Source organism: Rhizobium sp. SJZ105 (assembly GCF_007828365.1).
Taxonomy (GTDB): domain Bacteria; phylum Pseudomonadota; class Alphaproteobacteria; order Rhizobiales; family Rhizobiaceae; genus Agrobacterium; species Agrobacterium tumefaciens.
Map to the genome: position 1 here is coordinate 287,683 of NZ_VIUP01000002.1, position 57,268 is coordinate 344,950.

Annotated in this window: 54 protein-coding genes (2 of these 54 running past the window's edge); 21 read left to right on the forward strand and 33 right to left on the reverse strand. The window is 59.8% G+C overall.

Features of this window, described 5'->3' with window-relative positions; translation table 11 throughout:
- The 5 genes from FB593_RS10470 to FB593_RS10490 form a co-directional block, all read right to left on the reverse strand.
- Positions 1-1,663 carry the 5' portion of an amino acid ABC transporter permease/ATP-binding protein gene (locus FB593_RS10470; protein WP_080670484.1) on the reverse strand. The gene continues 143 nt to the left of window position 1, outside the view, so 1,663 of the gene's 1,806 nt are visible here — the first part of the coding sequence; the start codon lies at positions 1,661-1,663; its stop codon lies beyond the left edge, outside the window.
- Between the two features lie 13 nt (positions 1,664-1,676).
- On the reverse strand, positions 1,677-2,234 hold the full coding sequence (locus tag FB593_RS10475) for a GNAT family N-acetyltransferase (RefSeq protein WP_003511088.1): 558 nt from the start codon (positions 2,232-2,234) through the stop codon (positions 1,677-1,679).
- Between the two features lie 23 nt (positions 2,235-2,257).
- On the reverse strand, positions 2,258-3,445 hold the full coding sequence (locus tag FB593_RS10480) for a M20 aminoacylase family protein (protein ID WP_025595534.1): 1,188 nt from the start codon (positions 3,443-3,445) through the stop codon (positions 2,258-2,260).
- A gap of 85 nt (positions 3,446-3,530) precedes the next feature.
- Positions 3,531-4,871, reverse strand: a complete 1,341-nt coding sequence (locus FB593_RS10485) for an LLM class flavin-dependent oxidoreductase (RefSeq protein WP_025595532.1) — start codon at positions 4,869-4,871, stop codon at positions 3,531-3,533.
- Between the two features lie 23 nt (positions 4,872-4,894).
- The gene (locus tag FB593_RS10490; RefSeq protein ID WP_025595531.1) at positions 4,895-5,899 is read right to left on the reverse strand and encodes an LLM class flavin-dependent oxidoreductase; all 1,005 of its coding nucleotides are present in this window, start codon (positions 5,897-5,899) and stop codon (positions 4,895-4,897) included.
- A gap of 304 nt (positions 5,900-6,203) precedes the next feature.
- Here FB593_RS10490 and FB593_RS10495 point away from each other — a divergent pair, with 304 nt between their 5' ends.
- A complete protein-coding gene (locus tag FB593_RS10495) occupies positions 6,204-6,653 on the forward strand; it encodes an RrF2 family transcriptional regulator (protein ID WP_145166538.1) in 450 nt (149 codons plus the stop codon).
- A gap of 7 nt (positions 6,654-6,660) precedes the next feature.
- Here FB593_RS10495 and FB593_RS10500 read toward each other — a convergent pair whose 3' ends face one another.
- The 5 genes from FB593_RS10500 to FB593_RS10520 form a co-directional block, all read right to left on the reverse strand.
- Positions 6,661-7,605: an acyl-CoA dehydrogenase family protein gene (locus FB593_RS10500; protein WP_013761663.1), complete on the reverse strand. Its 945-nt coding sequence runs from the start codon at positions 7,603-7,605 to the stop codon at positions 6,661-6,663.
- Positions 7,606-7,656: 51 nt separating this feature from the next.
- Positions 7,657-8,202, reverse strand: a complete 546-nt coding sequence (locus FB593_RS10505; protein ID WP_013761664.1) for a flavin reductase family protein — start codon at positions 8,200-8,202, stop codon at positions 7,657-7,659.
- Between the two features lie 195 nt (positions 8,203-8,397).
- Entirely contained in the window at positions 8,398-9,567 is a 1,170-nt protein-coding gene (ssuD, locus tag FB593_RS10510; RefSeq protein ID WP_013761665.1) for an FMNH2-dependent alkanesulfonate monooxygenase, read from the reverse strand.
- A gap of 171 nt (positions 9,568-9,738) precedes the next feature.
- Positions 9,739-9,936, reverse strand: coding sequence for a hypothetical protein (locus tag FB593_RS10515; RefSeq protein ID WP_013761666.1), 198 nt, complete (start codon positions 9,934-9,936; stop codon positions 9,739-9,741).
- A 217-nt stretch (positions 9,937-10,153) separates the two neighbouring features.
- Complete coding sequence (locus tag FB593_RS10520) at positions 10,154-10,771, reverse strand: alpha/beta hydrolase (RefSeq protein ID WP_013761667.1); 618 nt, start codon at positions 10,769-10,771, stop codon at positions 10,154-10,156.
- 399 nt (positions 10,772-11,170) lie between these two features.
- Between FB593_RS10520 and FB593_RS10525 the strand changes: the two genes are divergently transcribed.
- Positions 11,171-12,241 carry an LLM class flavin-dependent oxidoreductase gene (locus tag FB593_RS10525; protein WP_013761668.1) on the forward strand — a complete coding sequence of 357 codons (1,071 nt, stop codon included), beginning with the start codon at positions 11,171-11,173 and terminating at the stop codon, positions 12,239-12,241.
- Positions 12,242-12,298: 57 nt separating this feature from the next.
- Here FB593_RS10525 and FB593_RS10530 read toward each other — a convergent pair whose 3' ends face one another.
- The 3 genes from FB593_RS10530 to FB593_RS10540 all read right to left on the reverse strand — a co-directional run bounded on the left by FB593_RS10530 (position 12,299) and on the right by FB593_RS10540 (position 16,222).
- The gene (locus tag FB593_RS10530) at positions 12,299-13,474 is read right to left on the reverse strand and encodes an acyl-CoA dehydrogenase family protein (RefSeq protein WP_025595527.1); all 1,176 of its coding nucleotides are present in this window, start codon (positions 13,472-13,474) and stop codon (positions 12,299-12,301) included.
- Positions 13,471-14,502 (reverse strand): ABC transporter substrate-binding protein, encoded by a 1,032-nt coding sequence (locus tag FB593_RS10535; protein ID WP_013761670.1) that lies wholly within the window; start codon positions 14,500-14,502, stop codon positions 13,471-13,473. Before FB593_RS10535 ends, FB593_RS10530 begins: the two co-directional genes overlap by 4 nt.
- A gap of 112 nt (positions 14,503-14,614) precedes the next feature.
- The gene (locus FB593_RS10540; RefSeq protein WP_013761671.1) at positions 14,615-16,222 is read right to left on the reverse strand and encodes an ABC transporter substrate-binding protein; all 1,608 of its coding nucleotides are present in this window, start codon (positions 16,220-16,222) and stop codon (positions 14,615-14,617) included.
- 269 nt (positions 16,223-16,491) lie between these two features.
- Between FB593_RS10540 and FB593_RS10545 the strand changes: the two genes are divergently transcribed.
- The 7 genes from FB593_RS10545 to FB593_RS10575 all read left to right on the forward strand — a co-directional run bounded on the left by FB593_RS10545 (position 16,492) and on the right by FB593_RS10575 (position 23,755).
- On the forward strand, positions 16,492-17,481 hold the full coding sequence (locus FB593_RS10545) for an ABC transporter permease (RefSeq protein ID WP_013761672.1): 990 nt from the start codon (positions 16,492-16,494) through the stop codon (positions 17,479-17,481).
- Positions 17,478-18,473, forward strand: a complete 996-nt coding sequence (locus FB593_RS10550) for an ABC transporter permease (RefSeq protein ID WP_003511114.1) — start codon at positions 17,478-17,480, stop codon at positions 18,471-18,473. Before FB593_RS10545 ends, FB593_RS10550 begins: the two co-directional genes overlap by 4 nt.
- On the forward strand, positions 18,470-19,468 hold the full coding sequence (locus FB593_RS10555) for an ABC transporter ATP-binding protein (RefSeq protein ID WP_013761673.1): 999 nt from the start codon (positions 18,470-18,472) through the stop codon (positions 19,466-19,468). The genes FB593_RS10550 and FB593_RS10555 overlap by 4 nt, the downstream gene beginning before the upstream one ends.
- Positions 19,446-20,381 carry an ABC transporter ATP-binding protein gene (locus FB593_RS10560; RefSeq protein WP_003511116.1) on the forward strand — a complete coding sequence of 312 codons (936 nt, stop codon included), beginning with the start codon at positions 19,446-19,448 and terminating at the stop codon, positions 20,379-20,381. The genes FB593_RS10555 and FB593_RS10560 overlap by 23 nt, the downstream gene beginning before the upstream one ends.
- 18 nt (positions 20,382-20,399) lie before the next feature.
- Positions 20,400-21,455 carry an aldo/keto reductase gene (locus FB593_RS10565; protein WP_003511118.1) on the forward strand — a complete coding sequence of 352 codons (1,056 nt, stop codon included), beginning with the start codon at positions 20,400-20,402 and terminating at the stop codon, positions 21,453-21,455.
- Positions 21,456-21,525: 70 nt separating this feature from the next.
- Positions 21,526-22,764, forward strand: a complete 1,239-nt coding sequence (locus FB593_RS10570) for an acyl-CoA dehydrogenase family protein (protein WP_145166539.1) — start codon at positions 21,526-21,528, stop codon at positions 22,762-22,764.
- A 19-nt stretch (positions 22,765-22,783) separates the two neighbouring features.
- A complete protein-coding gene (locus tag FB593_RS10575; RefSeq protein ID WP_145166540.1) occupies positions 22,784-23,755 on the forward strand; it encodes a LysR substrate-binding domain-containing protein in 972 nt (323 codons plus the stop codon).
- A gap of 16 nt (positions 23,756-23,771) precedes the next feature.
- Here FB593_RS10575 and FB593_RS10580 read toward each other — a convergent pair whose 3' ends face one another.
- From FB593_RS10580 to FB593_RS10615, 8 genes are all read right to left on the reverse strand, one after another.
- Positions 23,772-25,124 carry an LLM class flavin-dependent oxidoreductase gene (locus tag FB593_RS10580; RefSeq protein WP_145166541.1) on the reverse strand — a complete coding sequence of 451 codons (1,353 nt, stop codon included), beginning with the start codon at positions 25,122-25,124 and terminating at the stop codon, positions 23,772-23,774.
- A 55-nt stretch (positions 25,125-25,179) separates the two neighbouring features.
- A complete protein-coding gene (locus FB593_RS10585; RefSeq protein WP_145166542.1) occupies positions 25,180-26,775 on the reverse strand; it encodes an ABC transporter substrate-binding protein in 1,596 nt (531 codons plus the stop codon).
- 41 nt (positions 26,776-26,816) lie between these two features.
- On the reverse strand, positions 26,817-27,155 hold the full coding sequence (locus FB593_RS10590; RefSeq protein WP_026330699.1) for a DUF3088 domain-containing protein: 339 nt from the start codon (positions 27,153-27,155) through the stop codon (positions 26,817-26,819).
- Between the two features lie 296 nt (positions 27,156-27,451).
- Positions 27,452-29,041, reverse strand: a complete 1,590-nt coding sequence (locus FB593_RS10595; protein ID WP_065687807.1) for an ABC transporter substrate-binding protein — start codon at positions 29,039-29,041, stop codon at positions 27,452-27,454.
- Between the two features lie 34 nt (positions 29,042-29,075).
- Positions 29,076-30,275, reverse strand: coding sequence for a M20 aminoacylase family protein (locus FB593_RS10600; protein WP_145166543.1), 1,200 nt, complete (start codon positions 30,273-30,275; stop codon positions 29,076-29,078).
- 93 nt (positions 30,276-30,368) lie between these two features.
- On the reverse strand, positions 30,369-31,538 hold the full coding sequence (locus FB593_RS10605) for an LLM class flavin-dependent oxidoreductase (RefSeq protein WP_060642341.1): 1,170 nt from the start codon (positions 31,536-31,538) through the stop codon (positions 30,369-30,371).
- Positions 31,529-32,425, reverse strand: coding sequence for an NmrA family NAD(P)-binding protein (locus FB593_RS10610; RefSeq protein ID WP_060642342.1), 897 nt, complete (start codon positions 32,423-32,425; stop codon positions 31,529-31,531). Before FB593_RS10610 ends, FB593_RS10605 begins: the two co-directional genes overlap by 10 nt.
- A 7-nt stretch (positions 32,426-32,432) precedes the next feature.
- A complete protein-coding gene (locus FB593_RS10615) occupies positions 32,433-33,488 on the reverse strand; it encodes an ABC transporter substrate-binding protein (RefSeq protein ID WP_145166544.1) in 1,056 nt (351 codons plus the stop codon).
- A 359-nt stretch (positions 33,489-33,847) separates the two neighbouring features.
- Here FB593_RS10615 and FB593_RS10620 point away from each other — a divergent pair, with 359 nt between their 5' ends.
- The gene (locus tag FB593_RS10620; RefSeq protein ID WP_112153011.1) at positions 33,848-35,155 is read left to right on the forward strand and encodes an NtaA/DmoA family FMN-dependent monooxygenase; all 1,308 of its coding nucleotides are present in this window, start codon (positions 33,848-33,850) and stop codon (positions 35,153-35,155) included.
- A gap of 61 nt (positions 35,156-35,216) precedes the next feature.
- Here the strand turns inward: FB593_RS10620 and FB593_RS10625 are convergent, their stop codons facing one another.
- On the reverse strand, positions 35,217-36,245 hold the full coding sequence (locus FB593_RS10625; RefSeq protein WP_145166545.1) for an LLM class flavin-dependent oxidoreductase: 1,029 nt from the start codon (positions 36,243-36,245) through the stop codon (positions 35,217-35,219).
- 385 nt (positions 36,246-36,630) lie between these two features.
- Here FB593_RS10625 and FB593_RS10630 point away from each other — a divergent pair, with 385 nt between their 5' ends.
- From FB593_RS10630 to FB593_RS10640, 3 genes are all read left to right on the forward strand, one after another.
- Positions 36,631-37,779 (forward strand): mandelate racemase family protein, encoded by a 1,149-nt coding sequence (locus FB593_RS10630; protein ID WP_145166546.1) that lies wholly within the window; start codon positions 36,631-36,633, stop codon positions 37,777-37,779.
- Positions 37,780-37,783: 4 nt separating this feature from the next.
- Positions 37,784-38,413, forward strand: coding sequence for an SGNH/GDSL hydrolase family protein (locus FB593_RS10635; protein ID WP_035199546.1), 630 nt, complete (start codon positions 37,784-37,786; stop codon positions 38,411-38,413).
- 78 nt (positions 38,414-38,491) lie between these two features.
- The gene (locus tag FB593_RS10640; RefSeq protein WP_003511152.1) at positions 38,492-40,090 is read left to right on the forward strand and encodes an ABC transporter substrate-binding protein; all 1,599 of its coding nucleotides are present in this window, start codon (positions 38,492-38,494) and stop codon (positions 40,088-40,090) included.
- Between the two features lie 282 nt (positions 40,091-40,372).
- Here the strand turns inward: FB593_RS10640 and FB593_RS10645 are convergent, their stop codons facing one another.
- The 4 genes from FB593_RS10645 to FB593_RS10660 are packed head-to-tail and all read right to left on the reverse strand — an operon-like array spanning position 40,373 to position 43,881.
- On the reverse strand, positions 40,373-41,131 hold the full coding sequence (locus tag FB593_RS10645; protein WP_003511153.1) for an ABC transporter ATP-binding protein: 759 nt from the start codon (positions 41,129-41,131) through the stop codon (positions 40,373-40,375).
- Positions 41,131-41,967 carry an ABC transporter ATP-binding protein gene (locus tag FB593_RS10650; RefSeq protein ID WP_035199548.1) on the reverse strand — a complete coding sequence of 279 codons (837 nt, stop codon included), beginning with the start codon at positions 41,965-41,967 and terminating at the stop codon, positions 41,131-41,133. Before FB593_RS10650 ends, FB593_RS10645 begins: the two co-directional genes overlap by 1 nt.
- Before the next feature lie 4 nt (positions 41,968-41,971).
- On the reverse strand, positions 41,972-42,859 hold the full coding sequence (locus FB593_RS10655; RefSeq protein WP_003511156.1) for an ABC transporter permease: 888 nt from the start codon (positions 42,857-42,859) through the stop codon (positions 41,972-41,974).
- Positions 42,859-43,881 carry an ABC transporter permease gene (locus FB593_RS10660; RefSeq protein WP_145166547.1) on the reverse strand — a complete coding sequence of 341 codons (1,023 nt, stop codon included), beginning with the start codon at positions 43,879-43,881 and terminating at the stop codon, positions 42,859-42,861. The genes FB593_RS10655 and FB593_RS10660 overlap by 1 nt, the downstream gene beginning before the upstream one ends.
- Positions 43,882-44,212: 331 nt before the next feature.
- On the opposite strand from FB593_RS10660, the gene FB593_RS10665 reads away from it, so the two are divergent.
- Positions 44,213-44,848, forward strand: coding sequence for a LysE family translocator (locus FB593_RS10665; RefSeq protein WP_112153083.1), 636 nt, complete (start codon positions 44,213-44,215; stop codon positions 44,846-44,848).
- A gap of 27 nt (positions 44,849-44,875) precedes the next feature.
- Here the strand turns inward: FB593_RS10665 and FB593_RS10670 are convergent, their stop codons facing one another.
- Together FB593_RS10670 and FB593_RS10675 are read right to left on the reverse strand one after the other, a co-directional pair.
- On the reverse strand, positions 44,876-45,607 hold the full coding sequence (locus FB593_RS10670; RefSeq protein ID WP_003511162.1) for a FadR/GntR family transcriptional regulator: 732 nt from the start codon (positions 45,605-45,607) through the stop codon (positions 44,876-44,878).
- Between the two features lie 121 nt (positions 45,608-45,728).
- Entirely contained in the window at positions 45,729-46,715 is a 987-nt protein-coding gene (locus tag FB593_RS10675; RefSeq protein ID WP_112153084.1) for a GlxA family transcriptional regulator, read from the reverse strand.
- A 129-nt stretch (positions 46,716-46,844) separates the two neighbouring features.
- Here FB593_RS10675 and FB593_RS10680 point away from each other — a divergent pair, with 129 nt between their 5' ends.
- The 7 genes from FB593_RS10680 (at position 46,845) to FB593_RS10710 (ending at position 51,661) form a co-directional block, all read left to right on the forward strand.
- Positions 46,845-47,672, forward strand: coding sequence for an alpha/beta fold hydrolase (locus FB593_RS10680; RefSeq protein ID WP_112153012.1), 828 nt, complete (start codon positions 46,845-46,847; stop codon positions 47,670-47,672).
- Between the two features lie 27 nt (positions 47,673-47,699).
- Positions 47,700-48,491: an SDR family NAD(P)-dependent oxidoreductase gene (locus FB593_RS10685; protein WP_003511167.1), complete on the forward strand. Its 792-nt coding sequence runs from the start codon at positions 47,700-47,702 to the stop codon at positions 48,489-48,491.
- 13 nt (positions 48,492-48,504) lie between these two features.
- Positions 48,505-48,990 carry a hypothetical protein gene (locus FB593_RS10690; RefSeq protein ID WP_003511169.1) on the forward strand — a complete coding sequence of 162 codons (486 nt, stop codon included), beginning with the start codon at positions 48,505-48,507 and terminating at the stop codon, positions 48,988-48,990.
- Positions 48,991-49,183: 193 nt separating this feature from the next.
- A complete protein-coding gene (gene blh, locus FB593_RS10695; protein ID WP_145166548.1) occupies positions 49,184-50,479 on the forward strand; it encodes a bifunctional sulfur transferase/dioxygenase Blh in 1,296 nt (431 codons plus the stop codon).
- Entirely contained in the window at positions 50,473-50,826 is a 354-nt protein-coding gene (gene bigR / locus FB593_RS10700) for a sulfite-sensing transcriptional repressor BigR (RefSeq protein WP_003511171.1), read from the forward strand. Before blh ends, bigR begins: the two co-directional genes overlap by 7 nt.
- Entirely contained in the window at positions 50,823-51,230 is a 408-nt protein-coding gene (locus FB593_RS10705) for a YeeE/YedE family protein (protein WP_145166549.1), read from the forward strand. The genes bigR and FB593_RS10705 overlap by 4 nt, the downstream gene beginning before the upstream one ends.
- Positions 51,227-51,661, forward strand: coding sequence for a YeeE/YedE family protein (locus tag FB593_RS10710; RefSeq protein ID WP_145166550.1), 435 nt, complete (start codon positions 51,227-51,229; stop codon positions 51,659-51,661). The genes FB593_RS10705 and FB593_RS10710 overlap by 4 nt, the downstream gene beginning before the upstream one ends.
- 60 nt (positions 51,662-51,721) lie before the next feature.
- Here the strand turns inward: FB593_RS10710 and gpmI are convergent, their stop codons facing one another.
- The 5 genes from gpmI to FB593_RS10740 form a co-directional block, all read right to left on the reverse strand.
- Positions 51,722-53,239 carry a 2,3-bisphosphoglycerate-independent phosphoglycerate mutase gene (gene gpmI / locus FB593_RS10715; protein ID WP_145166551.1) on the reverse strand — a complete coding sequence of 506 codons (1,518 nt, stop codon included), beginning with the start codon at positions 53,237-53,239 and terminating at the stop codon, positions 51,722-51,724.
- A gap of 212 nt (positions 53,240-53,451) precedes the next feature.
- The gene (locus FB593_RS10725) at positions 53,452-54,705 is read right to left on the reverse strand and encodes a dihydrolipoamide acetyltransferase family protein (RefSeq protein WP_145166552.1); all 1,254 of its coding nucleotides are present in this window, start codon (positions 54,703-54,705) and stop codon (positions 53,452-53,454) included.
- Positions 54,706-54,707: 2 nt separating this feature from the next.
- Positions 54,708-55,721: an alpha-ketoacid dehydrogenase subunit beta gene (locus FB593_RS10730; RefSeq protein WP_013761697.1), complete on the reverse strand. Its 1,014-nt coding sequence runs from the start codon at positions 55,719-55,721 to the stop codon at positions 54,708-54,710.
- A gap of 3 nt (positions 55,722-55,724) precedes the next feature.
- Positions 55,725-56,963, reverse strand: coding sequence for a 3-methyl-2-oxobutanoate dehydrogenase (2-methylpropanoyl-transferring) subunit alpha (locus tag FB593_RS10735; protein ID WP_003511177.1), 1,239 nt, complete (start codon positions 56,961-56,963; stop codon positions 55,725-55,727).
- Between the two features lie 44 nt (positions 56,964-57,007).
- Positions 57,008-57,268 carry the 3' end of an acyl-CoA dehydrogenase family protein gene (locus tag FB593_RS10740; protein ID WP_065704306.1) on the reverse strand. 867 nt of this gene lie beyond the right edge of the window, so only the last 261 of its 1,128 coding nucleotides appear in the window; its start codon lies off the right edge, out of view — the gene reads right to left on this strand; its stop codon occupies positions 57,008-57,010.

A 57,268-nucleotide genomic window follows, 5' to 3' on the forward strand; every position in this document is an offset into this window, starting at 1 on the left:
GGGTAACGATGATGAGCGTGACGCCGGAGCGGGAAAGCTCCTTGATGACATCAAGCACTTCGTTGACGAGTTCAGGATCGAGCGCGGATGTCGGCTCATCGAACAGCAACACCTTCGGCCGCAACGCCAGCGCCCGGGCGATCGCCACGCGTTGCTGCTGACCGCCGGAAAGCTGACGGGGATAAGCGCCAGCTTTTTCGGCAAGGCCGACGCGAGCCAGAAGATCGCGCGCCTCGGCCTGCGCCTGCTCTTTCGATATGCCACGAACGGCGATGGGTGCTTCAATGATGTTTTCAAGCGCGGTCAGATGCGGGAACAGGTTGAAGCTCTGAAACACCATGCCCACTTCGGCGCGGCGCTTGAGGATTTCCCGTTCCTTCAGCTCATAAAGCGTATCGCCCTTTTGACGATAACCGACCAATTCACCGTCTATGGCGATAAAACCGTCATCGACACGCTCGAGATGGTTGATGGAGCGCAGCAATGTGGACTTGCCGGAGCCGGATTGGCCGAGAATGGTGGTGACACTGCCTGCCGGAATGGAAAGGCTGATATCATCAAGCACCTTCAGCGACCCGAAGGATTTCGAAACGCCATGAATATTGACCGACCCGCCACGATTTCCGAGCTGAAAGCTCGCGGCACGGGCAGGCACCGAACGCTCGGGACTTGCGGCTGTCGTGGCCACCGTTTCCACGGCTTCAGGCAAGGGTTTGCGCGGCAGGAAGGTGCGGTAAATCGTGGCGAACAGCGATGGCGGCGGGTTGCGCAGCGCACCACGTGAAAAATGCCGCTCGATATGGTGCTGCACGATCGAAAGCGCCGTCAGTATCACCAGATACCAGACGGTCGCGACCATCAGCAGCGGGATCACTTCCAGATTGCGGCGATAGATGATCTGGATCGTGTAGAACAGCTCCGGCAGGGCAAGGATATAGACCTGCGAAGTCCCCTTGGCGAGGCCGATGATGTCGTTGAAGGCGGTGGGCAAGATGGAGCGCATCGCCTGCGGCAGAACAATGCGGGACGCCTGCCGCCGCCGGGGAAGGCCGAGTGCTGCGGCAGCCTCAAGCTGCCCCTGATCAACCGAGAGAATGCCGCCACGGACGATTTCGGATGCGAAGGCGGCCTGATTGAGCGTCAGCCCTAGAATGGCGGCCGCAAACGGCGTCATCAGCTGCGTGGTATTCCAGCTGAAGAAGTTGATGCCGGTATAGGGCACACCGATCGTCACGGTCTCATAGAGATAACCGAGGTTGTTGAGGATCAGCAAAAGCACGATCAGCGGGATGGATCGAAAAATCCAGATATAGGTCCAGGATACGGCAACCAGCAGCGGCGAGCGTGAAACGCGGGCAAGCGCCAGCAGCGTTCCCAGCGCGAAGCCGAGCACCGCACCTAGCGCGGTCAGCAGCAGCGTCCGTCCTAAGCCGACCAACACCGGTTCAGCGAAAAACCATTCCGCAAAGACATCCCAGCCCCAGCGCGGATTGCCGAAAACGGAATGCAGAACGGCCGCAATGATGAGTACGGAGAAGACCGTTCCCACCGTCCGCAAGGGGTAGCGGGCCGGCACGATGCGGAAATGGGAATACCCACCCTTGATCGGTTCACCCTTCTGGTCGTTCAATGCAACATGCGGAAAATCAGAGGCTATCGTCATCTGAAAAAGCCTTTCACGGGTGGGCCGGGGAAGAATGCGGCCGGGCCGCCGGTATCGACGCGCCTTCGGCAACGGAGGCGGAGGCGCTATCGGCAAGCCATTTTTCGAAAGGCAGCGACCTGATCGTTTCAGGATCGGCCGACGTATCGAACAACGCGCGATAACCGTTGGTGAGATATAGGCCGACCGCTTCCGGCTGGCGGAAGCCCGTGGTCAGATAGACACGGGCGTAACCCTGCCGGATCGCCTGCCGCTCCAGCTCCTGAAGCACTATTTTGGCAAGCCCCTGCCGGCGGTGGGCCGAATGGGTCCAGACCCGCTTGAACTCGGCGGTTTCCTCGTCGTAGCGCATGAAGGCACCGCCGGCGATCGCCTTGCCGCCACGCAAGAGCAGCAGGAAATTGCCCGACGGCGGGCTGAAAGCCTCCGGCGGATATTTGTTAAGTTCCGCCTTGGCGCCTTCCGCGTTGAAATATGTGCCGTAGCGGCTGTCATATTCGAACAGCAACTCCTCCAGAAGCGGGGTTGCGAGCGGATCCTTGACCGATGTGTAGAGAAAACTGTCGCTCATCTCATTGTCCTAAACTCGTTGCATCAGGAGAGGTATGCTTCGGCCAGACGCACCCAGAAGCGTGCCGCAGGCGCAATGATCGCATCGTTGAAATCGTAGTGAGGGCTGTGCAGTGGCGCGCTGTCGCCATTGCCGACGAAGAGATAGGAGCCCGGCCGCTCCAGAAGCATGAAGGCGAAATCCTCGCTCGCCGTTCGCGGCTGAAAGCCTTCGGCAACCTGTTCGGCTGGAAAATGCCGTTTGGCGACGTCGCGGGCAAAAGCTGTCTGCCTGATGTGATTGATGACGGGCGGAAAGCCACGGGAGTAGGTGACATCGGCGCTTGCGCCGAAGCTTTCCGCCTGTGCTTTGGCAAGGGCGGGAAGCCGCTCCTCCAGTCTGTCGCGCACGGCAGGCGAAAAGGCCCGCGCGGTAATCTGCAGTTCGACACTCTCGGGAATGACGTTGGAAGCAGTTCCGCCATGGATGGAGCCTACCGTCAGCACCGCCATGTCTCGCGGGTCGACATTGCGCGAGACGATGCTCTGCAAGGCGGTGACGAAGCTTGCCGAGGCAAGAACCGGATCAACCGTTTCATGCGGTGCCGCCCCGTGCCCGCCCTTGCCAATGATCCGAACCTTCGCCTTGTCGACGGAGGCCATGGCAGGCCCTTCGACTAAGCCGAATTGTCCGGTTTCGACACCCGGCCAATTGTGCAGCCCGAACACGGCATCGACGGGAAACCGCTCGAAAAGCCTGTCCTTTATCATCGCTCTAGCACCCGCACCGATTTCCTCGGCGGGTTGGAAAATCAGCGTCAGCGTGCCGGAAAAACTCGATGTTTCAGCTAGATAACGGGCAGCGGCGAGCAGGATAGTCGTGTGACCGTCATGACCGCAGGCATGCATCACACCCTGTGTCTGACTGGCATAGGCAAGACCGGTTTCCTCGACGATGGGCAGGGCGTCGATATCGGCGCGGATACCCAGACGCTTGTCACCATGACCACGTTTCAAGGTGGCGACGACGCCATGGCCCCCGACACCCTCGGTCACCTCATATCCGAAGGAGAGGAGGTAACGGGCAACGAGAGCCGCCGTGCGCTTTTCCCCAAGCGAAAGCTCCGGATGTCGGTGAAGATCGTGCCGGATGGCGATGCTTTCCTCGATGAAGGCAAGGATTCCCCGTTCGGCGTCGTCCTGCGGACGCGCGCCGTCAATGCGGATATTCATGGTTCTGGTCTCCTGCGCTGCGCTTTACCCGCACAGCACCTTGAAATTCTCTCCGGGCGGCAATGGCTGTCGCCCGACCCCGCTTTTATGCGATCGCCTTGCTGGAACCGCTTTCAGCGTGGGAATAGATGCTGTCCTTGAAAGGTAGGCCGAGATGCTCACGCAGCGTTCTGCCTTCCAGATGCGGTTCGAAATATCCGCGCCGTTGCAGCACCGGTATGACGAGGCGGATGAAATCATCCAGCCCTTCGGCAATCACCGGGAAGCCCAGAATGAAACCGTCGGCCGCATCGTGCTCCACCCAGCGGATGATCTCGTCCGCCACCTTGTCCGGAGTTCCGATGAAACCTTCGCGCGGGGTCGCCGCCTCCAGTGCCGCTTCGCGCAACGTCTGGCTCTTTTCCTTCGCACGGCGCTTGATGCGGTCGGTCGTCGAACGGAAGCTGTTCTTGCCGATCTCGCCAAGTTCGGGGAAAGGCTCATCCAGCGGATAGACACTGAAGTCGTGGTGATCGAAGAAACGGCCGAGATAGGCGAGCGCATCCTCGATGGTGATGAGGTTGCGGATGATGTCGTATTTTGCTTCCGCCTCCTCCTGCGTCTCGCCCACAATCGGCCCGATGCCAGGGAAAATCTTCACGTCGGCTGCGGACCTGCCCTGCGCGACAGCACTCTGCTTCACGCGCTTGAGGAATGTCTGGTTTTCCTCGAGCGATGCGGAATTGGTAAAAACGGCGTCGGCATGTTTGCCCGCAAGCCCGATACCGGCATCCGAAGACCCCGCCTGGAAAATCACCGGCTGTCCCTGCGGCGAGCGCTGGATGTTCAGCGGACCTTCCACCTGGAAGAAGCGACCCTTGTGGCCGAGCGTGTGGAGTTTTTGCCTGTCGAAGAACTGTCCCGTCTCGCGGTTACGCACGAAGGCATCGTCGTCCCAGCTGTCCCACAGGCCCTTGATCACCTCCAGATATTCATCGGCGATCTCGTAACGCAGCTCATGTTCGGGATGGTTACGGCTGTAGTTCTTCGCCGTACCTTCGAGTGGCGTCGTTACTGCATTCCAGCCGGCCCTGCCACCGCTCAGAAGATCGAGCGAGGCGAACTGGCGCGCGATGGTGAAGGGCTCGCTGTAGGAGGTCGAAACCGTGCCGGCAAGACCGATCTTCGAGGTGACGGAGGCCAGCGCCGAAAGGATGGTCAAAGGCTCGAACCGGTTGAGGAAGTGCGGAATGGACTTGTCGTTGATGTAAAGCCCGTCGGCAACGAAGGCGAAGGCGATGCCGGCGGCTTCTGCCTTCAGCGCGTTCTTCCTGAAGAAATCGAAGTTGACGCTGGCATCAACAGGGCTTTTCGGGTGCCGCCAGGCGTTCATGTGCCCGCCGGGGCCCTGGAGCATGATGCCGAAACGGATTGTCTTTTTCGTCATGTCATTTCCTCCTGAGGACAAGTTCACGCGGCCCTGGAAAGGCGGTGTGTGGCCAGCAATTCGATCGAGGCGAGCCTCTGATCGGCCCCCACATGCGGCGGCTCCACGATGAATTCCTCGATACCGTGCTCATCGGAAAGCGCGCGCAGCGCCTTGTGAATATCGTCCGGCCCGCCATGCAGGACGTTGGGCCTACGCTCCTCGATGCGATAATCGGTATCGCCGGACTGGCGGGCAAATTCTTCCGCCTGTTCACGGCGGCCAAGGTTGAACGCCTTGCCGTCGCTGAGGAACACCCGGTAGATGCGCTGACCTTCCACCTGCCGCGCCGCATGGTCGGGATCACTGGCGGCAAAGACGGAGAGGGCTAGGATCGGCGCCCTTCCGCCGCTCTCCTCACGGAAAGCCGACAGGCTGCTGCGAAGAACCTCCGGATCACCATTGAGGTGGCCGGCAAAGACGAAATTCCATCCTTTGGAAGCTGCAAGCCTTGCGCTTTCCGGGCTGGCACCGAGCAGAAACCGTTCCACCGCAACCGGCGGCACCGGTGTTGCCTGCAACCCGGCCTGCGCATGCCCCTGCGGCGCGGCACCGGAGAGAAACGTGGTAAGTGCACCAAAAGCCGTTTCGAAATCCGGCTTGCGGGCGGGATCATAGGCCTGCTGTAGGGCAGACGTCGCAAGCGGCAGCCCGCCCGGTGTCTTGCCGACGCCGAGATCGACCCGACCGGGGGCGAGCGACGACAACACGTTGAAAACCTCGGCGACCTTGTAAGGGCTGTAATGCTGCAGCATCACGCCGCCCGAGCCGACGCGGATACGAGAGGTCTTGGCCAGAATCCATGCAACCAGCGCTTCCGGCGCGGAACCGGCAAGCTCCGGCGAATTGTGATGTTCTGCCACCCAGAATCGGCGATAGCCCAGTTCTTCGGCACGTTTGGCGAGATTGATCGTGTCGCGGAACGCGCTTGCAGCGTTCTCACCCGTTGGAACAGGGCTCTTGTCCAGCAAACTGAGAGTATACATCATCACCTCGCATGTCTTTTGATGCATACTTTGTCTACTGATTTTATATAGTAATAAAGGACGTTCGTTCCACGTTGCGACGCGATCAGAGAAAATATTATTTCCCGCTATGGTTTCGGCAGGCGTCTTTGGCAAAGCAATCCGAAACGATGAGGAAACAGGGCGAAAAACGATGGTGTAAAGCCGCTTTGTGCATCGAGCCGGGACGAAACGGACTTGCGCAGGAATTCGGTAAAAACTACTTAGTAAGTTGAGAACACCATAACCCGGCACTCAGAAGGTGCTGGCCCTCTTTGCGGATCATGCGATGTTGACCAAAAAAGGCAAATACGGACTGAAGGCTCTTGTCGACCTGGCGCGATTGCCCCAGGGCGAGACCGCCTTTGTGACCGAGATTGCAACCCGCAACAATATTCCGAAAAAATTTCTGGATACTATTCTTCTGGAACTGCGCAACAGCGGCATCCTGCGTTCCAAGAAGGGACCGAATGGCGGTTATTCGCTGTCGAAAATGCCATCGGAAATCATGATCGGGCGGGTCATCCGCACGCTGGACGGGCCCTTGGCCCCCATCCGCTGTGCCAGCCGCACCGCTTTTGAAGCCTGCGACGACTGCGACGATCCCGAGACCTGTCAGGTCAGGGTTTCGATGACGGACGTGCGGGACGCCATCGCAACAATCCTGGACAATATGACGCTCGCACAATTCGTGGCAAAAGGCGGACAAGACGCGCAATTTATTCCGGCAGGCGAATAAGCGTCGTTTACTGCCGGCGCAGATCGTCTCCCAGGGTCGCAATCAGCCCGGATTCGCTTGCACCATCGATAAGGCCGAGACGGGCCATTAGAATTTCCAGCGTGATGGCATTGTTGCGGACAGAGCGAAAGGTAACGCTTTCCGCCCCCACCTGCGCCGCATCGATATTGGCCGCGAGGCGGGAAATCTGTGCCTCCAGCAATTCGATTGCGAGAAATATTTCGCCGATAAGGGGGCGCGCATCACCGTCCTCGGCCAATCTGTCAATCAGCAACGCTGAAAGCTCACGCTGTTTCTCACCCAGAGCCACAGCGGCCTTCAGAAGGGTGAAAACGGAGGCTGCCAGATTTCCAGCGCCCTGGGCAAGAAACGCGACCTGATCGGCGCGCAGCAGGCCGTCCCATGATGTATCCGGGCGATTGCGAAGAACAACGAGCACGGCCTGCCCTGCCGTGTTGACTGCCGGGACAACGATCCAGTCTGCATCTGAGGTAACAGATCGGGCAATGTCATCGGGCAGCCGCAAGCCATAATCGTCGCCAGTCAACAGAACCGCTTGATCCACGCCGGCGTCAGATGAGGCAAGCGCAAAAGTCTCGCCAAGATCGAGGCGGGCGAAGAGGGTCTTGCGCTGCTCTTCGCTACCGGCGTTCCTGATGAATTCAAGCGCCGTGAAGTGTTCGGCAAGCGCATGCGCCGCCTCCGCATCAGCCGCGGAAATAATCGAGAGAGCTTGCGAGAGAACGTCGTTTGTGATGTCCGCCCCGCCCAGATCGTTTGGAACGGAGAGGGCGAGAAGGCCGGAACGGGCAATCCGCGCGTGGATTTGTGCGGCACTTTCCACCGCGCATTTTTCGGCAATCGTCCGGGCAACGGTCAGTACATCCCCATCCGCGCCGAGACGCGGGGACACGAAACGAATTCTTTCGCCGAGCGGCGTGACAGATCCCATGCTCAACTCCCTCAAAGAATGACCCAGTGAAAGCGCCGGAAAGGCCGGCGCTCAGTCCAGCGAATGATAACGGCCGTTTTGATAGACCAGCGAGTGACCCGACCCGATGCGGATCGCCTCCACCTTGCCGATGATGATGACGTGGCTATGGCGCTCGATCGCCTCCTCGATGGTGCAATCGATCGCGGCAACGGCGTCCTCGAGGATGGGCGCGCCGCTCGCCAGACGGGTCCATTCCGCGCCGCGATAACGGTCCACACCTTTCAGACCGCCAACACCGGCAAACTGGTTGGCGATGAACTGATGGTTCGGGCCAACAATATTCACCGCCAGATGGCCGAAGCGCTGCACCACAGGCCATGTGGAGGAGGAGCGGTTGAGCGCAACCAGAATTCTTGGAGGATCGACCGACAGGGCGGTGGCGGATGTTACCGTAGCACCCGTGCGCGCATCACCCTCGCCCGCCGTAATGACGCTTACACCGCCGCCCAGCGTCCTGAGCGCCGCCTTAAGGCTATCGGCATCCGGCGCCTTGCCAGAGACGGGATCGCGGAGATTGATGAATTGTTGATCCTTGGCCGCATATTGCAATGTCATCGATCGCTCCTGAAAACAGCTTGTTGCTCAATAGTTAGCAGCGGCGGCGGGGCGTGAAATAGACATCGTTTTCCATAATACTTATATTCTATGGAAATAATGTTTTATATGCCGCTCTCCCGTGAACGCTCCGCCGAATGACGCCCATAGGAAAGGCTAACCGGAAGACGGGGCCGACCGCCTTCCGGCGATTGATCACGAGCCGGATACCAGCTTGACGTTACCGCCGTGGCCGCCGCCGCCGAAAACCTGTTTCGTGCCGAAAGACGAACGGATCTGATTACGTGGCCCATCAAGCCCGATTTCCGGAAACAGCAATTCGGATAGACGATAGGCTTCCTCCAGATGCGGATAGCCCGATGCGATGACGGTATCGATGCCCAGCGCCTGATACTCCCGCAGCCGCGCCGCAACTGTCTTCGGCGAACCCACCAGCGCGGTGCCGGCGCCAGAGCGGACAAGACCGATTCCCGCCCACAAGTTCGGAGAGACTTCAAGCTGGTCACGCCGGCCATTATGCAGCGCCCGCATCCTTGCCTGACCGACCGAATCCGACGCCTTTAAGAAGGCCTCCTGAGCGGAAGCGATGGTTTCGTCGGAAAGCTTGGAAATCAGTTTGTCCGCATCGGCCCAGGCCTCCTCATCCGTTTCGCGCACGATGAAATGCAGGCGAATGCCGAATGTCACTTCTCGCCCCTTTTTCGCTGCGGCGGCGCGAACCTTGGCGATTTTTTCCGCCACCTGTGCCGGCGGCTCACCCCAGGTCAGATATTTGTCGGTGATACCGGCCGAGAACTCGATCCCGGCATCGGAGGAGCCGCCGAAATAAAGCGGCGGACGCGGTTCCTGCACCGGTGGCAGGCCGAGCCTGGCACCCTGTGCCTTGATATATTTGCCGTCGAGATCTCCCTTGCCAGTTTCGATCAACGAATTGAACACCTGGAAGAACTCGTCAGCGTGGTCGTAACGCTCGTCGTGCGGCAGGAAGATGCCATCACCAGCCAGCTCCTGCGCGCTGCCGCCAACGACGATGTTGAGAAGCAGCCGACCATGGGAAACACGGTCCAGCGTGGAGGCCAGCCGCGCATAATAGGCCGGCGAGGCAACGCCCGGACGGATGGCGACGAGGAATTTCAGTTTCTCGGTATGGGCGGCGAGATTGGCCGCGAGGATGAAGGATTCCTCGCAGGCGACGCCGGTGGGAATAAGCACCCCGGAATAACCGAGCCGATCCGCAGCCTGCGCTATTTCCCGGAAATAGCCGGGATCGGCGGGACGCGACAGATCGTCGGAGCCAAGATAGCTGCCGTCGCCTGAGGTGGGTATGAACCACAGAAAATCGAGTGGTTTGTCAGCTGTGCTCATCGACAGGTCCTTTGCAATCCGCCCATCGGGCAATTCGGCTGGGTACTAAAAGGGTAGCCAATTCCCCGCCGCGTTTAAGAAATTTTGTTCCAATTTCCGTGCCGCAAGGAGAGTTTATCTCCGCTGGGAAATGGGTCTGGGAAGCGAAAACAAACCTTTCGCCTCCCTGTGTCAGAGGACCGGATAAAGTCCGAGCATCGCGAAATTCATTTCGTAAATCTCTTCCCGCTCAAGGTCGAGATCGCTCTTTTCCCGCTTGATACGACCGGAATGATCCAGCGGCTGGAGACTGCCCTGATCAACCCCTCGCGGCCTACGCTTGGCTAGACCGAACAGATCGACAGTAAACGCATGAAGTCCCTGCGGCATGTGCGCCTCCTTTGGTCAATTCGCTCTATCCTCCGGCGAGCGCCCAGATTGGTCAATATTTTCCATAAAATTACTATTCTATAATTGGCGGATTGCCGGCAAACGTGGACTAAGGTTGCGGCAGCGGGAAAAATTCCGTTTCGAACCGCCAATAAAGGGGTCATCGCAATGGCGTCGACACGATGGCCGCTGAAAGCACGGACTTGGGACGAAAAGACTATAGAGCGCCGGCATCACCCTGCAGCAGCGCACCGTGCAGAACGGGTGATCCGCGCTTCCTCGATCTGCTGGCCTTGATTTCGGACGCCGCTTTCAGGCGTGCGAAAAGAGCATAGCCCTCGGACCACCGGCCGAAACCGGCGGCAATATTGATGTGTCCAACCGAGCCGAGATTGACGATATCGCTTCCCCAGTCAGCGGCGGTGCGGGCTAACTCGTCCGGATTCATATAGGGGTCATTCATGCTACCTACGACGAGACTGGGGAAGGCGAGCGGCGACCGAGGAAATGCGCCGAAGCGGACGATGCATGGATGCATTGCCTCCACTCTGTCGAGATGGGCGGGCGCCACCAAAAGCGCACCCCTGATTTTGCTGGCCACGGGTCGTGTCGCCATATTGGCGACAAGCAGGCAACCCAGACTGTGGGCGACAATATAGGCGCTTTCGGTTGCGGCGAGCGCCGCTTCCAGACGCTCAAGCCAGTCTTCAAGAACCGGGCATTCCCAATTCTGCTGATCGACCAGCTGCGCCTCCGAATCTTCCAGCAGCCAGTGCCGCTGCCAATGCCCCTCATCCGAACCGTTGAGGCCGGGGACAATCAAGGTGGTACACATGCCTACTCCGTGGTTTGCGGGCGGGGTGTGCCAAGAATGGTGAATTTCGCAATTTTAGTCGACTATTGCCTTGCTCAGCTTTTCCGAACTCGAGAAAAATCGATCCATACAATTCCGTTCTGGCAAAAAATACGTCCTCAGCAGCGGGCCTCAAAAATGCGCATGTGGAATCATTGCCTAAAATATTTTCCATAGAAAATATGTTCTAATTGAGCAAACGACGCGGAAAGCTTTTCCTCTGCCGCATCCGAAAAGAAACGCCGCTGCTTGGCCGTGCCGCCGCCGGTTTGTCATTCTCGCACTATCGGAGACCTCAACCTCCCGAACCCCAAAATGGCAAATGCCGAGCCTCGGCAGGGCCATTCCACCGCGACATAAGCGAAAATTCAGGCGGATAATGTGAGCAGCACGAGCGAATTTCTCTGGTACATCCCCAATGACGTCAAACCCGGACATCGGGGCGACGCCGTCAGCGAAAACCACAACAGCCTCGATACTTTAACTACCCATGCCAGGGCGCTGGAAAACCATGGCTGGAAGGGCGCGTTGATCGGCACCGGCTGGGGGCGTCCGGATACCTTTACGGTTGCAGCGTCGCTTACCGCGCGTACCACCACTTTCGAGCCACTGATCGCTATCCGCCCCGGCTACTGGAAGCCGGCCAATCTCGCATCGGCCGCCGCCACGCTCGATCAGCTTTCTGGTGGCCGGGTACGAATCAATGTCGTTTCCGGCAGGGACGAGCTTGCGGCCTATGGCGACGAAGAAGGCGATCAGGCGCAGCGTTATGCGCGCACGAAGGAGTTCATGCGGCTGGTGCGGCGGCTCTGGACTGAGGAAAACGTCACTTTCAATGGCGAGCATTTCCGGGTCAAGAACTCCACCGTCTCGCCGCGCATCAGTGAGAGTGCCGGCAGGCCACATCCCAAACTTTATTTCGGCGGCGCGTCCGAGGCCGCCGAACAGGTTGCCGCAACTGAAGCCGATGTCCAGCTCTTCTGGGGCGAACCGCTCGCCGGCGTGCGCGAAAGGATCGAACGTCTCAGACATTTCAGTGAGACCCTCGGCCGTGACCTGCCGCCGCTACAATTCGGTCTGCGGATCACCACGCTGGTGCGCGAAACCACGGCTGAGGCTTGGCGCGATGCGGAAGCAAAGGTGGCGGAGATGGCTGCGAACAATGGCGTGCGCTGGAACGATCATCTGCAAGGTGTCGCAGTCGGCCAGCGCCGCCTGCTGGATCTGCACACGCAGAGCGATGTGCTGGACGACAATCTTTATACCGCACCCGGCAAATTTGGCGGAGGCGGTGCCGCAACGACATGGCTCGTCGGTTCGGCGGAAGACGTCGCCGCGTCGCTGCGCAAATACCGCGCGCTTGGCATCACCCATTTCGTGCTTTCCGACACGCCCTATCTTCAGGAAATTGAACGGCAGGGCGACAAGCTGTTGCCGCTACTCCGGGACTGATGCGGGCGGCGTCAACATGGGCGGCCTGCCAAACAAAGCCGCCCATGTCTTCTACGGTCAGCCGCCAACAGCCTTGATGCTTTGACGGCCGAGGATAGTTCGGATCATGTGGCTTTGCGGCGCATGCGCCCTTGCCGTTATGGCGTCGCGGTGATGCCGCTCGAGATTATAGTCCCGGCGAAGGCCGCGATTGCCGCCAAGCTCCAGCGCCAGATCCGTCACCGCCACCGCATTGTCGATCACCACATGACGAACGGCGAGCGCATCCGTGCCTACCCTCTCACCCGCATCGATATCACGCGCGACGGAGCGGAGCAGACGCCTGTTGGCCGCAAGAAGCACCTCGATCTCGCCCAGACCTTCCTGAATACGGGGAATGGATGACAGCGGCGCGCCGAGGCTTGCCGGAACATGGCCTGTCAGATGGCGCAAGAGGGCGTCACGCGCCGAAAGCGCGACACCGTGATAGACGGAGGCCAGCAGCACGAAGAAATTGTAACCGTCCGCCTCATCCCGCCGCAACGGCTCGTCCGCCGGCTGTTCGGCAACGATATCGGCGAGCGGCACCCTCACATTCTCAAGCAGGAGATCGTCGCTGGCGGTGGCATACATTCCTGTCGCTTCCCATGCCTTTTCCCGGCCGATGCCCGGCGCATCGAGCGGGACCAGAAGCTGGATCAGACGCGGCACCTCTTCCGTCGTGACGGCAAGTACAATCGCCCATTTCAGACCCGGCAGGCCGGTGACGAAGCTCTTGCGGCCATTGACCACCCAGAAATCGCCCTCGATCCGCGCCGTCGTTTCCGGCAGGCCGCCATGGGCCGGGGAACCGATCCCCGGCTCTGCCTGCGCATTGTTCAGAAGCGCCCGCTCCCTGTTATTGGCGGCCAGCACTTTTGCCGCGAGATCTGCCGGCCACCTGCCGCGCCGGATGGCAGCATGAACGCTGTAATGCATGGCAAGGATGAGGGCGGTTGACGGATCACCCTTGGCAATGGCGGCGATGACGGCATGCGCGGTTTCCATGCCCTCCCCCCAGCCACCGTCCTTTTCAGCCGTCACGAGACCAAGCAGGCCAGACTTGAAAAGCGCCTCGAAATTACCGGCAGCGAATTCGCCGCTTTTGTCATACTCCGCCGCAGTCAGGCTGAAATCTTCGGCGAGCGCGGTTGCGATGGCGACTGGATTCAAGTGCTGCTCCGAGCTCGGAACGGCGGATAAAGCGCCGCTCATGCCACCGCCCTTTCACTGGCCGTGACAAAACGGTCATCGATCCACGCAGCGAGATCGAAGTCGTTTTCAAGGAAACCCCATTGATGCAGGAAATCCTTGTAATGGCCGACGGCGGCGACGAGGTCTGCATCGAGGCCAAGACCTAGATGGCGGTGGACATCCGGGCCGTTGGCGGCCAGAACCTGCTCTTCGGTCGCACCCGCCTCGCGCGCGATAAAACGGCGGGTCTCTTCCGGATGCTGCTCCGCCCAGAGCGAGGCTTTGGCAATGGCGGCAACCAGCCGCTCCACCAGATCGGGGCGCTCATCGGCAAGTCGTCCGTCAACTGTCAGCACGCGGGGAGAGCCGGAGTTGATACGTATCTTCGGGTCGGGGTGAAAACCGAATTCCGCCACCTGCACGGCGCCGATCAGGTTCGCGGCGGCGATACCGGCAGTACCCTTGACGAAAATCGCATCGACCTCACCCCGCAACAGCGCGATGATCTCCTCACCGAAGGATTGTCGCCGCTTCAGGCCGAAAAGGGATGGTCCCTCCTGTGTCGCCAGCACGGAATCCTTGATCACGATATCCTTCAGCTCGACATCCTCGACCTTACGGCCCTCCAGCGAAAGCGCCGAAACGATGCCCTTCAATGCTGTCGCTCGCATGAAATCGACAATCCCATCAGGTCTGCGCGGCACACCGAAACGGCGGCCGACGAGATCGGCAAGCGAGCGGATACCGGTTTCCGGAAGGGTGATGATCGCCTGAAACTCATCGGTCCAGGTAATGCCGATAAGACGCGTATTGCGCCCTTCCGAGCGGGCGCGGATAGGGGGCACATTACCGCCGTGGCGGAAGGACCATTCCAGCGTGTGGTTGAAGTGGCTCTGCCGCACAGAACGATCCGGTGAATCGATGATGGATTTCAGCGATATGCCGACATCCTCGAAGGTCTGTGCGAGATAACCGAGCTGCGCCGCAAGCCCCACGGGCGTGGGCACCGGGCAACGTGTGTACCAGATTTCAGAAAGTGTCGTGCTCATGGCTTTGGCCTCGATGAAAACGATGACACCAGAAAGCGATGCTGCGGTGCCCGTCGACGAAAGGGAGATGTCCCTGCCCGCCGCAAACGGCGGGCAGGGGCTGGCGAGACGATCAGGATGCCGCGATATGCGCGAAGGCCAGGCTGCCCGCGACGCCTTCTGCACCGATCGTGTGATCGGCAATGCGCTTGTTGAAGATGGTGATTTCAGGTGCCGCAACGATATCGATGGCAGGAACGTCATCGACGAGGATCTGCTGTATTTCCTTCCATTGCGCGACGCGCTTGTCCGGATCGATCTCGACAGCGGCAGCTTCCAGCAGCGCATCCACCTTGGGATTGCTGTAGGCGGCGCCATTTGAGAAGGGCACACCCTTCTTGAAGTTCTTGGACCAGTAGAGCCTCTGCACACCGACTGTCGGGTCGAAGAGATTGCTCATGCCCTCATAGGCAAAGTCGAAATCACGATCCGTGTAGATGCGCTTCGTGTAGGTGGCGAAATCCTGCGTCCGCACCGTCACATCCACACCGACCTTCGCCAGCGCCTGGCGAATATAGTCCGCGCCACGCGGATAGGCCTCGGTGCTCGGCACATAGTCCAGATTGAGCTTGAAACGGACACCATCCGCACCGCGCTTGTATCCGGCCTCATCCAGCAGCGCTTCGGCCGCCTTCAGATCGATCGGATAGGTCTTCAGATCGTCCACGAACCATTTCGTCAGCTTCGGATTGATCGGGCCGGTGATTGTCGCGCCATAGCCATAATTGACCGTGTTGAAGATGACTTTGCGGTCGATCACATGCGCGAAGGCACGGCGGACGCGGACATCCTTGAACACGTCCTTCTCGAGGTTGAACTCCACGCGGCTGATCGAATTGGTATATTGATAGCCATTGGTCTCGAAGCCGAGGCTCGGTAGTTCCTTCAGGCGGTCGAGATCGCTATAGGCGACCGGGGTGCTCGGAGCGAGATCGATCTCACCGGTTTCGATTGCGATGGCACGGGCCGACGCATCTGGAATGAAGCGAACAATCAGCTTGTCGAGATAGGGGCGCGGCGCATCCCAATAATCGGCATTACGCTCGAAAACGATATGACTGCCCCGCACCCACTCCTTGAACTTGAACGGGCCGGTGCCAACAGGTGCGAGATTGATGGGATTTTCGGTAACTTTCGTGCCTTCATAAAGATGCTTGGGCACGATAGGCGTTTCAGCAGCGGCAAGCGCCGTTATCAGATACGGCGCAGGCTTGGAAAGAACCAGCACGGCCGTCAGATCATCCGGGGTCTCGACACTGGTGAGGTTCAGGAAGGTATTGCGCCCGCGCGGATGCACTTCCTTGATGGTGTTGATGGAGAACGCCACATCGGCAGATGTGAAAGGCTTGCCGTCATGCCATTTTACACCGGGTCTAAGATTGAAGGTGTAACGCAGGCCATCGCCGCTGACATCCCATGATTTGGCCAGGAGCGGCTTGGGATTGAGGTCGAAATCATAGGTCAGCAGCCCTTCCGTGACCTTGGGCGATATGTAGACGGAATTATAGGCCGTGTGCGCGATCGTCGTCAGAACCGGCGGCTCCGATGAGATGAGCAAAGTGGCCGTTCCGCCGCTTGCCGGCTCTGCTGCGTTGAGCTTCAGCCCCGGCAACGACACCACGCCAAGCGCCACCGACGCCAGCAGAAATCCGCGGCGCGTCGTCTGGTTGAAAACAGTCATGCGATACCTCTCCTTAATTGAACCGGCGAAAAACCGGCAAAACTGAACGGCCGCGCTTGGGAAGAAGTTTGTTCCGCAGACGAGAGTGAGATTGGCATGAAGCACCAACCATTCTCACAAATAGGAATTATCTTTTCTTTATGGCGCATATTTCCGTAAATTTCAGAAAATAATTCTATTATTCTTTGACAAATTCCATAAAATTAGTCAACTAATACCAACGCCTTTACGGGCCGATTTCATGTTTTCAAGCGAATGGACTGGAGCCGATGTCGAATTCGAAACGGATTTTATCGCAGGCAAGGCGGGTGGCCATTCAGGCCGTCCCGACGGTTCTCGGTATCGTCATCCTGAACTTCTTCCTGCTGCAGCTGGCGCCTGGTGATGCGGCTGACGTGCTGGCCGCGGAAGCGGGTTCGGCGACCGTCGAGACCATGGCCGAAATTCGCTCACGCTTCGGGCTCGACCTGCCGGTCGTCCATCAGCTCATGAACTATCTCGGCAATCTGGCCCAGTTCAGCCTCGGCTTTTCACCCCGCTACGGCATGCCGGTCGCCGATCTTATCGCCCAGCGGTTGCCCGGCACGCTGGCGCTGATGGGAGCAGCACTTGGCATTGCGATTTTCGTCGGCGTTTTCCTCGGCTCCATCATGGCGCTCTTTTCCGGCAAGCTGCCGGACCGGATCATTTCGATTGGCTCGCTAATCTTTTATTCCGTGCCGGGCTTCTGGATCGGCCTGATGCTTATCCTCACCTTCTCGGTCAAGCTCGGCTGGCTTCCGTCTGGCGGCGACAGCACCATCGGCAGCAGCCTCACCGGCCTCGACGCCCTTCTGGACAGGCTGCGCTATATCGTTCTCCCCGCCCTTTCGCTGGCGCTTTATTTTCTGGCGATTTATGCCCGTCTCACCCGCGCGGCGATGCTGGAAGTCAAATCCCAAGACTATGTGCGCACGGCACGGGCAAAAGGCGTTTCGCCTTTCCGGCTCACCACACGCCATATTCTGCGCAACGCGCTCATCCCGATCACCACCATGGCCGGCATGCATATTGGTGGCCTGCTGGGCGGTGCGGTCGTGGTCGAGACCGTCTTCAGCTGGCCAGGCCTTGGCCGTCTTGCTTTCGAGGCCGTCATGGCCCGCGATTTCAGCGTGCTGCTCGGCATTCTGCTTCTCTCTTCCCTTGTCGTCATCATTGTCAATGCCGCCGTGGACCTGTTGCAGGCATGGCTCGACCCCCGCATCGGAGAAAGCCGATGAATTCCTCCCAGACATCAGCAGTTCTCGACGCGGCCGAACTCAGTGCCGAAGAGAGCAATCCCAAACCTAAAAAACCTGAAGAAAAAGTCTGGCCCTATATCCATGCGCCGGACGCGCTTTCAGCCCGCTCCGTCTCCGTGCCGCGGCGCGGCTTGCGGCGGGAACTGAAGATTTTCCTGACCAATCCCAACGCCATCGTTGGGCTGCTGTTTCTTGCCACCGTCCTCATCGCCGCTGTCACGGCCCCGCTGATCTATCCGGGCGATCCGCTGGAAATGGTGGCCCGCCCCTTCCTCTGGCCCGGCCAGAATCCAGCCTATCCGCTCGGCACCGATTCCATGGGTCGTGATGTGCTGGCGGGCATCGTGCATGGCGCACGCATCTCGCTCACCGTCGGTGTCGTCGCCACCCTGATCGGGCTGACGATCGGCATAACAATCGGTGCTTTCGCCGGTTATTTCGGTGGCGTCATCGACGATATTCTCGTGAAGATCATCGAAATCTTCCAGACATTGCCGAACTTCGTGCTGCTGGTGGTGCTCGTCGCCATCGCCCAGCCTTCGGTCACCACGGTAACCTCGGCAATCGGCATCATTACCTGGCCACTTGTTGCGCGCCTGACCCGCGCCGAATTCCGCGCCATCCGCGAGAAGGACTATGTGCTTGCCGCACGAAGCCTCGGTTATGGCCATGCGCGTATCGTGTTTCAGGAAATTCTGCCCAACGCCCTGCCGCCGATCATCGTCACCTCCTCCGTCATGGTGGCGGGTGCGATCCTCATGGAAGCAGCCCTTTCCTTCATGGGACTTGGCGACCCCAACCGTGTTTCCTGGGGTTCGATGATCGGGTCGGGACGCGACGTCATTCGCACCGCCTGGTATCTGACCGCCCTTCCCGGCCTCGCCATCGTCTTCACCGTCATTTCGCTGAACCTCATCAGCGACGGTCTCAACGATGCGCTCAACCCCCGTTTTTCGGAGGAACGCCGATGAGCAAACTTATCGAAGTCCACGATCTCTCCGTCAGCTTCGGCTCAGCACAACCGGTCAAGGGCGTCAGCTTCGATGTGCAGTCCGGCGAAATGCTTGCAATCGTCGGCGAAAGCGGCTCGGGAAAATCGCTGACTGCGCTCGGCCTGATCGGCCTGTTGCCGTCGCATGCAAAAACCGGCGGGCGTGTTCTGCTCGAAGGCCGCGATCTCCTGCCGCTTTCCGAGCGGCAATGGCGAGGCATTCGCGGCCGCGATATCGGCATGATCTTTCAGGAACCGATGACGTCGCTGAACCCGGTCCTGACGGTGGGAGAACAGATCATCGAGGTGCTGCGCATCCATGAAAGGATCGACAGGCACCAGGCGCGCAAACGCGCCATCGAGCTTCTGGACCTCGTAAATATTCCCGACGCCCAGCGCCGCGTGGACGATTATCCACACCAGCTTTCCGGCGGCATGCGCCAGCGCGTCATGATCGCCATCGGCGTTGCCTGCAATCCCAAACTACTGATCGCCGACGAGGCGACGACCGCGCTCGACGTGACGATACAGGCGCAGATCCTGCAGCTGCTCGACAATCTGCGCCGCGATCTCAACATGGCCGTCATCCTCATCACCCACGATCTTGGCATTGTGGCGCAATGGGCCGACCGGGTGATGGTAATGTATGCCGGCCGCAAGGTGGAAGAAGGATTGCCTGAACCGGTTTTCTCCAATCCTTACCACCCCTATACGCGCGGCCTGCTGGCTGCCTCTCCGCGCGCCGAAGACGGCCAGCATTATCGCGACGGGCCACTCATCGAAATTCCGGGTTCAATCGTTTCCGCTACGGGCGAGCGCGGCTGCGCCTTCCGGCCACGCTGTCCGAGCGCCCGCGGTTTCTGCGGGCAGTTCGTACCGCCGCTGAGGCTCGTCTCGGAAGGCCGCTACGCCGCCTGCCCCTTCGTATCCCCCACATCCCAAGAGGTATCTGATGACGCTCTTGTCAGTGCATAGTCTTTCCACCCACTATTCGGGAGGACGCGGAACAGTCCGCGCCGTCGACGATGTGTCGCTCGACATCGAGGCGGGCGAGACCGTGGCGCTGGTGGGTGAATCAGGCTGCGGCAAATCCTCGCTCGGCAAGTCGCTGATGCGGCTGGTGGAGCCCACTTCTGGCAGGATCACCTTCAAGGGCGCCGATGTCACGGCGATGTCGTCGTCGCAGCTGCGCGGCATCCGCCGCCGCATCCAGATGATCTTTCAGGACCCATTCGCGTCGCTCAATCCGCGCCAGACGGTGCGAACCATCCTTACCGGGCCGTTGAAGGTGCACGGCATTGGCGACAGGGCGCAACAGCGGGAGATCGTCGAGGCGATCGTCGCGCAGGTGGGTCTGCCACCGGATGCACTCGACCGCTATCCGCACGAGTTTTCCGGCGGCCAGCGCCAGCGCATCGGCATTGCCCGGGCGCTCGTTCTCGAGCCGGAACTGGTCGTCTGCGACGAGCCTGTCTCGGCGCTCGATCTTTCCATACAGGCGCAGATCCTCAACCTTCTGGTGGAGATGAAGAAACGGCTTTCGTTGTCCTATCTCTTCGTATCCCACGACCTTTCGGTCGTACGCTATTTTTCCGATCGCGTTCTCGTCATGTATCTCGGCAAGATCGTGGAAAGCGCGCCGACCGCGGAGCTTTGGGCCTCGCCGAAACACCCCTATACCCGTGCGCTTCTCGCAGCCGTTCCCGATCCCGCGCGCCGCAAGCAGGCAGCGCCCATTTCCGGCGACCTGCCGAGCCCCCACAACCCGCCATCCGGCTGCCGGTTTCACACCCGCTGCCCGCTCGCCACCGATCTCTGTCGCGAAAAAGCGCCGGATTACACCCTTTTCGGCAAGAACCACGCCGTGGCTTGCCACCATGCCCAATAAACTGAAGGAGCAACCATAATGGTCGACTATCGCTATCTCGGACGCAGCGCGCTGAAAGTTTCACCGCTGAGCCTCGGCACGATGATGTTCGGAGGCCCGACGCCGGATGACGTGGCCTTCCGCATCATCGACAAGGCACGCGAGCAGGGCATCAACTTCATCGACACTGCCGATGTCTATCACGACGGCAAGTCGGAAGAAGTCGTTGGTCGCGGTATCAAGGCCAGTCGCGATCACTGGGTTCTGGCAACGAAATTCGTCAATTCCCACACCAAGGGTCCGAACCTTGGCGGCCATTCGCGCAAATGGGTGATCGAGACCGTCGAGAATTCGCTTCGCCGTCTCAACACCGACTACATCGATATCCTCTATTTCCACCGCGCCGTCTTCGACGCGCCGCTGGAAGAACCGGTACGCGCCATTGCCGATCTCATCCGTGCCGGCAAGCTGCGCTATTTCGGCGTTTCCAACTTCCGGGGCTGGCGCATTGCCGAAATTTCGCATTTGGCCGATCAGCTCGGCATCGACCGGCCTATCGCCAGCCAGCCGCTTTACAACATCGTCAACCGCACAGCCGAAGCCGAGCAGCTGCCCGCGGCACATAATTACGGGCTGGGCGTCGTTTCCTATTCGCCGCTGGCACGTGGCGTGCTGACCGGCAAATATCAGCCGGGTGAGCAGCCGGGCGCAGATACCCGTGTCGGCCGTGGCGACAAGCGGGTTCTGGAAACCGAATGGCGCCCCGAGTCGGTCGAAATCGCCCAGAAGGTTGCGGCGCACGCCGCATCAAAGGGTGTTTCGGCAGCGGATTTTGCGCTCGCCTGGGTGCTGAACAACAAGTTCGTCACCGCCGCGATCACCGGCCCGCGCACTGAAGACCATTGGGACGGTTACGTCCGCGCCCTCGATGTGAAGATCGATGCGGAAGACGAGGCGCTGGTCGACAGCCTTGTGACGACAGGCCATCCCTCGACACCCGGCTTCAACGATCCGAGCCATCCCGTCGAAGGCCGCGTGCCGCGCAATATCGAACCGGCTCCCCGCCCGGTCGTCAAGCCGCGCGCGGTCGCCTGATCGTCCAGAAGAAAATGCCTGCGGCGCGACCGTGCCGCAGGTCATCACATCCGCTCAGGGAAAATCCGCAATGTCCAATCCTAAAATACAGACCGCAACCACCGATAATTCCAGCGTGCCGAGCCGAGACGACATTCTGGCCCGCGCCAGGGACATTGCGGCTGTTGCCGCCAAGGATGCCGCTCGCCGTGAGCGTCAGCGGGAACTTCCCTTCGAAATCTTCGGCCTGATCAAAGAAGCCAAGATCGGCACGCTGCGCATCCCCGAGGCCAAAGGCGGGCCGGGAGGCTCGATTGCGGACTATATAGAAGTCCTGATGATCCTCGGGGAAGCCGACAGCAATATTCCGCACGCACTCCGCAGCCATTTCAATTTCACCGAAAACCTCGCTCTCACACCGATCGAGCTTGAGGATCGGCGGCACCTCGAAAATGTCCTCACGGGCAAGCTCTTCGCGGGCGCCAGCACGGAACAGGGGACCAAACGGCCCGGTGAAATCACCACGCGCCTCAGCGCCGATGGCGACCGTTATCGTCTGAACGGCCGCAAATGGTATGGGACCGGCACCGCCTTCGCAGATTTCGGCACCTTTAGCGCTGTCGGCGACGACGAACAGCCGATCGGCGTCCTCATTCCGCTTGATCGGCCCGGGATCACCATTCTCGACGACTGGGACAGCATGGGCCAGCGCATGACGGCAAGCGGCGGCGTTTTGCTTGAGAATGTCGAGGTGCTCCCGCATGAACTGACGACCCGCAAGCTCGGCAGCCAGATCGGGCGCCACAGCTCGGCCATGCGACAGTTGCATCTCGCTGCCTCTGCCTCCGGTGCCGTTCAGGGCGCACTCAACGACGGCATCGACTATGTTCTGCGCCAGGCGCGCACCACGCTCCACAGCAGCGCCGAAACCGCCAATCAGGACCCCTTTGTGCAGAAGATGCTCGGCGAGATCAGCGCCGGTGCCTTCGCCGTCAAGACGCTGATCCGCGAGGCGGCAAGAACGCTCGACAGGACCGCCGCCGCCTTTTCCAGCGGCGACGAAGAGGCGATAGAAGCGGCTTTGCTGGAAGGTTCTCTCGCCACCGCCCGTACCCAGATCATCGCATCGCAGCTTTCACTAACGGTCGCCACCAACCTTTACGAACTCGGCGGCGGATCGGCGACGTCCAGCGAGCGGAATTTCGACCGCCACTGGCGCAACATCCGCACGGTCTACAACCACAATCCGCTTGCCCACAAGGCGCGTGTCATCGGCGACTATTATCTCAACGGCACCACGACGCACCTCAGGGAAGGCCGGGTATTCTAGCGATAAAGGGAAAACGGCCATGAGAACGGAATTCATCCCTCCTTCGGTCGCAAGAGCGGCTTTCCGGTTGCCGACGCTTTCCCGGCTGCCGCCGCTGACGGCCCTGCGCGCATTTGTCGTGGCCGCTCGTCACGCCAGCTTCTCGCGGGCGGCGGAAGAACTGCATGTCTCGACTGCCGCAATCGGCCAGCAGGTGCGCATTCTGGAAACCCATCTCGGGCAAACACTCTTCAGCCGCCAGCGCGGCGAGCTGGTGCTGACCGAGGCCGGCAGCACGCTTTACCCCGGCCTTGCGGACGCTTTCGAGACGATGATCGGCAGCCTTTCCGATCTCATGGCCTCCGGCGGCCGGCGGCAGGTGAAGGTTCTGGCGGAAGGCTGTTTTGCGGCCCGATGGCTGGCGCCGCGGTTGGGAACCATCGTTCCAGCCCTTGGAGACGTAGATATCTCGATTGAATCTCTCGAGGGCGACGCCATCGACCTCACGCATTTCGATGCCGATTGCGCGATCGTCGCCACCCACGGACAAATCCCCGGTTTCATTCACGAACCGCTTTTTGCCGACACCGTCAGTGCCGTCTGCACCCCGGATTTTGCCACCCGCTACCAGCTTGGTGGTGAACCCGAGCGGCTTCGGGATATCTCTTTTGCGATGTTGCGCGGCAACGGCGCCGATGCTGCCTTCGAATGGGCAAACTGGATGCGGGCCTGCCGCATTCCGCTTCGGCTTTCCGCAGCAGGACCGCGCTTTTCGCGTCAGACCGCGCTGATAGAGGCACTCTTGTCCAGCCACGGCATCGGCCTTGCGCGCCACTCGCTCATTTCCGAAGAGCTTCGAACCGGCCGTCTGATCGCACCTTTCGGCGCACCTCAGCCGACCGCCAGCCGGTATCATCTTCTGACCAGTCCTGACAGGCGGCGGCTGCCGGAAATCGCATCTCTACTCGCCTTGTTGCGCGAGGATACACGCTCACTCGAAGCCGCCGCCTGAACACGCCCGTCCCACATCAGGCGCGTTCCCTTTGCAACTCCCCGGTCGTATGGATGTTTTCCGGCCGGGGCAGGCCGTAATGATCACGCAGCGTGTCGCCCTCGTAGTCCTCGCGGAACAGCCCGCGCTGTTTGAGGATCGGCACGACCTCGTCGACGAAAATATCGAACCCGCCATTCAGCCATGGCGGCATGATGTTGAAGCCGTCGGCAGCACCTTCACGGAACCAGGTCTCTATCCAGTCTGCCACCTGTTCCGGCGTTCCCGAAATCACCTTGTGCCCGCGCCCGCCGGCAAGCCGGTGCAACAATTGCCGGATCGTCGGATTTTCCCGGTCGATGACATCGAGAACCAATTGATGCCGGCTGCTATCCGCCTGCGCGCGCGTCGCTTCCACCGCCTCCTTCGGCAACGGCTGATCGAGATCGGCCGATGAGAGATCAATGCCTGTAATGCGCTGCAACTGCCCAAGCGAAAAGGCCGGCTGGATAAGATCGTTGAAACTCGCCTCGAGCTTTCGCGCCTCCTCTTCGGTGGAGGCGATGAAGGGGCTGATCCCCGGCAGGATTTTCACATGGGCGGGATTGCGCCCCGTGGCCGCCACGCGCCTCTTGATGTCGGAATAAAAAGACCGCGCACTCTCCAGAGTTTGATGCGCGGTAAAGATTGCCTCGGCATACCGGGCAGCAAAGCCACGGCCGTCCTCCGAAGAGCCGGCCTGCACATAGACCGGCCTGCCCTGCGGCGAGCGTGGCAGGTTGAGCGCGCCCCGCACCCGGTAGAACTCGCCCTCGTGACTGGCAGGATGGATGCGGTCGGTATCGGCGAAAAGACCGCTCTCCTTGTCGGCGACGATGGCATCGTCTTCCCAGCTGTCCCAGAGCTTTGTCACCACATCGACGAACTCAGTCGCCTGCCGGTAACGGTCGGCATGCGGCGGATGCTGCTGGAGATTGAAGTTTCCGGCCGCCGCATCGGCCGAGGTCGTCACGATGTTCCAGCCCACCCGGCCGCCGCTGATATGATCGACCGAGGCGAACAGCCGCGCGAGATTGTAGGGCTCGTAATAGGTGGTGGAGGCCGTAGCAATGAAGCCGATCTTTTCGGTGACGGCCGCCAAGGCCGCCAGCATGGTGATCGGTTCCAGCCGGTGCCGGGCGGCATAGCGGATATTGGCGTCCAGCACCGGCGCATCGGCAAAGAAAATGGCATCCAGCTTTGCCGCCTCGGCCTTGCGGGCGATATCCTGGTAGAGCCTTATATCCGTGACGCGCAGTGGCTCCGACTCGGGGTGGCGCCAGGCTGCTTCATGGTGCCCACCCGGATAGATGAACGCATTGAGGACCAGCTTCTCGGATTTTCTGCTCATGGCGATGAACCCTTTTCAACTTTGACGCGGCTTTAAACGAGAGGTGAGGATGCGCTTACGCCTCCTTCGTCACCCACGCTTTGGCGAGATTGCCGCTAAGACCCTCCGCCCCTGTCGCGTAATCCTTGATGCGGACGCTGCCGACGACCGGCTGGATTGGCGAAACGAGATTGATGACGGGAAGATCCTTGGCGACGACGGCCTGAAACTCCTTGAAGAAGGCTGCGCGCTTTTCGATATCCGGCTCCACCGCGGCCGCTTCCAGCAGCCGGTCCACTTCCGGATTGGCGTAGTGGCTGGCATTCGAAAACGGCAGGCCGATCTTGAAGTTCTTGCTCCAGTAGACACGCTGCACGCCGGCCGTCGGATCGAAGGTATTGGAGAGGGATTCGACTGAAAGGTCCCAGGCGCGATCGGTATAAACGACCTTCACATAGGTGCCGAAATCGAATTTCTGGATATCCGCCTCGATGCCGATCTTGGAAAGCGCCTGCGCTATGAAATCCGAATAGGTCTGCGGGTTGAACGGGTTGGTGGTGACGCGGAGCTTGAAACGCTTGCCGCCATCCTTGCGCGGGAAACCGGCCTCATCCAGCAATTTTTCCGCCTGCGCGACGTCGAATTTGGCAAAACCGATATCCGGATTGTGGAACTTCGCAAGGCCAGGGCTGATCGGCGTGGGCGATGGCACGGCGTAACCGTATAGCACGGTATCGATCAACGCCGGAACGTCGATCGCGTGGGCAATAGCCTGCCTCACCTTCAATTCCTTGAGATATTCGTTCTCAAGGTTGATGACGAGCTGGTTCTGCTGGCCGGCATAGGCGTAGATGCGGTCATCCACCTTCAGCGTCGGAATGGATTTCAGCCGTTCCAGATCGGCAAGCGCCACCGGGTTCGGGCCAATGTCGCCCTCTCCGGTTTCCAGCGCCGCCGCGCGAGCGCCCGCATCGTTGATGAGGCGAATGATGACGCGGTCGAGATAAGGACCTGACGCGTCCCAGTAGTCGGCATTCTTTTCCAGAAGAATATGGCTTCCCGGCACCCATTCCTTCAGGACGAAGGGACCGCTGCCGATGATCTGGGCGGGTTTTGGATTATCAGTCGGCTTGAAGGTCTCGAAGATGTGCTTTGGCACAACAGGCGATTCCGACGAGGCGAGCGCGGTTATCAATCCCGGCGCCGGCTTGGAAAGCTTCACCTTCGCAACCAGCGGATCGGAAGTATCGACGCTTTCAACATGCGAGAAAGTCGCCCGGCCGCGCGGATGGGCTTCCTTCAGCCGCAGGATCGAGAACTCCACATCTGCCGATGTCACCGGCTTGCCGTCATGGAACTTCGCATTCGGCTGCAGATGAAAGATATATTCCAGCCCGTCGGCGGAAACGCTCCATTCTTTGGCAAGGCTCGGCTTGGGCGAAAGTTCGTAATCGTACGTCAAAAGCCCGTCATAAATCTTCGATCCGATGAACTGCGGACCGCCCGCACTGGTATTGATTGCCACGAGCTGCGTCGGCTCGGGAAAATAGACGATCTTGAGCGTACCGCCCGAAACGGGCTCTTCAGCAGCAGCAAAAGAACCACCTGGAAGCGCCACGAAAGCGCCGGCGGCGAGTGCAATTTTATGAAACTGGCGTCTGGAAAAGGTCATGTCTATCTCCGATAAAAATCCGATGTGCGGGGTGCGGCATCTCAGTGCAGTTGCGGGAACCCGTGACGCTCGGCGAGGATTTGCAAAATGCGTTTCGTGTCCTGAATGAAGTGCGTGTCGCCTTTGGTCGTCGCATCGGCTGGTGCATCGCCGGTAAAGACGAACAGCGGCAACGACTGGTTTTCCTCACCCACGACGGCGATGACCGCTTCGCGCGGACGCTGAAAACCGACCCGGTGGATATCGATCCCGGCGGCAAGGTCCGGAAAGGCGGCAAGCAGGCCCTCGATCTGGTTACAATGCGGGCAGACGAACCGGACACCGGGGTGCTTGGGGTCTTCAAAACCGGGGGCGATCAAAAAAAGCGTATCCTTGGCCATGGCATCCATCGTGTGCGGGTGAGATTTCATGGACACAGTGCAGGCAGAGAAATCAGAGGTCCAGAAAGCTATTTTTCCCGCAAAACGAAGAATTCCTTCGCCCTAAATTATTGAAGAAATTGATTTTTTTAGAGTTCCGATAATTGGCATCACCGTTCCTGCCCGCCTGTTCCAAAGGCAACGTTTTTCCCGAAAAAGCCGTTATCCCGCGATAGTGAAAAAAGGCCGGAGGGCCGTTTTCAGCAATAAAAAACCCGGCAAAATTGCCGGGTTTTTTATTGCCATATGCAAAACGCTCACTCGTTCTTCCAGGCCGTCGACAGATCGCCATAGGCAATGTCGATGGTGGTGACGAGAGACTGCAGGCTGGTGTTGCGCAGAATGACGGTCGGCAGGGCGACGATAGAGAAATTCGGCAATTCGTCACCGGTGATTTTCTGGATATCGTGGAACTGCCCCGCCCGTTTCGTTTCATCCACTTCAATCGCAGCGGCGCGGAAAAGATCATCCACCCTCGGATTGTTGTAGTGGGCGGCGTTGACGTATGGCGCGGGTTTCTTGATGCCATCGGACCAGTAGAGCCGCTGCACGCCCGCTGTCGGATCAAACAACCGGCTGATGCCGTTCACCGTCAGGTCAAAACCGCGCTCCGTATAGACGCGCTTGATGAAGGTCGCGAGATCGCCTTCGACGATATCCACCTTCACGCCGAGCTTGCCGAAGGACGAGCGTAGATACTCGGAGGTTTTGCGGAAAACGTCGGAGGGCAGGAAGGCCAGCCGCAGCGAAAAACGCGTGCCATCCGCACCCCTCGGATACCCCGCCTTGTCCAGCAGCTCATTCGCTTTGGCCAGATCGAAGGGATAGGTAAAGGGCTTCTCGTCATTATAGGCGGTGAATACCGCTGGAATGTTCGAACCGGCGGGTTTCGCCGTGCCGAAAAAGATCGCGTCGTTGATGAAATTGCGGTCGATTGCATGTGCCAGCGCGTGCCGCACCTCCTTTTTCGCGAGGATCGGGTTCTCCAGATTGAACTCGAATATGGCGGCGTTATTGAGATAGGAGTCGGTATAGACCTCCACCGAAAGCTTGGGATTCTGCCGCAAACGCTCCAGATCGCTGTAGGAGACATCGGCGGTATAATCCGCCTCGCCCGTTTCCACCGAGATGGTGGTGGAGGCCGCGTCAGCGACGAACCGCGCCACGAAGCCATCGAGATAGGGAAGATCGGCCTGCCAGTAGTTCGGGTTCTTCCTGAGCTTCACATAGCTGCCGCGTTTCCATTCCTCAAACACAAAGGGGCCAGTGCCAACGGGCGCGTTGCCGTTCGGACTCTCATTGTAGTTTTCCGAAGCATAGGCATGGGCCGGCAAAATGGGCGTTTCGCCACCGGTCAGCGCCCGCAGAAGATAAGGCGCAGGTTTGGAAAGCACCACTACCGCCGTCAGCGGATCGGGCGTTTCGATATCGGCAACATTGGCGAAAGTGATACGGCCGCGTGGGCCCACCTTCTTGAAGGCAAGCAGGGAAAATTTCACATCCTGTGCGGTGAAATCCTTGCCATCATGCCATTTGACGCCCTTGCGCAGCTTGAAGGTGTAGCGCAGCCCGTCGGCGGAGGTTTCCCAGCTTTCGGCGAGAACCGGATGCGGCTTGAACTCGCTGTCGAAGCGTACCAACCCTTCCAGGATCTTGGTGGAAATCGCGCGTGTGCGCGTATTGGAATCGGAAAGCGGCACAAGCGTCGTCGGCTCACCGAGACCCGCAAGGGTAACAATACCGCCCTTTTTCGGCGTTTCCGCCGCCAGCACCGGCGCGGATGGCAGCAGCATGGCCGCACCTAGCGCAGCACTCAAAAGCAATGTCTTACGTCTTGTAATATCCATGGATGTTTCCTCTTGCAGGCTTGTTTTCAAATTTTCAGGCAGGCTTCAGCCGGGTTTCGACCAGCCGGGCAAACAAGGTGGCGCCGACCGGCAGGATGGCATCGTCGACAATGAAACCGGGATTATGGGCCGGCACGGTGCCGGAATGACCGAGGGTGAAAAACGCACCGGGCGCATGTTTCAGGAGATCAGCGAAATCCTCGCTGCCCATGAAGCGGCTGGGCTCGGTGGAAACGCGCTTGTCTCCGAGAACTTCGCGCGCCACCCCGGCCACAATCTCCACCGACGCGTCGTCATTGGTCAGAACCGAGAATATGTCGCGAATATCCACCTCGGCGGTGAGCCCATAAGCGGCGGCAATGTGATCGGAAATCGTGCGGATTCGGCCCCTTATGGTCTCGCGCACGCTGTCGGAGAAGGCCCGCACCGTGCCTGCAATCGAGGCCGTTTCGGGGATGACGTTATAGGCAGATCCCGCCTCGATACGGGTGATCGACAAGACGGCCGGATCGGTCGGCGGCACATTGCGGCTGACGATGGTCTGCAATGCCTGGATGAGTTCACCCGTCGCCGGCACCGGATCACGCGAGACATCCGGGTGAGCCGCATGCGCGCCCCTGCCCTTCAGCCGGATATCGAAGAAATCGGCGCCTGCCAGAATGGTACCGGGCGAAACCTTCAGATGGTTGGGTGCTGCATGGGAGGAATTGTGCAGCCCGTAAATTTCATCGACGGGGAAATCCTTGAACAACCCATCGGCGATCATGGCGCGTGCGCCACCCAGTCCTTCTTCGGCGGGCTGGAAAATGAAAATCACCGTGCCGGCGAAATCACGGGTTTCCGCCAGATAACGGGCGGTGCCAAGCAATATGGTGGTGTGCACATCATGCCCGCAGCCGTGGAACTTACCGGGATAGACCGATGCATAAGGCAGCCCTGTTTCTTCCGGCATCGGCAGGGCATCCATATCCGCCCTCAACCCGATTGAACGGTTGCCAGCATGACGGCCACGCAGCACGCCGACCACGCCGGTCTTGCCATAACCGCGATGCACCTCGATGCCCCAGGAGGTGAGCTTCTCGGCGACTATGCCGGAGGTGCGCACCTCTTCGAAACCGATTTCCGGATGCTGGTGCAGATCGTGGCGGATGGAGACGAGTTCGGGAACATAGGTCCCGATCCGGTCTATGACTTTCGGCGCGGGCGTTTTGACGGGATCGACGGCAATATTCACGGTATCTCCTCAGGGCAAAAAAGATCGTTCTCGCAATCTCTGTGATTGCGAAGTGCTAAGCTTCAGAACTGGAAATCTGAGGCGGGAGAGGCGTCAGAGCCTCAGGCCAGCCTCCTTCATCAAGGGCAGAATGCGCTCAGCGAAATATTCGAGATCTTCGCGGAAATCGTAGAAATTCAGCTGCACGCCATCGATGCCAGCCTTTTTCAAGCCGACAAGCTGCTCGACCACCTGCTCCGGCGAGCCGATGATTTCGATATTGCCGCCGAGATTGCGCCCCTGCTTGTGGCGTGCATCGCCGCGACCCCGCCAGGCATGGGCGTCGCTGTCGTAATTGTTGGTCGCAAAGGCACGGGTGCCGGGCTGCGGTTTTCCCGCCTCGATGGCGTCGGCATAGGCGATCGCTTGCCTCTCCGTATCGCGGCTGACGATGATCGGATTGATGAGCGTCTTCACATGACGGCCATAGGCCCTGGCGCGGTTCTTGATGGTGGCGATATGATCGGGAAGCGTTTCCAGCGCGCTGTCGATATGCGCGCCGCCGGGCGAGGTAACGAAAACCAGATCGGAATGGCGGGCGGCGAAATCGATACCGGCCGGCGAGCCGGTCGCCGTCACCAGCGGCGGGCGGCCAAAGGCGGGCTTTGGCGTTATCCAGCCGTTGTTGATGGCCCAGGGGTTAAGCTTGCCCTCATAGGAGAAGTTTTCGGTTTCTCCCCACAGGCGATGCAGCACATCGAACAACTCCCCCGCCATGTCGTAGCGCTTGTCATGGTCGATCCGCTGCCAGCCGAACATTTCATGCTCGATGGCGCGATGGCCGGTGACGATGTTGATGCCCCATCGTCCCCTGGCGATATGATCCAGCGTCGCGCCATATTTGGCGAGATGGAGCGGATGCAGGGGACCGTAAAGCACATGAATAGTGGAGATCAGAAGAATGCTCTTGGTGACCGCCGCCATGGCGCCCAGCGCAATGAAACTGTCGAGCGAGGATTCGCCGTCATAACCGCCCTTGGGCAGCCATTGCGTGCGGCTGAAGGCTATTTCGAAACCAAGCTCCTCCGCGCGCTTCACCAGCTCCGCATTGTAGTCGAAGGTCCAGCTATTACTGGTTGGCAGGCTGGAGAAGTTGATGTCCTGCAGATTGAGGAACAGCCCCAGCATCAGTGGCTGCTTCACCGCGCGGCTGAGCGGGCTGTCTTCGAAATCAGTGGGGCTTTTCAGTTCGGGACCTTCAGGCAGTGAAACAGTCAGCGCCATGTCTTTTCTCCCTCGGAATGATTACCCTGCGGGGTGGTCGCTGCCAGCCGGGCGCGCAAATAGGCCTCCACGCTGCGGGGCTGCCGACCGGTAATCCGCTCGATGTTGTCGTTGACGGAGGCCGCGAGGCCCTCGCGGATGAGTTGGCCGAATTCACCAATCGCCTTCTGTTCGAACGCTCCGATATGCGGCGGAAAAACGGAAGCGGAATGATGCGATATCCCCACGGGGCGATGCAGGATACGGGCCGCGATGCGGGCGATTTCCAGTGCCGTCAAGGCTTCACCGCCGGTTAGCGCCAAGGCGCAGGAAACAGACGTGCTCGAAGTCAATGCATGAACCGCCACATCGGCTATATCGTCGGCATCAATGAAGGAAACGGCTGCATCGCCGAAACGGGCGGGCACATCCTCCCCCTGGCGTAGTGCTGCGACGACGGGTTCCAGCGCCACCTGCATCCAGGCATTCGGCCGCAGCATCGTATGCGCAATGCCGCTCCCGGCCAGATGTTTTTCGACCTCGGCATGGGCGGCACCCGAGACGGAGCGTGCGGCATTGGCGATGGTCCAGTCGGAACCGGATATTTTCACGATCCGCGATACGCTGGCGGAGAGAGCGGCATCGATGACCGCTTTCTGGTCCGCCGCCAGCGTTTCACCGATTGGGGAAAGCAGGAACACCGTGTCTGTTGCGCGTGAGGCCTCTTTCAGGCTGGCCGGATCGGAGAAATTCCCCTCCGAAATATCCACCCTGTCGCCCCAGAGCTTGAGCGCGTCCTCACCCCGGCGGGTCAGCACCCTAACCTTCGCCTCTTTTTGCAAAAGGCGGCTGACGACGCGTTGGCCGAGCTTGCCGGTTGCACCCGTTACAAGAATGGTTGCTGTCATGACGCCCTCACTTCGCCGCAGCCTGTTGAATTAAAGAAAGGGCGCGCGGATCGGCCCAGTCGTTCACATCGAAATCGTCAGGGATGAATTTCCATTCCAGCAGGAAATCCTTGAAGTGGCTGAGCGCATCCAGCTCCGCCGGATCGAGATCGAGCCTCAGGTTACGGTACACATCCGCCCCGTTGGCGGCGATAACCGCTTCCTCACTGACACCGATCTCGCGGGCGATGAAACGCACCGCTTCCGCCGGATTGTCGTTCGCCCAGCCGGCAACCCGCTGTACCGTGGCCACGAGGTCGGCGACGAGATCGGGCCTCTCATCGGCAAAGGTGGCATCCACGGTCAAAGGACGTGGCGTGCCGTTATTGATACGGATTTTCGGATCGGGGTGAAACCCGGTCGACACGACGACGTGCGCGCCAATGAGATTGGCGACGGTGACGCCCTCCGCTCCTTTGACAAAAAACGCATCGATCTTTCCGCGATGCAATGCCGCGATCTCCTCCCCATAGGGCAGCCGTCGGCGCAGGCCATGGAACCTGTCGTCAGCCGGTCCGAGCAGCACCGGCTCGGTTGCGGTGAGATCGACCAGCTCGACCTCCGCCACGGAAAGGCCGGAGACGGTCAGTGCCGACACGATGCCCTTGAGCGATGTGGCGCGCTGGAAGTCGATGGTTTCGTTCGGTCGTTTCGGCAGCCCGATGCGCCGGCCCTTCAGCTCGCCGCCCTTTGTTATACCACTGGCTGGCAGCGCTATGACCGCCTGAAACTCGTCGGTCCTGGTCAAACCGACAAGACGCGTCTGGCGTCCGCCGGATTTTGCCCAGATAGGCGGAATATTACCGCCCTGACGGAAGGACCAGTCCAGACGGTGATCGAAATGGCTTTGGCGAATGGCCGGATCCGCCGCATCGCGAATGGAAGAAACAGTAATGCCGTGGCCGGCGAAACTCTCCTCGATCCAGCCAAGCTGCGCCGCGATGGAAAGCGGCGTTGGCGCCGGGCAGCGCGTGTACCAGACGGTTTCAGGGTGGGTTATCTGGCGAAGGGCCGCATCAGCCATGGCGTTCGTCCTCTCAATTGCGATCTCTACGACACGCTACACGCCATAAAATATTTTCTATAGATAAGGTGTACTATTTGAGAGGCCATTGAGGAAATTCGTTTCCATATCAGCATGGCTTCGTGCTTTCGGTAAAATATCCTTTCGGAAACGGCGTCATTCTCGAGCGATACTTCGGCGGAGAGCGGCACTCGACGTGAACCTCTCCTTGGGAGCGTCGGCCATGGCTCGGAAGTTTTTCTTCTCCTGACAGCAAGGATTTTTAACTCGCGACCGGAACCCCGGCTGTTACGCTTCCCCGCAATTGTGCCGGACCCGCAAGCCGGCAATCCAACAGACCTGAAAGAAAAAGTGGCAGCATGAGCACGAACAAACGCCGGCTCAATCTCAATGTCGGCATCAATACCACCGGATACCTCGCCAATGCCTGGAAATACAGGAGCGGAGACTGGCACGATATCAACGATATCGGCTATTACCGGCGACTGACGGAACTGGCTCACAAAGGCCGGTTCGACGCCGTTTTCCTTTCGGATCACCCGGCATTGCTGACCGACCCGACAAGCCGGCCATTTCACACCATCGATCCGCTCATCCTTTCCACATCGCTTGCCGCACAGGTGCCGGACATCGGGTTCGTGGCGACGGTGTCCTCCACCTATAACTCGCCCTATAATTTTGCGAGACGAACGCAATCCATCGATATCGTCACGGGCGGCCGGTTGATCGTCAACATCGTCTCCTCCTTCAATCCGAACGTCGCCGCCAATTTCGGCAACGACCCGCTGCCGCCGCGCAATGAGCGATATGCCAAGGCCACGGAATTTCTCGATGTCGCGAAAAAGCTCTGGTCGAGCTGGGATCCGCGCCGCGAAGGCGAGATACCGGAAGACCGCTTCTGGGATGCGGCGACGGCTGAGACGATCAATCACGAGGGGCAATATTTCCATGTCAAAGGCCCGCTCAACGTCCCTCGTGGACCGCAGGGGCACCCCGTCATCGCTCAGGCGGGCGCTTCCGAGGGCGGCATCGATCTGGCGGCACGTCACGGCGAGATTATCTATTGCAACATATTGTCCCGTCCCGCCGGCCAGGCCTTTGGCAAAAAGGTCCGTGACCGCGCAGTGTCTTTCGGCCGCGATCCCTCCGGCATCCGCATCGTTCCCGGCCTCGTCGTCATTCTCGGCGAGACGCGCGAGGAAGCGCTGCGCAAACACGAACTCTACAGCGGAACCGGCTCGGAAGACGGTCTTCTGGCACGCTTCGCCAAGGAAAACGGTATCGATCCCCGCGATTTCGATCCCGACGCGAAACTGGATGGCGAGCGCTTCATTCCCGACCAGAACCGCCAATGGGCTGTCGGCATGGGGCTTGGCCTTTCCGAACTGCTGACCCATGAAAAGCTCACCGCCCGCGAGGCCGTGCGGCGCTCGGAGGGGCATCACCGACTGCTGCTCGGCACAGCGGAAGAGGTGGCGGACGGTATCATCGATCTCTGGCAGGACGGAACGGTTGACGGCTACACATTGCAGCCGCCTCGTGCCCCTGACGATATCGCCGAATTCGTCGAACAAGTCGTGCCGGTGCTGCAAGACCGCGGCGTTTATCCGCGCGAATACGAAGGCACGACCATACGCGAGAGATACGGCCTGCCTCAACCGGACTGACGCTGTTCGCCTCGTTCGCCATTCCCACGCTCGGCGCAGGAATGGCGGCGTTGTGAACGCGCTATTGAGCTGTCGCCACTTTCAAAACCGGCCTTTCGCCGGAAAGCTGCGGCACGACGGACGCGAAATCGGTCACGATCTGGCGATAATCTTCCGGCTGGAATTCATAGGGCAGTTCCAGACGGAATTCCGACACATGCGGCAAAACGGGATCGCGCGACAATCTTTCCAGAATTTCATCCGTCGTCCCGACAATATCAGGCAGAAAAAGCGTGCGGCGCGCACCATGCGGCGTATGCGTGCGCTTGTCGCGCTCGGCCGCAAACTCCGCATAACGGCGGCGTGTCGCCGGGCTGGCACTGTCCGTCGGTAAAATCACGCGGCCAAGGGCGACGCGCGGCTGGCGCTCATGCGCCCATTCCTGCCGGAACCGGGCAACGAGGGCCGCCTGCGCCGTCAGAAAATCATCGGTATTTTCACCGCTGACGATATTGCCGGTCAGCAGATTGAATCCCGCCTTCCCCGCCCAGCGCGCGGAATTCTGCGATCCGCCGCCATACCACAGCCGGCCGGTCAACCCCTTGGCGAAGGGCCGAAGGCGCGGCACCTGCGCGCCCGCTGCATTGCCAGCCTCCGTTTCGCTGGACAGCGGTTCTGATCTCAAGGCCCTGGCGAGCTTCTCGGCGCGGGCATGGCTGTAATCCGCATCGGGCGCCGTATCAACATAATCCGAAATCAGATGGGCGAAGGGCGGCGCGCCGACAGAGACGCCGACATTCAACCGTCCGTGTGACAGCACATCCACGGTGGCGAGATCTTCCGCCAGCCTGAAAGGGTTTTCATAACCCAGTTGAATGACGGCGGTGCCGAGGCCAATCCGCTTGGTGCGCTGCGACGCCGCCGCGAGAAAGGTGGCGGCCGAGGACACGCCGCGTTCCAGATGGCGGTGGCGGACCCAGGCGCTATTATAACCCAGCGCCTCGCCGGCTTCGAAAAGCTGCAGAGTTTCCTCCAGCCCCTGCGCAGGATCATCATCGTGATAGTTGCCGGGAACCAGAAAAGCAAAATGCGAGATATGGGAAATAGGCATGGTGTGCATCCGGGAATGTTTGTTGAGGCATGATGAAGCTCAGACAGCGCAGGTGCGGCCATCATCCTGTACCGCGCATACCCAAGCAGAATGCACGATGACCGGCATCGCTGGCGCGGCATGGTCTTTTATAGTCCCGGCGATTTTTGAAAGATCGTTGCGCGATTCAGTAGTCTACTAAAATTATAGATTAACGCTCAAGGAGCGGTCGCTTTGTCCCCTCTCCATCCTTTTAAATACGCCGACGTATCGAGCGCCGCGCGAATGCCCTTGATTTTCCTCCCCAACATGTAATACAGATTATCATACATGTTGACAAATAATGCATACATGTATGACATTGCAGCCACCACGAACGCTGCGATACCTGCATGAGGGAGGAATTATGATCATCACCGACGTCGAGGTCCGTGTTTTCCGCACGACGACCCGTCGGCACTCGGACAGTGCCGGTCACGCACATCCGGGTCCGGCGCATCAGGTGGAACAGGCCATGCTGACCATCCGCACGGAAGACGGGCAAGAAGGCCATTCCTTCACAGCGCCGGAAATCGTTCGCCCGCATGTCATCGAAAAATTCGTCAAGAAGGTGCTGATCGGCGAGGATCATCGCGACCGGGAACGCCTTTGGCAGGACCTTGCTCACTGGCAACGCGGCTCGGCGGCGCAGCTGACGGACCGCACGCTGGCGGTGGTGGACTGCGCGCTCTGGGACCTTGCCGGTCGCAGCCTCGGACAACCTGTATACAAGTTGATCGGCGGTTATCGCGACAAGGTGCTCGCCTATGGCTCGATCATGTGCGGGGACGAGCTGGAAGGAGGCCTTGCAACGCCTGAAGACTACGGCCGGTTCGCCGAAACGCTGGTGAAGCGCGGGTACAAGGGCATCAAGCTTCACACCTGGATGCCGCCCGTCAGCTGGGCGCCGGATGTGAAGATGGACCTCAAGGCCTGCGCGGCCGTGCGCGAGGCGGTCGGGCCCGATATTCGCCTGATGATCGACGCCTTTCACTGGTATTCCCGCACCGATGCGCTGGCATTGGGACGTGGCCTTGAAAAGCTCGGCTTCGACTGGATCGAGGAGCCGATGGATGAGCAGTCGCTCTCCTCCTACAAGTGGCTCGCCGACAATCTCGATATTCCCGTCGTCGGCCCGGAAAGTGCAGCTGGCAAGCACTGGCACCGCGCAGAATGGGTCAAGGCCGGCGCCTGCGATATTCTTCGCACCGGCGTCAACGATGTCGGCGGCATCACGCCGGCGCTCAAGACCATGCATCTGGCCGAAGCCTTCGGTATGGAATGCGAGGTGCATGGCAATACGGCCATGAACCTGCATGTGGTCGCCGCCACCAAGAATTGCCGCTGGTACGAGCGCGGCCTCCTGCATCCCTTCCTCGAATATGATGACGGCCACGACTATCTGAAGTCTTTGTCCGACCCGATGGACCGCGATGGGTTCGTTCACGTTCCCGACCGGCCGGGCCTTGGCGAGGATATCGATTTCGATTTCATCGACAACAACCGGGTGAGATAAGGCTATGAAAACCGTGCTCGCCTTTGGAGACAGCCTCACCTGGGGCGCAGACCCGGCAACGGGTCTCCGCCACCGGCCTGAGCATCGCTGGCCGGAGGTGATGGAGGCAGAGCTTTCCGGAATGGCGAAGGTTCATGCCGAAGGACTAGGCGGGCGCACCACCTGTTATGACGACCATGCCGGCCCGGCCTGCCGCAATGGCGCGCGAGCTCTTGAAGTCGCGCTTTCGTGCCACATGCCGCTTGATCTTGTCATCGTCATGCTCGGCACCAACGACATCAAGCCGGTGCATGGCGGTCGCGCGGAAGCCGCCGTTTCGGGCATGCGGCGGCTGGCGCAAATCGTCGAGACTTTCATCTACAAGCCGCGAGATGCAGTGCCTAAGCTTCTGATCGTCGCGCCGCCGCCCTGCGTCGCCGGCCCGGGTGGAGAGCCCGCAGGCGGTCGCGATATCGGACAATCACTACGGCTTGCGCCGCTCTATCACAAACTCGCCGCCGAACTTGGGCATCACTTCTTTGATGCCGGATCGGTCGCCAGCGCCTCGCCAGTGGATGGCGTGCATCTGGAAGCGCCGGCAACGGCCGCAATCGGCCGGGCGCTCGCCGCTCCGGTCAGAGATATTCTTGGCTGATCACACGAAGCCTGTGGAGGAACAGGCGCGCGGATCGAAACGTGGAAGGCCGTATGAACCGGCCGTATGGGAGGAAAAATGAGACATTTTCTTGCAACCGCAGCCCTAGGTGCACTGCTGATCGGCGCCGTGCCGCTCAGCGTCTTTGCCGAAACGCCGAAGGACCAGCTCATCGTCGCCACGACCATGAGCAATATCCTGACCCTTGATCCAGCCGCCATTACCGGCCGCGAGACGGTGCAGGTTCTGAATAATATCTACGACACGCTGGTCGTGCTTTCGCCCAAAGATCGCAGCGTCCAGCCCCGCCTTGCCGAACGTTGGGAAATCGGCGAGGACCGGAAATCGATCCGCTTCCACCTGCGCGCCGACGCCAAGTTCGCGTCCGGCAACGCCGTGACGGCAAAGGACGTGGCTTGGAGCCTGAAACGTCTGCTCGCCCGCAATCTGGCGCAATCGTCTTTCCTCAAAACGCGCGGTTTCAAGCTGGAGGATGCCGACAAGCTTTTCGTCGCGGAAAACGACCAGACCTTCGTGCTTAATATTCCGAAACCTGATGATCCCAATCTGCTGCTGATGATCCTTGCACAGAATGGGCCCGGCTCGATCATCGACAGCCAGACGGCGCTTGCCAACGAAAAGGACGGCGATCTCGGTGGCGCGTGGCTGACGCTCAATTCGGCGGGCTCCGGCCCGTTCAAGCTGACCCAGTGGAAATCCAACGAATATATCATCCTCACCCGCAACGACGATTACTGGGGTGAAAAGGCCAAGATGAAGCGCGTCCTGATGCGCCATCTGCCGGAATCGCAATCGCAGCGGCTGATGCTGGAAAAGGGCGATATCGATGTCGCCTATTCCCTGCAGGCGCCGGACCTGAAGTCGCTCGAAGCCGACAAGACCATCGCCATCGAATCCACACCCGGCTCCGGTTTTTATTACCTCAGCGTTTCGATGAAGGACGAGCGCTTCGCGAACAAGAAAGTGCGCGAAGCCCTGCGTTACCTGATCGACTACGACGGTCTCGACAAGGCGGTCATGCCCTATTACGGCAAGCTGCATCAGCGCTCTCTCAGCACCGGTGTGATGGGCGCGCTGCCGGATCAGGGCTACAAGCTCGATATCGCAAAAGCCAAGGCGCTTCTGGCTGAAGCCGGTTATCCAAACGGTTTCAAGACGACGTTGCGCGTGCTCTCGGAAGACCCCTTCATGAAAGCGGCAACGGCCATCCAGAACACACTGGCCCAGGCCGGCATCCAGGCCGAACTTATCAGCGGTTCCGGCGACCAGATTTACGGCGCCATGCGCGAGCGCAACTTCGAACTGCTTCTCGGCCGCGGCGGCGGCGGTCAGCAGCCGCATCCGGACAACAACCTGCGCTCCATCGCCTATAATCCGAACAATGCGGATGACGCCAAGCTCACCAACTATCAGAGCTGGCGCACGAGCTTCTTCGATGAAAAGCTGAACAAGATGATCGAGGAAGCCCTTGTCGAGCGCGACGTGGCGAAACAGACGAAGCTCTACGAGGACCTTCAGGCCTATATGGACGAGATCGTCATGTCCATTCAGCCATTCTCCGAAGTCGTCGACACCGCCGCTTTCCGCAGCGACATCAAGGGTATGATCGTCAGCCCATGGCTCTCGCGCTTTGAAGAGGTGAGCAAGGAGCGGTGATCGGCTGCCATATCTGCGAGTAGGAGAAGGCGCGGCTAACCCCGCGCCTTTTTGCTGTAATGAAGCTCCATTCACCCAATGTGTTAGGCGCAAGCGAAGCCTCCGCACTCTGTCACGCCGGACGAGATCCGGGGTCTTGTGTGAGCAGCCTAAGCGCAGTTGGCGGCCCGCCCTCCCGCCGTAGCCATCCAAAAAAATTGCCCGGCACTGAAGGCCGGGCAAGGAAGGAGGATTTTATTATTCGTGATGCCCCGGAGGAGGACGATCACGCTTTGGGAGGTGTCATGCGCCTTCATATTCCAGCGAGGCGCCGATCAGTTCGCGCGCATAGGGATGTGTCGCACCATTGCCGGCGATTGCCTCACGCGGCAGGATTTCGGTGATTTCGCCGCGCAGCATCACGGCGAAGCGGTCGCACATGTGGTCGACCACGGCGAGATCGTGCGTCACCATGATATAGGTGAAGCCGCGCTCTTCGCGCAGGCGCTGCAACAGGTTGAGGATTTCGGCCTGCACCGAAACATCGAGCGCCGAGGTCGGCTCGTCGAGCAGAAGCAGCGACGGTTCAAGGATCAGCGCACGCGCAATCGCCACGCGCTGCCGCTGGCCGCCGGAAAGCTGATGCGGGAAGCGGTCCAGGAACGACACGGGCAGACCGACATCCGTAATTACCTTGCGCATGCGCTCTTCACGATCGCCCAGTTTATGGATGGCAAGCGATTCTCCGAGAACGGTGCGCACCGACTGGCGCGGATGCAGCGAACCATAGGGATCCTGAAACACCATCTGCAACGTGCGGCATCGCTCGATCAGCGGCATGTCGCGAACCGACTTTCCATTGATGAGGATTTCGCCGCTCCAGAAATCATTCAGCATCGACACGCAGCGCAACACTGTTGATTTGCCCGAACCGCTTTCACCGACCAGACCGAAACACTCGCCCGGCTCGACGCGAAAGGACACCGAAGGCAGCACTTTCAGCGCCGTGTGGCCGCTGCCGAAGGTGATGGAGAGATCGCGGGTTTCAACGGAAACGGCCATTATACTTTCTCCTCCAGCCATTCGGGGCGGCGATCCAGCACCGCAAGTGGCGCACGCGAGCCGCCAATCCGCGGCTGCGCCGCGAGCAGGCCGCGCGTGTAGGGGTGCTGCGCTTGATCGAGGTCGCGCGCGGCAAGCGTTTCCACCACCCGGCCGGCATACATGATGAGTACCCGGTCGCAGAAATTGCGCACGAGATTGAGGTCGTGGCTGATCATGATGAGACCGATGCCTCTATCCCGAACGAGGCCATCGAGAATATTCAAAACCTGCAGCCGTACCGTCACATCCAGCGCGGAGGTCGGCTCGTCGGCAATGACCAGATCAGGATCGGCAAGCAGCATCATCGCAATCATGACGCGCTGGCCCATGCCACCGGAAATCTCGTGCGGATATTGCTCGTAGACGCGCGCGGCGTCGCGGATTTTCACCGCATCGAGCATGGCGAGCGCCTTTTCCCGGGCTTCCGATTTCGACGCCTTGAAATGGCGCAGATAGGTCTCCGTCACCTGATCGCCGACACGGCGGATGGGATTGAGGGAGAATTTTGGATCCTGAAGGATCATCGACATGCGCCGTCCGCGAACCTTCAGCATCTCCTTCTCGCTGAGCGACAGAAGATCGAGGCCATCAAAATCAAGCTTGTCGGCCGTTATCGTCGCCGATGGAAGGAGGCGCAGCAAGGCCCTGCCAACGGTGGACTTGCCCGAGCCGCTTTCGCCGACAATGCCGAGACGCTCCCGGCCAAGGGTAAAGGAGATGCCGCGCACGGCCTCGGTGGGCGAACCGCCATAACGGATGCGAAGATTTTCGACGTCGAGGATTGGTTTTTCCATGGCCCTATTTCCGGTTCATCTGCTTTGGATCGAGCGCATCCCGCAGGCCGTCACCCAGAAGGTTGAAGGCGAGGCTGACAGAAAGGATCGCAACGCCGGGGAAAGTGACGAGCCACCAGCTGTCGAGCATGTAACGGCGTCCGGTCGCGATCATCGCGCCCCATTCAGGCAGGGGCGGCTGCGCGCCAAGGCCGAGGAAGCCGAGGCCTGCGGCGGTCAGAATGACGGTCGCCATATTCAGCGTCAGACGGATCAGGACCGAAGGCAGGCACATGGGCATGATCGATTTTATGATGATGCGCAGCGGCGAAGCACCCTGCAGCCTTGCGGCGGCAATGTAGTCCGCCTTGCGGAATGTCATCGCTTCGGCGCGTGCGAGCCGCGCGATCGGCGGCCATGAGGTGAGCGCGATCGCGATGATCGCATTGTTGAGGCTGGGCCCGAGCGCGGCCACGAAGGCGAGCGACAGGATGAGGCTCGGGAACGACAGGAAAATATCCGTGATGCGCATCATCACCGTATCGAACTTGCCGCCGAGATAACCGGAGGCCGTGCCGACCAGCAGACCGACCGGACCGACGATGATCGACACCAGCGAGATGATGGTGAGAGTGATGCGCGCGCCCCACAGAAGGCGACTGTAAATATCGCGTCCAAGCTCGTCCGTGCCAAAGAAATGGCCGTTACCGGGCGGCTGCAGCGTCTTGGCGAGATCCTGCACGTAAGGATCATGCGTCGCAAGCCAGGGCGCGAAAATCGCCGCGATGACGAGAAGCAGCAATATCACCAGGCCGAAGGCCGATGTCGGGCTTTTCAGCAGGAAGACAATGATGTTCTTCAGCGCGTTCAAAGGCACGGGAAGACGCAAGGAAGTTTCTGCACGAGCCGTCATCAGCGGGTCCTCGGATCGAAAAAGCGGTAGAGAATGTCGGACAGGAGATTGAGCCCGATGAAGATGACGCCGACGATAAGAACGCAGGTCATCACGGCATTCATGTCGCCGATGATAAGATTGCTGGTGAGATATTGGCCGAAGCCCGGCCAGGCGAAGACGGTCTCGATAAGGACAGCGCCTTCCAGCAGTGAGCCGTAAGCAAGGGCAATGATGGTGACGAGCTGCACGCGGATATTGCCGAAAGCATGCAGCCACACCGTCTGGCGTTGCGACAGGCCTTTGACGCGCGCAGTCGTGACATATTCCTGGCCCAACTGGTCGAGCATGAAGCTGCGCGTCATACGGGTGATATAGGCCGACGATGAATAACCAAGCAGAGCGGCGGGCAGGATGAGGTGATTGATGGCCGACCAGAAGACTTCCATATCGCCCGCCAGCAGGCTGTCGATGAGGAGGAAGCCCGTTCGTTCCTCCACGAGACCGATATAGAACTGGTCCATGCGGCCACCGCCGCCGACAAGCCCGAGATGAGCGTAAAAAACGATCAGCGCAATCATACCGGTCCAGAAAATCGGCATGGAATGGCCGAACAGGCTGAGCACCCGGACCAAATGGTCCTGCCAGCGGTCTTTCTTGACGGCGGCATAAACCCCCATGGGAATCCCGAGGCCGGCACCGATCAGGATCGCGAAGGTGGCAAGCTCCATCGTCGCCGGCATGACGCGTATGATATCCTGGATGACGGGCTGGCCCGTGCGGATCGAGGTTCCGAAATCCCCGGTGAACACATCGCCGAGATAATAGATGAATTGTTGCCAGAGCGGACGCTCGAAACCGAGCGCATGGTAAACCTGCTCATATGTTTCGCGGGTCGCGTCCTCGCCGACGATGGCCCGCACCGGATCAGCGGGCATCAGGCGGCCGATGAAAAAGGTCAGCAGCAGCAATCCGAGCAGCGTGACCGCAATACTTCCGATCTGGCCGGACAGGCCATACAGCGAAAGGCGTCTTTTTGGCATGGTTCCTCCCTTGCCAGAAGTCGATTGCACAAAATAACAAAGGCGCAATCCTGTCTGACAACTATTCGCAAGTTGTCACAGGTGTGGAGAGCTGTCAAGCATATGCCGATAAAATTGGTCCTGCGGGAGGCTTGGAAGATGACTGAAGCAGGCAACAACGCTGCCTTTCAAGACCGAGATTTCATCCGAAATCCAGCGGTTCTTTGCTTTGCCGGAGAAAGGAATCACACATATTGCCGCGATGACAAAAGCCTGTATTCTTCGCTTCGAACTGCCTGTGGAGATGCCAGTCCGGCACCGGCACATGTCCTGCTTCAAGGGGGATGAAGAGATGGCGGAAATGACACTTCTGGCATTTGCGATAGTTGCCTTTATCGGTATTGCCACACCTGGCCCGACGGTTTTGCTGGCGCTTGCGAATGGCTCGCGTTTCGGGGTCCGCCGTGCCTTGACCGGCATGGCTGGTGCGGTGCTGTCAGATTTCGTCCTGATCGGCGCGGTTGCACTGGGATTGGGAGCATTGCTCGCCGCCTCGGAGTTCTGGTTCGGCGTCGTCAAATGGGTCGGCGTTTGTTATCTTGCCTTCCTGGGCGCCATGCTTTTGCGCTCCAGAGGCTCGCTTGATGGCGCTCTTCAATCGGCAGACACTTCCGGGGCCACTTCCGCCCGCTCGATTTTCCTCAAAAGCTTCCTTGTAGCCGTGACCAACCCCAAGGGATATCTGTTCTTTTCGGCTTTCCTGCCGCAATTCATCGATCCGGCAGCACCGCAGATCCAGCAATATGCGGTGCTTGCGCTGGTTTTTGCCGGCATCGATTTCATCGTCATGTTCGGATATGCCCTGCTGGGCTCGCAGGCCGTCAGACTGTTGCGGAAGTCAGGGGCGTTATGGCTCGACCGCATTTGCGGCGGCGCACTTTTGACGCTTGCCGCCTCTCTGGCTTTCTACCGACGGGCGAGCGCTTAACCTGCTGAGAAAGCTGAAATTTCCTAGTTATTCAGCGGCTGTACGGGAGCGCAAAAGCACCTTGTAGCGCTCAAGACTACCGCGCAGATGCGCCGCCATATATTGGCGGGCAGCATCGGCATCGCCTTCGATGATGGCGTCAACGATCTTCGCATGCTCCTCCTGGAGATGAAGATTGTAGTCCTTCGGACGGGAACCGGGCGCCGCCCCCTGTAATTCGCCACGCGGGATGATGCCGGAGCGGATGAGTTGAAGAAACTCGGGGAATCGCCTGTTCTGCGTCGCCTGTGCAATGGCCAGATGGAACTCGAAATCGGCATCCCGCGTCGGCAACCCGGCGGCGAGACAGTCGCCAACGCGCCGATGCGCATCGACAATCGACTCCACCTGCACGGCGGAACGGCGCGATGCCGCAAGCCCGGCGGACTCAACTTCGAAGACGGTGCGCAATTCCAGCAGTTCGATTACCGAGGAGATCCGCCCCACTGCGAGATCATTGAAAGGCACTTCCTTGGCCGGCTTCACCTCAATGGCAAAAACGCCCGCTCCCTTGCGGGCCTCTACGAGACCATCCGCGCGCAGAATGGCGATGGCCTCCCGCACCACGGTGCGGCTGACGGAATATTCACGTGTCAGCGCGCTCTCACTCGGGAGACGGTCGCCGGGACGGAACACGCCTTCAGACAAATCCCGCCGCAATGCGGAGCTGATTTTCGCCGCGAGCGATATTCCCGGCTTCGTGCTGCTCTCAACGTCCATTCCGGCCCACCTGTTTTAAACTTGTCTGGCATGTTAGCAAACACCCGCCACATTGCAAGGGCCGCGCTTCTCGCACTAACCTCGTTGCGAAGCGGCAATGTCGCAACAGCGGGATTTGCCCTCAGGCGGCCACCATGGCCGAACCGCTGGAAAAGCGGTTTCTGTACTCGCCCGGCGAGAGGCCGAGAATACGGTGAAATACACGACGGAAGGCAGCGGCATCCTCGTATCCCACCGACCAGGCAATCTGGTCTACCGAACGACGGGTGAATTCCAGCAGTTCCCGCGCCTTGCCGACACGAAGATGCTGGACATATTCGATAGGCTTCATACCGGTGGCGGCCTTGAAACGGCGAAGGAAGGTTCGCTCCTCAAGCCCGGCATGTGCGGCCATATCGGAGACACTGGTCGCCCGCCCGGCGCGCGCCTGCAGCCAGTGCTGTACCTTCAGGATCGGCTCGTCGCCATGCGTCAACCGCGGCGCAAAACTGCTGTAATGTCGCTGCTCCCGACCGGAGGGGTCGATCAGCAGGAATTTACCGGTCTCGATCATCACCGAAGGCCCAAGCAGCCGGTCAACAATGCGCAGACCAAGATCGGTCCATGCCATCAGCCCACCCGCCGTGATGATATCGCCGTCTTCGATGACGATCTTGTCTATCTCCAGGCGGATATCGGGAAAGCGCTCGCGAAACCGTTCCGCAAACAGCCAGTGGGTAGTGGCCGGCCGGCCGGCCAGAAGACCTGTCGCAGCGATGATGAAGGAACCGCCGCAACTGGCTGCCAGCGTCGCGCCCTGCGCATGCCGGTCCAGCAGCCAGCGAGCATAGGGCCCGGCCTCATCGATTTCGGCTGGCCCGGTCAGCCGGCCGGGTACGACGAAGATATTGGGATGCCCCGGCCTGCCCGGCTCGGTGTCATGACAACGGGAAAACTCACCGCCCTCACCCATGCTCCAGTGGCTGACGCGCAGTTTCGGCCCACCACGATCCTCTGAGAAGACCGACGCGATGGCAAAAAGATCGGTGATGCCGTGCACCATGGCGACCTGACAGTCCCGGTAGAGAACCAGACCGACTTCCAGCGCACTTCCCGCAACACCCGCCATGCCCCACATCCCCGTTTTGTCAGTTTCGGCTCGTTTTCTGTCAGAAGCGCCAATCCAGCCCCGGCTGTCTCCAGAGTATCTCTATTCCCACAGGACGCAAGCAAACCACCCGCAACAGGAGAGAGAGCCATGACAACGATAGTCACCAGAGACGGAACGCACATCTTCTACAAGGACTGGGGTTCGAAAGACGGCCAGCCCATCATCTTTTCCCACGGCTGGCCGCTCAGTGCCGATGCATGGGACGCGCAGATGGTATTCTTTGCCAATAACGGTTTCCGCACCATCGCCCATGATCGCCGCAGCCACGGCCGCTCCGACCAGGTCTGGCACAGCAACACCATGGATCAATATGCTGACGATCTGGCCGAGCTAATCGAACAGCTCGATCTTCACGACATCATTCTCGTCGGCCATTCCACCGGCGGCGGCGAGGTAACGCGCTATATCGGCCGCCATGGTACGGCCCGCGTCGCCAGGATCGCCCTCATCGGCGCAGTACCGCCGCTGATGCTGAAGACGGAAAGCAATGCCATCGGCCTGCCGATCGATGTTTTCGACGGCATCCGCAAGGGTACCTACGACAATCGCAGCCAGTTCTTCAGGGATCTGACCATTCCTTTCTACGGCTATAACCGTGAAGGTGCTGTGATTTCTGAAGGTATTCGCGACGAGTTCTGGCGGCAGGGCATGATGGGCGGCCTCAAGGGCCAGCTCGACAGCATCCGCGCCTTTTCGGAAAGCGATTTCCATCAGGACCTGAAGGCTTTCGACAAGCCAACGCTCGTACTGCACGGCGACGACGACCAGATCGTGCCGATCGGCGCTTCGGCGCTCTCCACGGTCAAGATCGTCAAACATGCGACCCTCAAGGTCTATGAGGGCGCCGACCATGGACTGACACAGACCCATCAGGACCGGTTCAACGCCGACCTTCTTGCTTTCATCAACGCCTGAAACCATCAGACAAAGGAAACACGGGACATGACACAGAATACGTTTCTCATCACCGGGGCGTCCGATGGCATTGGCGCTGTTTATGCCGAGCGCCTGGCAAAACGCGGCCACGATCTTATCCTCGTGGCGCGACGCGCCGAAAAGCTGAAGGCGCTGGCCGAGCGGCTGGAAAAGGATCACCAGATCGCTGTCGAGGTTCTGGCAGCAGACCTTTCACGGGCGGAAGACCTCGAAAGGGTAGAGGCACGGCTGCGCGAGGACCGGCGGATCACCGGTCTCGTCAACAATGCCGGTATTGCCGGAGACGGCGCTATCACGGAACTGGACCCGGCCCATGTCACGACGATGATCAATCTCAATATCCTTGCCGTCACCCGGCTTGCAGCGGCGATCGCACCGCGTCTTGCAGCAGATGGAAAGGGCACGATCATCAATATCACCTCGGTCACGGCCTTGATGCCGGCAGCATTTACCGCCGTTTATCCGGCGACCAAAGCCTTTGTGCTTGCCTTCACCGAGGCGCTGCACGCGCAGCTTTCCCCTTCCGGCGTTCGGGTTCAAGGTGTCCTGCCGGGCATCACCCGCACGGCCATCTGGGAAGAGGAACGTCTCGACGCCATTCCCGCCGCCATGGTCATGGATGCTCACGAGATGGTGGATGCAGCCCTGGCCGGTCTTGATCTGGGCGAGACGCTGACCATTCCTTCCCTGCCGGATACGGCAGACCTTGAAAATTTCCTTGCGGCCCGCGCTGCATTGAGGCCCAATCTATCGCATGCACATGCCGCCAGCCGGTATGGTGCAACCCAAACTGAATAGAGGGAGACGCATCATGATCCTCGGACTGACCATTCCCCAATTCACGACATTGCACGTTGCCTTGAGCCTCATAGGCATCGTAACCGGATTGATCGCCCTGCCCGCTTATGCGGCAGGGCGATGGATGCCGCGCATGATGGCGCTGTTTCTCGTCACCACGCTCGCCACAACGCTCACCGGCTTCCTGTTTCCAATCGGCAACTTCACACCGGCACTCGGCGTTGGCATCATCTCGACCATCATTCTGGCGGTCGCGCTGGTCGCGCTTTACGGATACGGTCTCAATGGCAGGGCGCGAACTGTTTATTCGATCACCGCCACGATGGGCCTTTATCTGAATATGTTCGTGCTGATCGTTCAGTCCTTTCTCAAGGTCGAGGCACTGAACGCACTGGCTCCGAACGGCAACGAACCACCATTCCTTGTCGCTCAACTCGCCCTGCTTGTTGCGGCAATCTGTCTTGGCTGGAAAGCGACGCGCCGCAAGCTTTTAGCCTGAAGCCAGCCCCCGCCCACACTCACCTGCGGGCTTCCCGGAAAAGCACACTTGCTCGATCCCCTTCGGGCAAGCTTGTGATTTCGTCGTGAACACAGGAAATCGCCACCTCTGAAATTTTCTCTTCCGTCTGTTGCCGCCGAACAATATACATTATATGATAACGTATATTAATTTAGAACAACAGGAGAAACCGATGAGTGCCGTGAGGATCAACGAACGTCTGACGGTCGCAGGCCAGCCGGATATCTCCGACTTTTCATCGCTTTCCGATCAGGGCTACAAAAGCATCATCAATGCCCGGCCGGATGGCGAAGAGCCCGGCCAGCCGGGCAATGAACATGAAAAAAGCGCCGCCAATGCTGCGGGTCTTGCCTACAGTTTCATTCCGGTCAATGGCCCGACTATTACCGAAGCCGATATTCGTGCCTTTCAGCAGACGATGACCGAGGCCAAAGGCCCCGTATTTGCCCATTGCAAGGGTGGAGCGCGAGCGCTGACCCTCTATGTGCTTGGCGAAGCGCTGGACGGGCGCATGAAACAAAGCGAGATCGCGACTTTCGGCCAACAGCATGGTTTCGATCTTTCCGGCGCCGTCCGCTGGCTGGAGCGGCAGGCTGCGGCAAAGCCGCACGTCAAGGCTTTCTTCGATCCGAGCACGTCGAGCGTGCAATATGTCGTTTCCGACCCCGCAACCCGGCGCTGTGCCATCATCGATCCGGTCTACGATTTCGACGAGAAATCGGGGGCGACCGGCACGGTGAATGCCGATGCCATTCTGGCCTATGTCAAGGCGCAAGGCCTGGCGGTGGAATGGGTTCTGGACACGCATCCGCATGCCGACCATTTTTCCGCCGCCCACTATCTCAGCCAAAGAACCGGCGCGAAAACGGCAATCGGCGCCAAGGTCACCGGTGTGCAGCGGCTGTGGCAGGAGAAATATAACTGGCCCGATCTTGAAACAGACGGCTCGCAATGGGACCGGCTGTTTGAAGCGGGAGACCGGTTCAACATCGGTTCGCTGGAAGCTCGCGTGCTGTTTTCACCCGGACATACGCTCGCCTCCGTGACCTACGTGGTGGGCGACGCCGCATTCGTGCATGACACTCTTTTCATGCCTGATTCCGGCACGGCGCGCGCCGATTTTCCAGGCGGCAGCGCCAGAGAACTCTGGGCATCCATTCAGGAGATTCTCGCCCTTCCCGACGAAACGCGGCTTTTCACCGGACACGACTATCAACCCGGTGGCCGCGCGCCCAAATGGGAAAGCACTGTTGGAGAACAGAAACGCGGCAATCCGCATCTGGCTGGCATGACAGAGGAAGGCTTCATCCAGCTGCGTGAGGCGCGGGATCGCACCTTGCCGATGCCGAAGCTCATTCTGCACGCCTTGCAGGTGAATATCCGTGGCGGCCGCCTGCCGGAGCCGGAGGCCAATGGCAAACGTTATCTGAAATTCCCGCTCGACGTGCTGGAGGGCAGCACATGGTAAAGGAAAACATGCGGAAACAGATACCTGATATCACCGAAATCCCGCTTGCCGAGATGGAGGAACGCGCAGTCGAGGTCGCCATACTCTTGAAGACACTTGCCCATCCCGCGCGGCTGATGCTCGCCTGCACGCTGGCGCAAGGGGAGTTTTCCGTTGGCGAGCTGGAAGCCAAGCTGGATATCCGCCAGCCCACACTTTCCCAGCAGCTTGGGGTTTTGCGTGAGGCGGGCGTTGTTGAAACGCGGCGCGAGGCCAAACAGATCTTTTACCGGTTAACCGAGGAGAAAGCGGCGCAGCTGATCGAGGCTCTCTATACCATCTTCTGTGCGCCGGAGGAAAACCCGTGACAGCCTATTGGCCCTCTCTCTTCGGCGGTATGCTGCTCGGCCTCGCGAGTATTATTCTGTTTCTCTTTAACGGCCGCATCGCCGGCATCAGCGGCATCCTGGGCAATGTGCTCGGCAAGGAACGGCGCTTGACGGATGTGGCCTTCGTCGCAGGTTTGCTGACAGGCCCGTATCTTTACGCCGCCGCATTCGGCCGCTTTCCCGCGCTCACCATATCTGCACCCTGGCCGCTGATCGTCATTGCTGGGCTGCTGGTGGGGTTCGGTACGCGCATGGGATCCGGCTGCACATCCGGCCATGGCATCATGGGTCTTGCGCGATTTTCCCGGCGCTCCATCACCGCCACTGCCATCTTCCTGATCACCGGTATCCTTGCCGCGACGATAACCGGAGCGCTGTCATGAAAAATCAGGTCATGGCGCGTTTCGTGGTGGCACTTGCGGCCGGGGCACTGTTCGGATTTGGCCTCTCCCTGTCCGGCATGATCGATCCTGCCCGCGTTTCAGGCTTTCTCGACGTGGCAAGCGGCCATTGGGACCCGAGCCTGATGTTCGTTCTCGGCGGTGCGGTTTTGGTCGCCGTGCCGGGCGTTCTGTTGTGCCGTTTCCTTGCCAAACCGATTCTCAGTGCGGAATTTCACCTTGCCGCCAAAACTCGGGTCGACGCGCCGTTGGTTGTGGGCTCGGCTATGTTCGGCGCAGGCTGGGGGTTTGCCGGTTTCTGCCCCGGCCCGGCAATATCGGCGCTTGCTCTCGGCCTAATGCCGGTCATTCTCTTCGTTTGCGCCATGATCGCCGGCATGCTCGTTCACGACCGAATCTACGCCAAACGGTAGGCATTTCCGCCTCGCCTGGACATGCGCGAGAGCAGCAGGCTCTCGCGCATCGTCGCCGGATTACAGGTCAATCAGGCTTTTGCCTGTCATTTCCGCAGGCAGCGGCACATTCATCAATTGCAGCAGCGTGGGAGCGACATCGGCAAGGATACCGTCATGCAGCTTCGCGCCTTCAGGTCCGCCGAACAGGATCACCGGTACCGGATTGGTGGTGTGCGCGGTGTGCGGGCCACCGGTTACCGGGTCAACCATGGTTTCACAATTACCGTGGTCGGCAATCACCAGCATGGCGCCGCCAACCTTTTCCAGAGCGGCAACGACTGCGGCGAGCCCCCGGTCCACGGCTTCGCAAGCCTTGATCGCGGCTTGCAGATCGCCGGTATGGCCCACCATGTCGGGATTGGCGTAATTGGTGACGATGAGATCGTAACCCTTGCCGATCGCCTCGACGAATTTCTCCGTCACCTCAGGCGCGCTCATTTCCGGCTGCAGATCGTAGGTCGCAACCTTCGGAGACTTCGGCATGAAGCGGTCTTCGCCCACTTCAGGTTCTTCCTTGCCACCATTCAGGAAGAAAGTGACATGCGGATATTTTTCCGTCTCGGCCAGTCGGAACTGCCGCAGACCCTGCTTGGCAACCCAGGCGCCCAACGTATTTTCGATATCGCGCTTAGGGTAAGCCGTCGTCATGAAGGTCGCATGTTTGGTGGAATATTCCACCATGCCAAGCAGCGCCGAAAGCACTGGCTTTTCACGGACAAACCCGTCGAAATCATCCGCACCGATGGCAAGCAGGATTTCACGAGCGCGGTCGGCACGGAAATTCAGGCAGAAGAGACCGTCGCCGGATTTGAAGCCTTCGTAACCATCGATGACCGTTGGCAGGATGAATTCATCCGTAACATCATTTTTGTAGCTTGCGGCAACGGCGCTCACCGCGTCCGGCGCATGTTCGCCCCGGCCGAGAACCATGGCGTCATAGGCCTTTTCAACACGCTCCCAGCGATTATCGCGGTCCATCGCATAATAACGGCCGATCACCGTGCCAATGCTGGCGCCTTGCGGCAGGCTTGCCGCAAATGCGGCGACGAAGCTCTCTGCGGACTGCGGCGCGACATCGCGACCATCGGTGATGGCGTGCACGACGACCTTCAAACCCAGATCGGTCAGCAGCTTCACCGCCGCCCGACCGTGGACGATGTGGCCGTGAACGCCGCCATCGGAGACGACGCACATCACATGCGCCACGCCGCCCGCAGCCTTCACCTTGGCGGCGAAATCGAGCATCGCAGCGTTCCTGAAAAAGCTGCCGTCTTCGATAGCCAGATCGATCTGGCCAAGATCCATGGCGACGATGCGACCGGCGCCGATATTGGTGTGTCCAACTTCCGAATTGCCCATTTGCCCGGTGGGCAGACCGACATTCGGGCCGAAGGTGGTCAGCCGCGCATTCGGGCAGGTGGCGAAAAGCCTATCCATGGTGGGCGTGTTTGCCAGTACCGGCGCATTGCTGGACGTGTCCTCGCTCAGTCCCCAGCCATCGAGAATAGTCAGGACAACGGGTTTGGGAGTGCTCATGAAAGGACCTTCTTCTTCATTCGGTTGCCGACGAACAGCGAAGCGCTGGGCACCGGAGCGCCCCCGTCCGCCACTATGATCATGATGAGAAAACACGCTTCTCGTTCTTTCTCTTCTATACTCGAAGATCGCGAACGCAAGCCTATACCGACACCGAAACAGTTCCGTGAAGCTGAAGTGCTTCACGGAAGAAAATCCTTTTCGAACGAAGCTCAGCCGTCGATGAAGATCAGCGCCGGCTTTTCCAGCAGCGCCTTGATAGCCTGAATGAAGACGGCGGCATCCCAGCCGTCTACGACCCGGTGATCGAAGCTGGAGGAGAGGTTCATCATTTTGCGCGGCACGAAACCGCTGCCATCCCAGACCGGTCGGGTCACGATCTTGTTCACGCCGATGATCGCCACCTCCGGGTGATTGATGATGGGCGTCGAAACGATACCGCCAAGGGGGCCGAGCGAGCTGATGGTGATGGTGGACCCCGTCAACTCGTCCCGTTGCGCGGCGCCGGTGCGCGACGCCTCGGCCACGCGCATAACTTCAGCAGCACAATCCCAAAGGCCGAGCGCTTCCGTGTGGCGAACGACCGGGACCATCAGCCCCGTAGGTGTCTGCGTGGCTATGCCGATATGCACCGCTTCGTAGTGACTGACGACCCCTTTTTCGTCATCGAAGGTGGCATTCATGCCGGGATGATCGGCGACCGTTTTCACAAGTGCGCGCATCAGGAACGGCAGGATCGTCAGTTTCGGCTGTCCTGACCGGCGGTTGCCATTCATGGTCGTGCGCAAATCCTCCAGATCGGTCACGTCGATTTCCTCGACATAGGTGATGTGGGGAATGCGGGAGACGGAAAGCGTCATCTTCTCGGCGATCTTGCGCCTCAGCCCTGTCACCTTCACCTCTTCGACAGCGCTATCGCGGGAAGCTATCGGCGCAGCGGGCCGCTCAGATTGCGACCGTGCGGTCAGAAATGTATCGAGATCGGCGTGGGTGATATGCCCGTCCGGCCCTGTTCCCCTCACTTGTCCGAGATCGATATCGAGATCGTCGGCGCGCTGGCGAACGGCTGGCGACGCCAGAGGTTTATGGTGTTCCACCTCAGGGGAAGGCGGCGCATCCTGTATTTCGCGGGCGGGCTGGATTTCAGCCGCTGGCGGCTCTTCCGTCATGTCGGATGGCGCTTCCGGCTCGGTCACATCCGCGGGGGCAGCAGCAACAGCGGAGGCATTGGTTTCGATGCGCACCAGCGGCGCCTTAACCGCCACCGTATCACCCACCTCCGCTGCCAACCATGTGACGACGCCCGCAACCGGCGATGGGATTTCAACCGTCGCCTTGTCGGTCATCACAGCGGCCAGCACCATATCCTCGTGCACGGGATCGCCGGGTTTGACATTCCATTCCACCAGTTCGGCTTCCGCAACACCTTCGCCGACATCAGGCATAGTGATAACAAATTCCGCCATCTTCAGGCCTCCATGACTTCGACGAGAGCGCGCCCGACGCGGGCCGGCCCCGGAAAATAATCCCACTCCTGCGCGTGGGGATAAGGCGTATCCCAACCAGCCACACGGACGACCGGTGCTTCCAGATGATAGAAGCAGTGTTCCTGCACCAGCGACACGACTTCCGCGCCGAAGCCTGACGTGAGCGTTGCCTCATGCACCATGACGCAGCGGCCGGTCTTGGCAACGGACTTCACGATGGTGTCCAGATCGAGTGGCAAAAGGCTGCGCAGATCGATGATCTCGGCATCCACGCCCGTTTCTTCCGCTGCGGCGAGCGCAACATGCACCATGGTGCCGTAAGCGATGACAGTGACATCCTGCCCGGCGCGGCGGATTTCGGCCTTGCCGATCGGAATGGTGTAATGCCCTTCCGGCACCTCGCCCATCTCGTGCTTCGACCATGGCGTTACCGGCCGGTCGTGATGGCCGTCGAAGGGACCGTTATAAAGCCGCTTCGGCTCCAGAAACATCACCGGATCCGGGTCTTCGATCGAGGCGATCAGCAACCCCTTGGCGTCGTAAGGATTGGAGGGAACCACCACCTTTAGCCCGCAGACATGGGTAAAAAGCGCCTCCGGGCTCTGACTATGCGTCTGCCCGCCAAAAATGCCGCCGCCGGTCGGCATGCGCAGGACTATGGGGCAGGTGAAATCGCCATTGGAGCGATAACGAATGCGCGCCGCTTCCTGGGTGATCTGGTCATAGGCCGGGTACATGTAATCCGCGAACTGGATTTCGACGCAGGGGCGCAGGCCATAAGCGGCCATGCCGATGGCCGTGCCGACAATACCGGATTCGCTGATCGGCGCGTCGAAACAGCGGGTCTTGCCATATTTGCCCTGCAAGCCCTGCGTCGCACGAAACACGCCGCCGAAATAGCCCACATCCTCACCGAAAACCACCACATCGTCGCTGCGCTCCATGGACACATCCATGGCGCTGCGGACGGCTTCGATCATCGTCATTCTTGTCATGTCTCACCACCCTGCCTTCTGGCGCTGGCGGGCGAGATGCGGCGGCATCTCGGCGTAAACGCCCTCGAAAATATCCTTCTTTGGCGGCTTACGGCCCTCATGCAGCGTACCGTGGCTTTCCGCCTCACGCTGCGCCTCAAGCACCTCGTCGGCAATTTCCGCTTCCGCCTGCCGGTGCCGCTCCTCCGACCAGACGCCGCGCAGGATGAGATGTTTCTTCAACCGCAGAACCGGGTCACCCAGTGGCCATGCCTCGGACTCGGTCTTGGGGCGATAGGCGCTCGGATCGTCGGAAGTGGAATGCGCACCGACACGGTAGGTCACATATTCGATCAGCGTCGGTCCGAGATTGCGCCGCGCCCGCTCCACCGCCCAGCGTGCCACGGCATAAACGGCGAGATAATCGTTGCCGTCGACCCGGAGCGCCGGAATGCCGAAGCCCAGGCCTCTGGCCGCAAAGGTGCCGGAACCGCCGCGCGCGATACCCTGAAAGGTGGAAATGGCCCATTGGTTGTTGACGATGTTGAGTATGACCGGCGCCTTGTAGGTGGAGGCGAAGACCAGCGCCGAGTGGAAATCCGATTCCGCCGTTGAGCCGTCACCGATCCATGCTGCCGCGATCTTCGTATCGCCCTTGATGGCAGATGCCATCGCCCAGCCGACCGCCTGCACATATTGCGTGGCAAGATTGCCGGACACGGTGAAGAAGCCATGCTCCTTCGAGGAGTAAAGAACCGGCAATTGCCGCCCATGCAGCGGGTCCAGTTCGTTGGAATAGATCTGGTTCATCATGGTGACGAGCGGGTAATCGTCGGCGATCAGCAGACCCGCCTGCCGGTAGGTCGGGAAATTCATGTCGCCTTTGGAGAGCGCCTTGCGGAAGGCGCAACTGACCGCTTCCTCACCCAGATGCTGCATGTAAAAGGAGGTCTTGCCCTGCCGCTGTGCCATCAGCATGCGGGCATCGAAAGCCCGCAGCCGCATCATGTTCTTCAGGCCGACGAGCAAATCCTCATCCGAAAGCAGCCCGGCCCACGGGCCGACAGCCTCACCCTGATGATTGAGGACGCGGATGATGGAATAGGCCAGATCGCGCATGTCTTCAGGTGCTGCGTCCACCTCCGGGCGTGGCACGGAGCCGGCCTTGGGTATCTTCACATTGGAGAAATCCGGCTGGTCGCCTGGCCGCACCGCTGGTTCGGGAACATGCAGGCTGAGATGCGTGGTTTCGGTAATATCCATTCTACTCCTCCCATCGCCATCTCCTCCAGACGACGAAACAATTTTCAGAGGTTTCGCGCGATGACCATGCGCTGGACATCGCTGGTTCCCTCGTAAATCTGGCAGATGCGCACATCGCGATAGATCCGTTCCACCGGATAATCCGCCATGTAGCCGTAACCGCCGTGAATCTGGATGGCGTCCGAGCAGACACGCTCCGCCATTTCCGAGGCAAAGAGCTTGGCCATCGAGGCCTCCGAGAGGCAGGGCTCGCCCGCTTCCTTCAGCGCCGCCGCATGCAGCACCAGTTGCCGCGCCGCCGTTAT

Coding starts and splice junctions, on each gene's coding strand:
- FB593_RS10475 (WP_003511088.1), bottom strand. CDS start 2,234: ATGAGCGACAGTTTTCTCTACACATCGGTCAAGGATCCGCTCGCAACC.
- FB593_RS10480 (WP_025595534.1), bottom strand. CDS start 3,445: ATGAATATCCGCATTGACGGCGCGCGTCCGCAGGACGACGCCGAACGG.
- FB593_RS10485 (WP_025595532.1), bottom strand. CDS start 4,871: ATGACGAAAAAGACAATCCGTTTCGGCATCATGCTCCAGGGCCCCGGC.
- FB593_RS10490 (WP_025595531.1), bottom strand. CDS start 5,899: ATGATGTATACTCTCAGTTTGCTGGACAAGAGCCCTGTTCCAACGGGT.
- FB593_RS10495 (WP_145166538.1), top strand. CDS start 6,204: ATGTTGACCAAAAAAGGCAAATACGGACTGAAGGCTCTTGTCGACCTG.
- FB593_RS10500 (WP_013761663.1), bottom strand. CDS start 7,605: ATGGGATCTGTCACGCCGCTCGGCGAAAGAATTCGTTTCGTGTCCCCG.
- FB593_RS10505 (WP_013761664.1), bottom strand. CDS start 8,202: ATGACATTGCAATATGCGGCCAAGGATCAACAATTCATCAATCTCCGC.
- ssuD (WP_013761665.1), bottom strand. CDS start 9,567: ATGAGCACAGCTGACAAACCACTCGATTTTCTGTGGTTCATACCCACC.
- FB593_RS10515 (WP_013761666.1), bottom strand. CDS start 9,936: ATGCCGCAGGGACTTCATGCGTTTACTGTCGATCTGTTCGGTCTAGCC.
- FB593_RS10520 (WP_013761667.1), bottom strand. CDS start 10,771: ATGTGTACCACCTTGATTGTCCCCGGCCTCAACGGTTCGGATGAGGGG.
- FB593_RS10530 (WP_025595527.1), bottom strand. CDS start 13,474: ATGAGCGGCGCTTTATCCGCCGTTCCGAGCTCGGAGCAGCACTTGAAT.
- FB593_RS10535 (WP_013761670.1), bottom strand. CDS start 14,502: ATGAGCACGACACTTTCTGAAATCTGGTACACACGTTGCCCGGTGCCC.
- FB593_RS10540 (WP_013761671.1), bottom strand. CDS start 16,222: ATGACTGTTTTCAACCAGACGACGCGCCGCGGATTTCTGCTGGCGTCG.
- FB593_RS10545 (WP_013761672.1), top strand. CDS start 16,492: ATGTCGAATTCGAAACGGATTTTATCGCAGGCAAGGCGGGTGGCCATT.
- FB593_RS10550 (WP_003511114.1), top strand. CDS start 17,478: ATGAATTCCTCCCAGACATCAGCAGTTCTCGACGCGGCCGAACTCAGT.
- FB593_RS10555 (WP_013761673.1), top strand. CDS start 18,470: ATGAGCAAACTTATCGAAGTCCACGATCTCTCCGTCAGCTTCGGCTCA.
- FB593_RS10560 (WP_003511116.1), top strand. CDS start 19,446: ATGACGCTCTTGTCAGTGCATAGTCTTTCCACCCACTATTCGGGAGGA.
- FB593_RS10565 (WP_003511118.1), top strand. CDS start 20,400: ATGGTCGACTATCGCTATCTCGGACGCAGCGCGCTGAAAGTTTCACCG.
- FB593_RS10570 (WP_145166539.1), top strand. CDS start 21,526: ATGTCCAATCCTAAAATACAGACCGCAACCACCGATAATTCCAGCGTG.
- FB593_RS10575 (WP_145166540.1), top strand. CDS start 22,784: ATGAGAACGGAATTCATCCCTCCTTCGGTCGCAAGAGCGGCTTTCCGG.
- FB593_RS10580 (WP_145166541.1), bottom strand. CDS start 25,124: ATGAGCAGAAAATCCGAGAAGCTGGTCCTCAATGCGTTCATCTATCCG.
- FB593_RS10585 (WP_145166542.1), bottom strand. CDS start 26,775: ATGACCTTTTCCAGACGCCAGTTTCATAAAATTGCACTCGCCGCCGGC.
- FB593_RS10590 (WP_026330699.1), bottom strand. CDS start 27,155: ATGGCCAAGGATACGCTTTTTTTGATCGCCCCCGGTTTTGAAGACCCC.
- FB593_RS10595 (WP_065687807.1), bottom strand. CDS start 29,041: ATGGATATTACAAGACGTAAGACATTGCTTTTGAGTGCTGCGCTAGGT.
- FB593_RS10605 (WP_060642341.1), bottom strand. CDS start 31,538: ATGGCGCTGACTGTTTCACTGCCTGAAGGTCCCGAACTGAAAAGCCCC.
- FB593_RS10610 (WP_060642342.1), bottom strand. CDS start 32,425: ATGACAGCAACCATTCTTGTAACGGGTGCAACCGGCAAGCTCGGCCAA.
- FB593_RS10615 (WP_145166544.1), bottom strand. CDS start 33,488: ATGGCTGATGCGGCCCTTCGCCAGATAACCCACCCTGAAACCGTCTGG.
- FB593_RS10620 (WP_112153011.1), top strand. CDS start 33,848: ATGAGCACGAACAAACGCCGGCTCAATCTCAATGTCGGCATCAATACC.
- FB593_RS10625 (WP_145166545.1), bottom strand. CDS start 36,245: ATGCCTATTTCCCATATCTCGCATTTTGCTTTTCTGGTTCCCGGCAAC.
- FB593_RS10630 (WP_145166546.1), top strand. CDS start 36,631: ATGATCATCACCGACGTCGAGGTCCGTGTTTTCCGCACGACGACCCGT.
- FB593_RS10635 (WP_035199546.1), top strand. CDS start 37,784: ATGAAAACCGTGCTCGCCTTTGGAGACAGCCTCACCTGGGGCGCAGAC.
- FB593_RS10640 (WP_003511152.1), top strand. CDS start 38,492: ATGAGACATTTTCTTGCAACCGCAGCCCTAGGTGCACTGCTGATCGGC.
- FB593_RS10645 (WP_003511153.1), bottom strand. CDS start 41,131: ATGGCCGTTTCCGTTGAAACCCGCGATCTCTCCATCACCTTCGGCAGC.
- FB593_RS10650 (WP_035199548.1), bottom strand. CDS start 41,967: ATGGAAAAACCAATCCTCGACGTCGAAAATCTTCGCATCCGTTATGGC.
- FB593_RS10655 (WP_003511156.1), bottom strand. CDS start 42,859: ATGACGGCTCGTGCAGAAACTTCCTTGCGTCTTCCCGTGCCTTTGAAC.
- FB593_RS10660 (WP_145166547.1), bottom strand. CDS start 43,881: ATGCCAAAAAGACGCCTTTCGCTGTATGGCCTGTCCGGCCAGATCGGA.
- FB593_RS10665 (WP_112153083.1), top strand. CDS start 44,213: ATGGCGGAAATGACACTTCTGGCATTTGCGATAGTTGCCTTTATCGGT.
- FB593_RS10670 (WP_003511162.1), bottom strand. CDS start 45,607: ATGGACGTTGAGAGCAGCACGAAGCCGGGAATATCGCTCGCGGCGAAA.
- FB593_RS10675 (WP_112153084.1), bottom strand. CDS start 46,715: ATGGCGGGTGTTGCGGGAAGTGCGCTGGAAGTCGGTCTGGTTCTCTAC.
- FB593_RS10680 (WP_112153012.1), top strand. CDS start 46,845: ATGACAACGATAGTCACCAGAGACGGAACGCACATCTTCTACAAGGAC.
- FB593_RS10685 (WP_003511167.1), top strand. CDS start 47,700: ATGACACAGAATACGTTTCTCATCACCGGGGCGTCCGATGGCATTGGC.
- FB593_RS10690 (WP_003511169.1), top strand. CDS start 48,505: ATGATCCTCGGACTGACCATTCCCCAATTCACGACATTGCACGTTGCC.
- blh (WP_145166548.1), top strand. CDS start 49,184: ATGAGTGCCGTGAGGATCAACGAACGTCTGACGGTCGCAGGCCAGCCG.
- bigR (WP_003511171.1), top strand. CDS start 50,473: ATGGTAAAGGAAAACATGCGGAAACAGATACCTGATATCACCGAAATC.
- FB593_RS10710 (WP_145166550.1), top strand. CDS start 51,227: ATGAAAAATCAGGTCATGGCGCGTTTCGTGGTGGCACTTGCGGCCGGG.
- gpmI (WP_145166551.1), bottom strand. CDS start 53,239: ATGAGCACTCCCAAACCCGTTGTCCTGACTATTCTCGATGGCTGGGGA.
- FB593_RS10725 (WP_145166552.1), bottom strand. CDS start 54,705: ATGGCGGAATTTGTTATCACTATGCCTGATGTCGGCGAAGGTGTTGCG.
- FB593_RS10730 (WP_013761697.1), bottom strand. CDS start 55,721: ATGACAAGAATGACGATGATCGAAGCCGTCCGCAGCGCCATGGATGTG.
- FB593_RS10735 (WP_003511177.1), bottom strand. CDS start 56,963: ATGGATATTACCGAAACCACGCATCTCAGCCTGCATGTTCCCGAACCA.